This window comes from Streptococcus suis, assembly GCF_024509555.1.
GTDB lineage: Bacteria > Bacillota > Bacilli > Lactobacillales > Streptococcaceae > Streptococcus > Streptococcus suis_AD.
This window is the reverse complement of sequence record NZ_JAMWEL010000008.1, coordinates 1-57671: the sequence shown is the minus strand read 5'-3', so window position 1 is coordinate 57671 and position 57671 is coordinate 1. Positions and strand designations below refer to the sequence as shown.

Here is a 57671-nt window from a genome sequence, read left to right as displayed (position 1 = left end):
TTCTGTAGCAGCTTGTTGAGTTTGATCCGTTGGTACTTCTTGGCTAGTAGACGTTGGACTGATGACTTCTGTAGGTAATACCCCAGCATCTACTGTTGTTGATGAAGAACTTACTGGACCTTGGGCGCCGGTTGCTCCGGTCTCACCTTTTGGTCCAACTGGGCCTTGGGCACCGGTTGCGCCGGTCTCACCTTTTGGTCCAACTGGGCCTTGGGCGCCGGTTGCTCCGGTGTCGCCTTTTGGTCCGACTGGACCTTGGGCGCCAGTTGCGCCGGTCTCACCTTTTGGTCCAACTGGACCTTGGGCGCCGGTTGCTCCGGTCTCACCTTTTGGTCCAACTGGACCTTGAGCACCAGTTGCACCAGTGTCGCCTTTTGGTCCGGCTGGGCCTTGGGCGCCAGTTACTCCGGTCTCACCTTTAGCTCCGGCTGGGCCTTGGGCGCCAGTGGCACCTGTTTCACCTTTTGGTCCGGCTGGGCCTTGGGCGCCAGTTGCTCCGGTCTCACCTTTAGCTCCGGCTGGGCCTTGGGCGCCAGTTGCTCCGGTTTCACCTTTTGGTCCGACTGGACCTTGAGCTCCGGTTGCTCCAGTATCGCCTTTTGGTCCGACTGGACCTTGTGCACCTGTTTCACCGGTTTCACCTTTGGCTCCAGTTTCACCAGTGTCGCCTTTTTCACCGCGATCACCTTTAGTCCAAATTTGAACATCCGTTAAATCAATGTCTCCGTCCTTGTCAACATCGCCTACTTCTTGCGTAAACCACTCAAAGAATGGGGAATTGGTGCTGATAGGATCTCGATAGATAATGGCGTAATTACTGAACGTCCGTGCCTTGAAACTTACAGACTTATTAGAATTTTCATCTACCTGTTCTGTAAATGCAAGATGTTCAACAGTACCTGTTTCAGGAAGATAAACCACTTGGGCTACGCCCTTATTGCTTGCGACTGGAACTGTTACCTGTACTTGCATATTATTAGCAACTTTTCTACCTTGATCATCAACCAATTCAATGTCATAAACTTGGCTATCTTTACCTTTCAAGGCTTTAAATTCTTGTGTAACAGGCACAACTCGAAGGGCCACTATTGCAGGATTTTCACCTGTTTCTAAAACTGCCTTGACACCTGTTTCTGCATGAACAAGTTCACGTGTTGTTGGAGTAGTTGGTTTTGGTGTTTCTGGAACAGTAATAGGAGTTTCCGGAGTTGGACTAACTGGTTTTGGTGTATCCGGCTTAGCTTGGAAGGTCAACTCTGCAGGAATTTCTTCTGCCATGCTAGCTTCTGCCATTTCTGGCTTAAGGATGACAAATTTATCCAAAGAAATCTTGTTTTGAGCACCAATTTGCTCTGGTGCAATGGTCAACTTCAACTTGTGAGGACCATTGGTCAAGCCTTTAAACTCACCAATTAAGGCATTCTTCACAGTATCGCCAGTCTTATGGAAGATGATGTCGTCTTTGGCAACACCGTCAATCCAGACTTTTGCCTTACTCAATTGAGGGGATTTGATACCGTAAATCTGAATACCAGTTCCTTCAAAATCAAGAGTCACACTAACGTCATCATCCGAGTGGTTGGTGTTTCTCACCCCGTACTTCTCAGTACCCGCATACATAGCTGTATCTGCCCAATTACCAAATACACTACCGTATTTCACGCGTGGATCACGGTCATCCAGCGTTTCTTGCTCTTGACTTCTATCTCTGATAACCTTGAAGTAGTCAAGGGAGATTTTTTGCTTCTCGTTTTCCCGAGTCGTCGCATCTGGTTTGACACGGATGGTCATGACATGTGATCCTTCAGCCAGATTGTCATAGCGACCAATGAGAACACCTTTTTCTACATTGCCTGTCTTGTAAAAATCAAGTTCAGAGACTTCTTGACCGTCAATTGTTACAATAGCCTTACCTAAACCAGAGTGCTTGAGACCGTAAACTTCAATACCAGTACCGATAAATGGAATGGTCGCTGTTGCATCTTCAGGTCTTGCATTCAGATTTCTAAATAATTCAGCAAACTTCTCTGTGCCGCTATACAAAGCATTGTCAGACCAGTCGCCAAAAATAGAACCGTAGGTTATGCTTGGATCTCTGTCATCCAGTATATCTTTTACTCGACCAACTGTCTTAACATCTGAGTAAGCCTTGGCATCGTATTCAAAAATCGGGCGAACACGATAATTGTATTCGTAGTTTGGTAGAAGGGTCAAATCTGTAAAAGTGGTCTCTGTTGTGCGGAAGTACTTGGTAGCTCCTTCCTCTTCTGAACCAACTTTCACACGTTCAATTTGATAACCTATCGCATCTTTAACTGCTGAGAAGGATACTTCGGCAGTTCTGATACCTGTACGTCTCACAGCCAAGTCATTGATACGCGCCATGATATTCTCAAGAGTTACAACATCACCAGCCTTGGTATCTAGGGAAATACGACCATTTTGAACAGTAGTAAAGGTTTGCTCCACACCGTTTACAAGTAAACGAGCAGTTTCTACATTTGGATAATCGATAATGAGTTGGCCACCTTTATTGGACACCAGACGAACCTTATCCAAATTCTTATTGGCCCAACTCATATCCACTTGGACATTGCCACGAGCCATCAAACCGGTTACTTGACCACTTGCCCAAGCATCTGGAAGGGCTGGAAGGAGGGCAATGTAGCCAGAATGAGATTGCAAGAGCATCTCTGTCATACCACTGGTTGCACCGAAGTTGCCATCGATTTGGAATGGTGGATGGGTATCCCAGAGGTTTGTCAGAGTCGATGATTTGAGCTGTTCTGACAAGAGTCGGTGTGCACGGTTACCGTCTAAAAGACGAGCCCAGAGGTTAATTTTATTAGCCTTAGACCAACCAGTACCGCCATCACCACGATGGTTGAGGGTTGCCTTGGCTGCATCTAAATACTGTTGATTATCTTTATTAAAGAGAGTACCTGGGAAAAGACCTACCAACTCTGACACGTGACGGTGACCTGGTTGCCCATGGTGAGCCGCTGTAAATTTACTGGTATCTTCCTCGTACCATTCTTTAATACGTCCTTCACTATTAATGTGAAGAGGTTTTAGTTTTTCAAATTTTACCTTAATTTGATCAACCAGTTCTTGGTCCGTATTCAAAATCTTGGCTGCTTCCATAAAGTCATGGAAGAGTTGCCATACCAAGGACTGGTCATAGGTATTACCGATGGTAATAGTACCGTGTTCTGGAGAGTAAGATGGTGATGAAACCCAACGGTCACTTTCTTGATCATAATGTAAGAAAGAATTCCAGAACTTAGCTGTTTCCTTAAGCATCGGGTAAATGGTGGATCTCAGATACTCTTCATCTTTAGTAAACTTGTAGTAGTCATAGACGTTCTGCATGATCCAAGCATTGGATGCTGGAGACCAACCCCAATAGTAAGACCAACCTGGAGTTGTCCAACCAAATGGAGTGGCTTGTGTATGAGCCAACCAACCATTTTCTTCACCTTCTTGAGATACAACATTGGCATATTCCTTGGCAGCAATACGACCGTAGTAACGCATATCATTGATGTATTTGATCAATGGAATTGCTGTTTCAGCCATATTGGTAGAATAAACAGGCCAATAGTTCATCTGCAAGTTAACGTTGAGATGGTAGTCTGAGTTCCAAGGTGGATTATCCACAGCATTCCAGACTCCTTGCAAATTGGCAGGTAGGGCATTTTTACCGTCACGGGAAGAGGTAATCATGAGATAGCGACCAAATTGGAAGAAGAGCTCCTCTAGTTCCTGACCTGTTGATGGTGAATAATTTGACAAGAGCTGATTGGTTGGACCATTGCTATCAGTCGTATTCAAGTTGAGCTTAACTCGGTTAAAGATAGACTGGTAATCAGCGATATGATCACGTTTAACTGCCTCAAAGCCCTTGCTGGCTGCTTTTGTAGCAGTTTCTTTTACAAAGTTCTCAACATTAATGGTTCGATCACGATAGTTGGTCTTCGGATCTTGGGCAAAATCTGTTTCAGCACTGAGGTAAAGTGTCGCATAGCTTGCACCTGTCAACTTGAGTTTGTCATTTTCAACTGTCCACTGACCATCTGTGTCAACCTTAACAAAGGCTGCAAACTTCAAGTCATTGTTTTTAACTTTACCAGACAGCAAGATACCGTCTTGACTATAGGTTACTCGCCCTTCTTTAAATGTAGATTTATCATTTGAATAAGTCGTGAAATTATTGCTAACCAAGGCATCGGCCAAGGCCATCTTGATGTCTAAATCTAGGGTTTGACTACCTGTATTTTTGAAGTGAGTGACAGCAACATTATCTGGATAGCTGACAAAGGATTCACGGTGATATTGGGTACCATTATGGGTGTAGTCTGTTGCACTAATAGCTGTCTTAATATCCAAACTACGGTTGTAATCCGTTACTTCGTCAATGTTCTTGGTGCCATTTGTAATGTCAACATTAATATCACCAAAGGCTAGATAACGACCGTATTCTTGGCTATTTGGACCGACTAAGTGGGTCTCCGCTAGTCTTTTTGCTGTCGCTAGATCTCCACGTTCTAAGGCCTGACGGATGTCATCTAGATATTCGTGCTTACCAATTTGGTTACCACCATTGTAGGTCGTTGAATCTGGTCTTGGTCCCCCTGACCACAGGGTTTTCTCATTGAATTGGATGCGTTCTGCACCTACAAGACCAAATAATTTATTACCGATTTCACCATTACCGACTGGCAAGGCTTCTTTTTCCCAGCCAGCATAGGTAGTCGCTGCTGGTCTACGATAATTCAACACATAGTTATTGGTGTCAACAACCGGGATTTCAAAACTTGTCTTGTCTTCTACACGGTTGCCATTTTTTAGAGCTAGGAGACGGCGTAAATCTGCATAGGCTTCAGCAATTGCTGCCTGATTATTAGAAGCCACTGCTTCTTCAGCAAAGGTCACCAGTTCTTCAAACAAAGCCTGGTCTTCCTCAGAGGCATTTGTGAAATCTAAAGAATCAATCGCTGCACGAAGTTCCTCTACAGAAACAATGTTTGATTCTTCTGTGGCAGGAGCAGCTTGTTCAGTGGTTGTCGCGCCTGGTTGAGCAGTCACTGGTGCAGGTGGAGTTTGCGGAGCAGGGGTTGTTGGAGTAACTGGGGCTTCTGTTGTTACAGCTGGCTGCTCACTTGGTTTCTCCTCCGTTTCACCAACATTAGAGCTAGCTGGCTGCTCTGCCGGTGCTTCTACTGGCTGAGCAGTTTTTTCAGCTTCAAGAGTCGTTCTTGCAAGAGAAATTACTCCTGGTAACCCCTGTTTTGCTTGATTGATTAGGGTTTGATTATTGTTCTCAATAGCTTCATAGATAGTTGTCACAAGATTAGTAGCCGTAGTGACAAATTCCTCATTCTTAATTTGCTCAACCAAGCCCTCTAAGGTGTTCAGCTCCTGCAAGAGGGCTTGAACTTCTGGACTGAGCTCGCTACTACTATCTCCCGCTGCCACTGCATTGGAATCTCCTTCCGGCAGGGTATTGGCATGAACAGTTGCTAAATCTGTTCCAAACAACAAACAGCCGATTGCGACAGAGGCCGCCCCAACCGAGAACCGTCTGATGGAGAAGCGATAGCGTTTATCGAATAATTCTTTCGAATGTTTTCTCATAAATCTATCCTTTCTTTCTGTTTAATGATAATATTTTTTGATGCTTAAATTTTGTTAGAAATCCCATTCCTACGCAAATGTAAGCGTTTCAAAAGTATTATACACTAAAAAGAAAAAAACTTCAAGATTCTATATATCAATTTGTTGTATTGTTAATCTATTTTTTGGGAACAAAATAGTGGCATTTCTGCGAGCCCACTGAAAAAGTCATCAACTAGATGGCTTTTTTGGCTATACTAGAGTCGATGATTCCTATGCTTGATAATCAAATTCAGTTAGATCTTAGCCCTTATTCCTCCCTGTATGATATTGTTGTCCCAAAAAATCATTTTTTACGGCAGCTAACGGAACTCTGTGATTTTAGTTTTATCTATGATGAGTTAGTGAAACATTATTGTATCGATTTTGGCCGAAAGGCTTACTCACCCTTCATGATGTTTAAATACCTTTTATTGAAAGATATTTATCATTTATCGGATGTCGATGTTGTCGAGCGTTCGTTATCGGACATGGCCTTTAAGTATTTCCTTGGTCTAGCTCCAGAGGATTCTGTTATTGACGCGTCTTCTCTTACCAAGTTCAGAAAGTTACGTATCAAATTTGAAAGACCTTTATGAGAAGACTCTGCAGAATGACGTTCCTGTTGAAATAATAATCGGTGATGCGGCTTATTCGGGCAAAGAGAATATAAAACTGGTACGTAAAGAAAACGTTCATTTTGTTTCAAAACTAAATCCTTCTGTTTCCAAGGGATATCGTAAGGAAGGCGATTGCTTTGAACACAACAAGGATGCTGGGCTTTTTGTCTGCCCTCAAAGACATATGGCTGTTCGAAAAGCTCGGACGGGTAAGAAACATCAAAATAGTAATCAGGTCATTACCCAATACTTTGTTGTGAAAAATGTAAGCTTTGCCCTAGTAAAGAAGGCTGTTATAAAGAAGGTGCATAGACTAAGACCTATTCCATTGCGATTAAGAGTGATGAGTATCTATTTCAAAAACGATTTCAGGAAACACCTTACTTCAAAGAAATGGCAAGACACCGTTACAAGATTGAAGTCAAAAATGCGGAATTGAAACAAAGACACGGTCTTGATGTTGCCAGAGCATCAGGTCTTTTCAGCATAGAATTACAAGCAGCCACAACCATATTTGTGGTCAATATGAAGCGAATTATGACCTTAATAGACCAAAAGGAAGAGTAGAAAAATAGGAATTCTCCCAAAAATTCAGGAGAATTCCTATTTTTTTGTAATGGTCGGAGTAATTTGATTGAGTGTATGTTTCCTTATAAATCGTATTCTGACAAAACAATCCGCCTACCTGCCATTTCTTTTATCTCTCCAGTGGGACAAAATCCAACTTTGGACCAAAAATAACTGGACTGGGGATTGCTTTCTACATAGCCTAGACGCACCTTTTTGAAGTAAGTTGCTAACTGAGACAGGAGCTCTGCCATTATTCTTGAACCAAGATCTTGACCAGAGAGATTGGCATCTACCATAAACAGTCCAATGTAGGCAATCTCCGCAGTTGGATAACCGTCAATCAAGTCAAGTATGGCCACCAAGCGATTATGCTCCCAGAAACCCAGAAAATACTTGTCCGACAAGGACTTCCCAGGTGGACAATCGACCAGGTCATTGGCCAGGCTTTCCAGACTTGGTAAAGGTGGAAAATGCTCAAAATAAAGAGGATTGGTCTGGTAGAGAGCTAAAACCTGCTCTAAGTCAGCTTCAGTTAGCTTTCGGACTTGAAATCTGGTGGAAAAATTGGAAATAGTCATAAAGCATCCTTCATTATCAACATTCATCTTGGAATAGGTGAGCCCATCATAGATTGCTACCTTTCCTTTACCAAATAACCACTCTCTCCTCGGGTGCCCTATACATTGGGTCACCTTCTTGAATATGGTAGACTTTATAAAAATCATCCATTTGCTGTAATTGGAGATTGACCCGAAATTCCTCAGGAGAATGCGTGTCTACCTGAAGTTGATAACGGCCATAATCAACCGCAACCATTTCTCGACGGCTACGGGCATAGTGCTCAAAAAATTCTTTTAGATTAGCTGACGGTTCTTCTTTTTTAAGCGTAGCCAAGGCAATCTGTATTCCTCCCAAATCCGCAAGATTTTCAGACAAGGTTAAGTGACCATCTACTCTACCACCATAAACTTCCAGACCATCAAACAAGTCTACTAGGGCTTGATTTTTTTCTTCAAACGCTAGTCTATCTCGCTCTGTCCACCAGTCTTTTAGACTACCAGTCTCATCAAAATTTGCTCCTGTGGTATCAAAGGCATGAACAAACTCATGAGCGATAATTTTGCCAATCCCGCCATAATTCTCGGCTACAGATTGATTTTTGTCATAATAGGGAGCTTGTAAAATAGCCGCCGGAATATAAATAGCATTCTGACTAGGAGCATAGGCGGCTGTTACTTCACTTGCCGATACATTGCTAGCCCAAGTTTGTCTATCTATTGGCTGACTATAACGCTCGAAAACTCCTGTTCTAGCTTGAATCGTAATAGCCAAAACATTTTCAATGTAAGACAAGTCTTCACGCACCTTTAATGACTTGGTCCAGTCGTTCAACTCCCTTGGATAGCCGATATGATAAGTGATATTTTCTAATTTTTTAATTGCAGCTTGCTTGGTGGTTTGACTGAGCCAATCATTGGCTAGAATCCTTTCCTGATAGGTCCTAGAGATTGCCTCAGCCATTTCCTGAATGGCAAGTAAGTCCGTTTCATCGGCATAGTTATGACCATAATAAACACCCAAGCTTTCCTTGAACATTCCAGTCACATCCAGATAAGTCATGTAATCATTTGGATAGGAGGCTGAAACTCCTTGGACTTCTGCATGAAATCTCCCAGCTGTCTGCATGATTTCCCCAGTCAAATAGGGAGCTAACTTCATTGCTTGGCTAACCAAGGCCCATGATCGATATTCTGAGAAATTTTCTTCCTTGATAAATTGGGATAATTGTTCAAAATAGCTTGGATTAGAAACATAAACTTCCTCCGGTTCCAATCCTACCAGTCCTACTAATTGTTCTTCAATCGATAAAGCCGGAGAGTAGTTTTTGACCTGTGAGAATGTTCTAAGTTCTTCTGCGTTCACCGGACCCCAATCACTATGCACATTCTCACTAGCTGGTAGAGTGCCAACGAGTCGATTGTCAAAAGCAATGGCACCTTCAACCAAAGCAGTGGCCTCCTCGGCTGGGTAGCCACATTTTTCCAAAATATGTCTCGCAGATATACGATAAGAATCCATGAGTTTCTCATGAACAGTCCTGTCTTCATAGTAGGACTTATCAGGTAGAATCGTCTGAGGTGGTAGCAAAATTAGCATTCTTTCAGATGTGTTTCGTGGATTGGCAATCACATCAAGACCATAGGGCAATGGATAGTCCTTACGAATCCAATCTTGGCTAAGCGATTTCAGATCGGAAAACGAAGCAATTCCCATCATTTCATCCAGTATCATTCTAGCTACTTTGACACCATCTTCTTCCCTTTTGGTAAAATCAAGACCTTGCTGATACAACTTGATAAATTCTACTAAATCCTCAGACTGAGGCTCTAGCTGACCAGCTACCATTTTGTCAAAATCCAATTTTAATTGCTCATCTACTTCCATTTGCAATCTTGTAAACTCATTGTAGAATGGTGTACCACTTGATAACCAACCACCATTTAACCAGTCCCTATTTATAGCTTGATAAAAATTAGTTTGGATAGTCGGTTCTGCTTTTTCAACTTGTGCTTGGTCATCTCCTATTTTCTGACCACAGCAGGCAGCTAAGAGACAGACAAAACCAAGTAAAACCAATCTCAGTAGACCTTGTTTTATCACGCGTCACCCCCTCACTTGTTTTCCACAAACTATTTCGACAGGCAAAGATGCAGAAAATAATTACTCCTCCGCATCTTGCTCTTTCTTCAGCTCCCCAATCGTCTCAAAACTTGCTCGCCCATCTGCAGCCAGTGCCTCCTGCTCATAGGCATTGATAATCTGGGCAACGACTGGATGGCGAACCACATCCTTGGCTGAAAAATGCACGAAATCAATCTGCGGTATTTTGCTCAACTTCTCCGTCGCATCAATCAAACCTGATTTAACCTTGCGCGGCAGGTCAATCTGACTAATATCCCCATTGACAATCATCTTGGAGTTAAAGCCCAGACGGGTCAGGAACATCTTCATCTGCATAATGGTGGTGTTTTGCGCCTCATCCAAGATGACAAAGGCATCTTCCAAGGTCCGCCCCCGCATATAGGCCAGCGGTGCAATCTCGATAATCTCCCGCTCCATTAGGCGCGTGGTCTGCTCCTTGCCCAAAATCTGATAAAGGGCATCATAAACCGGACGTAGATATGGATCTACTTTTTCTTTTAAGTCCCCTGGCAAAAAGCCTAAACTTTCGCCTGCTTCTACCGCAGGACGTGTCAGGACAATCCTCTTGACCTGGCCCCGCTTGAGGGCGGTTACAGCGAGAGTAACTGCCAAGAAGGTCTTACCTGTACCAGCAGGACCAATCCCAAACACGATATCATGACGCTTAACGCTATCCACGTAGAGTTTTTGTCCAAGGGTCTTTACGCGAATGGGTTTGCCATAGTTGTCCTTGATAATCTCTTCTTCATAGAGGGCAACGAATTTCTCAATCTCATCATTTTTGACCATGGAAATAGCCGTGACCACATCAGGCGTATTGATGACCAGGCCTCGATTAACCAAGACTAAGAGGGACTGAATAACCAGGCGAGCTTGCTCCACCTGAGTTTCCTGACCGATGACTTGCACAACTTCTGTCCGTGCATGGATAACAACCCCCAATTCCTGCTCCATCAATCGCAGGTGACGCTCATTGGACCCAAAAAGGCTAAATAAATCATCTGGGTGTTTTAAATGAATATCAATCGAATGTTCTTGCAAGAAACTTCTCCTTTGGTAGCTTTTCTATTATTATACCAAAATTTTCCACCAACTGAATTTTCGAGGTAAAAAGAAAACAGTGAATATGGCGATATTCACTGTTTTAGAAAGACCAAACTTGAATTTTCTATGCGGGGTGTAGAATAATTAAGAAAGGAAGGAAAGTTTGGTTTCCTGTTGTATCACCGTTTTCTCAGATACTGTACTGAAATCATCAAGTTATTCCAGTAGCTAGTATCCAAACGGCTTATCAGGACAAATCCTATCCTGAATATATATTATACCCCCCCCCGAAAAAATGCAAGTATTTCGGATAGTGTAAAGCGAATATCGTTCGTTTATCAATATAGAATAACAAAATGAAAACAGTGAACAAACCTGCCCACTGTTTTCCTGAACAGAGGCTGGACAAAAAGCCCAACACCACTTCTCAAAGTTAGTGTCAACATCTCAGCGCAGTGGTTGATTGGCAGATTTGTTCGTGTTTTATACTCCAAATCTGACCATTACGACTGATGCGAACAGAGTTCGCTTCATTTCCAACCTCCAACAGTCACTACTCTGACTGTTGGAGCTATGCGGGGGTGGGAGTGAAACAGTCTGGGGATAGACTGTTTCAGCTCAACAACTTAAAACGAAAAATTGTTGACGAACTCTTCTATGAATGACAGAGTTCTTTCCCACTCCCATTTCTTAATGACTAAACTATATAGCAATTATGGATTTGTCACATAGATAGACTCCCTAAAGTCCTTGGTTTCGCGCAGATAGCCATTCAAAATTGCTGCTTTTAAGCTATAGACGTGGGATTGTCTATGTGAATATCCACTGGTCTGAGAAGAGTATAGTGAACGATAAGCATCGTACTCAACTGCTGCACGCATTAATTCTCTCATTTCAGAAATGTTCTGAATTTGTTTCGTACTTCCGTAGAAATAGCCATCTCCATTCTGAATGCCTTGACCAATCACAGTCACAGGTTTCAGTTGTTCTAACATGTCTCTCCTACGTTTAAACATTTCTTTTCGGAACTGGGCAGCATTTGAATATGCACCTCCGGTAATCTTAGCTATCAACTGATCATCTCGGATACGACCAGCTGAGTCTGCTTGTCCTAACTCTGACTGATATTGATTAGACAGATAAGGAACAAATCCATTTTCATACCCTTTTTCCGCTAATAACTCGAAAGCAATCTTACGGAATTCAAATTCATTTCGGCTTTCCCCATTGTTATTTAGAGAACCATACAGTGGGTTTAGAGCGTTTATCGTATGGTAAGAATTTCGTTCAAAATACGAATTATATCCGTGACCTTCAGGATCATAAGATCGACGAGAAACCATTCCTTGATCAATTAAATCGTCTATAGAGTTATACTGATTAGCCCGTCCAAATTGCTCAATCCAAGTAGCATTTTCATCTCGAGTACCCATCTTATTGAACCATTTTCTCCTAGCAGTGTCCAAGGAACGATCCCCACCTAAGTTCAAAACTGCCTCTGCTTCAAGATAGTCTAGGGTATACAGAACATCCATGTAACCTTTCATGTAGGTCTCTAGATCCTTAGTAGATTGGAAACGTTCAGGATTTAAGTTGGTCAAACGACGGCCATAGGAACTCTTCTCATATTCAGAGAAATCAAAAATGTTATTTACCCCTAAAATGTCTTGATCAAACCAATTGATTGTTTCAAAGAGTCCTCTAGCGTATGCTTCTAAATCCATACTGCTTCGGCGACCATGACCTAATAAAAACGTGTCATCCTCAGCGACATGCGTCAATTCATGTGTATAGACACGACTACCTTCTCGACTGGTTACATCTGCATTGAAATAGAAAATATTTCTTAAATCTGACTGAGCGTTGGCTCCGTAACCAATTGGATAAGTATAACCCAGTGGCATGTAGAAATACTTAAATGAACGTTTACTTCTACTGCTTAGAGATTCAATATCATACCAGCTACCATTAACCCTTTTCGTATCCCAAGTAATAATCTGCCGAATCATCTTTTCCTTATGACCTTCTGGTAAGATTCGGTAGAGATAGTCAGCATGGCTAGCCCAATCCTTAGCCGTCTTTTCAATCCTTGCTTCAATCTCTTCCTTGGTTCCAGATTGATTATCATAAGAACCGATGACTGTATTGGCCATATCGGTTAAGATAAAGATATCCCTACTTGGCATGGTTAAGAGAATGAGCGCCATTTCCTTAAAGGACCAGGTAGAACTCTTCAGCTTATCATAGAACCGATTCGAATATTGCTTATTATTGACATCCTCTTGTTTCGCCCGTACCTCAGCAACCGTCGAGTTGGTTTCTATGATATTTGCTTTTGTTGCTGATTTAAACCAGTCGCTATCTGTTGAATTTGGCAAGAAGCGTTTACGATAAGCCTCTAAATAGTCAAATAGGTTTCCACCTACAGCCGGTTTTGCAATAAATTGACTGCCAATAGCAAAGTTGTTATTTGGCTTCAAACCTCCTGCACCAAGACTACCCAAATTAATGAGCTGTTCCAAGGAATTCACTTGATTCCCAAAGAAATCTGGTTTCTTCACCATCCATTCTTGAGCATTTATGTCTCCATAGCGAATAGAATACCAACGATCCATATAAGCTAAGCCAAGCAGTAATTGAGCTTTATGTTTGGAAATATAATCAAACATATAATCCTCAATCGTCTGACTGGTTAAGCTAATTGCACGATTTGAGACCAGTAAATCTTTTAGCTGTTGTCGAATAGTTGATTTCACTTTTGCAAATGATTCATTCAAGAAGAGAAGTTCTTTGATCGCATAATCTGATTCCGATCCTGTCAAACCTAAAGCATCTAATACTTCTTTCGAACGGTAATCTACTCCTGAAAACTCTGGAACTAAGCGTTCTACCAAACTATCAAGTCTAGACTTCTGTACCAAATTCTCTGGTGTATAGGTAATATCTCTATCGACTACATAATACTCTGTAAGGTCACCATTATTCAACTCTTGTTTTTTAACAAGCCAATCGTAAGTAATCGTACCATCTTCAAAATGTAGCATCAGTTTATTAATAAAGGCCTTAGACCCATACACATCAAAAACTGGTCGATTTTGTTGCGCATCAAACGGTACTGCATCGAGGAGTTTTTTAGTTACAAGGGAATCCGTCATACTTAAACGGTTAGCTTGTTGAATAATGACATCCTTGGTAAAGAATGGTAAGAGTTTCTCCATGTTTTCGTATGCTAATTTCCGACTTTCTTGATAATGCGGATGCAGACTATAATCTATATCAAACTTAGCAGAACTCTCCTGTTCGTTCGGTAGTTGAACTGATACCTTTTGAATTCCGAATTCCCTCAATAGATTTTCAACTTGACTTACTTGCAAGCGAACTTGTCCCTCATTGTCCTGACCTGTCGCTTCTTCCTCAACTGTATAGATTTTACCTACTTGACTAGATGTATCCGTAACCGAATGATAGACTTTTCTACCATTTGGGACACTAACTGCAGAAACAACATCATCGATTATGGAATTACTTACCCCTGCAATAATACCTACAATGCCACCAATCTCACTATTCAAATTTTTAGGAGCAGAAATACTACCTTTAGCATAGGCTTTCTTAACAAAGGAATTTGCATACTCCATTTGTCCAACAATACCACCTACTCTAGCACGGCTAGAATTCGTAGAAAGCTGTACATCTGTAGAAACTTTTTGTACTTGTCCTCCTGTTCCAATCCAACCTGCCAAACCTCCCAAATAATTATCAGATAAATCAGTGGATTGACTTGAAACTCTTCCTTTTACAGTGATATTCGATACCTGCGTATTTATAACACTTCCTAAGAGACCTCCAACTTGGTTCCCACCAATCACGGTTCCTTCTACACTTATCTGCTCAATACGACCTCCACCGGCTTCTTTGGCAAGTGCTCCGATTTCTCTCTTGTCCTTTTGATTGATAGCTACATCTTTCAGATTCAAATTTTCAATTTGACCAGTTGTCTTTTTAAAGAGCGGCGCTTCCAAATCATAAATTGTATAGCCAGCTCCATTTAATCGACCAGAGAACGGATTGGTAATGTAGCTTTCCCTATCTGCTATATTGACAGAATATGCTGTCAAATCTGCACCAAGAGTAAAGGTATCCCATGGTCTTTCTTGAATAGCTTGAATCAAACTTGCAAAGTCTGTATAGGTCCCTATACTAGTAGAAGTTTTTTGTTTAGCAACACGGAAAGTCAAGCCTGGACGATAGGAATGAGAAGTTGATTGTTCTTCAACTAGATTGTCTAAACTTGCTGTAACAGAATAGAACTGCTCTCCATTTTCAGTCACAAGCTCTACTTGACTAATCGGTAATAAAATCTCTTTTTGCTGATTAGAAATAACCTTGGCAAAATAAGTAGTTAGATTAGTAGGCTTAGTAGCCAACTCTCTTTGAATACTTGCCTTTCCATTTTCAAACTTCCAGAGCTCCACTCGGTCAATATTTTTAATCTGTAGTTGTCTTTCTTCAATTTCAATAGAAGCCTCATCTGCTAGGCTATCTACCAAACTTTCTGAAGTACCACTATAGGTCAAATCTGTCCGAACAAGATAATCGACATTAGGTTTTAAATCTGTAAATTCAGCCTGAACTCTGCCATTTTGACGACGCAGAGTAGCTGTTGATACGATTTCATCGTTTACAAATAAGTAAGCTTGTCCCCCTTCAAATCGATCTGCAGGATCCTCTAAGATGTAGTGAATGATTGCTTTATGAGCATCCTTTTGGATATCTACTTTTCGTATAAACATTGTTGGTTTTGGCAAACTATCAATATCTACATCAATAGGTGTTTCCGTTTCTGTTGTATCTGGAGTGTCTGGAATACCTGGTCTTGGCTGCTCCGGTTCTGGTATTGGTGTTACTGGTGGATTGTCTGGGGAGCTTGGTTCTGTCGTTTCTCCAGAGTTTGTTGGGTCTGGACTAGTCGTCTCCTCATTTCTACGGCTTGGGCTACTATTAGCATCGGTTGGAATATTGACAGGTTTCGCCATAACTTCAAACTTAAGACTCGGTCCACTATTGGCATCTGTCTCTATAAGAACATCTGGATTTCCTAATTCTGTTAAAAGATCCACAATGAAATCAATATCATCTTGAATCACTTCAAGCTGAGTACGAATATTAGCCGGGTCTCCTGATGCAATCATGTCCTCTGAATGCTTGTAAACTGTATCAATATAGGTCTGCCATTCGTAACCTTCAACTCGAGTCTTATAGCTACGAAGCTCGTTCATTTTCGCCCGGAGTTGAGCAACTGTCTCTTGATTAACTTCTTCCGTTTCCTCTGGCCAGCATTGATCAGTTGGATTTAGAATACATTCAAGGTCAGATGAACTTGGTTTTTCAATCGCCTCAGTAGGTGCATCACAGGTACCTCCATCTGTATTATCAGGAATAATCGGACAAGATTCTTCATTTTCTGTTGGGGGAGTAACTGGTTGCTCTAGCTCCTTGGTGCCAATTTCAACTTCTCTTGCCCGTCCCACTGTTTCAGAAACAAGAACTTCTGAATGAGTAGTAATTTGACCCGTTGTAGGATCTACAGAATAATTTGTCCGGTAGACTCTTATCGTTGGACTACCTTCATGAATAACATTTTCTGTTCCTTTTGCCAATTCGGCATTTTGTCTAGTAATCGGTGAAAGTTCCACTCTTTCCGTCCGTTCTACAGGACGAGTCCCTACCTGAACAATTTGCTCCTGACCACGATCCGTCACTCGACCAGTATCACGGACACCTTGGGTTGCTCCCGTTCTTGGATCAACACTATAAGTTGTTGTATAAGTTGTGATTTCTGGACGACCTTGCTGGCGAGTATGCTGCTGACCATGCACACGGCTGTTGTCGGCTTCATAACGTGTTGGCAAGACTCGAGAAGTGGTTTCTGTCGTTGGACGTGTTCCAACCTGAACGATTTCCTGTCTAGCAAAGCGAGTAACTTGGCGGGTCTCTGCTTGTTCCCTTACTTCTCCTGTCTCAGTATTAAGAACATAGTTTTTAGTATAGGTTGTTTCCTGCTTGATGCCGGATTGTTTGGTATACTGCTCATTCAGACTTCTGTTTGGATCCGCTTCGTAAACACGAGTGAAATCTGTCTCTACACTGCGGACAACTGGTTTTGTTCCAACTTTAATAATGCGATTTTGAACTACTTTTACAACCTCATTGACCCTAGTCGGTTCTCCAACCTCTTGATCACGGACATAGCGACGAGTGGTGGTTATGCGTTCCACACCATTGTTGCCGGCTTGTAACTCTTCTCGTTGAGGATAGGATAAGGTTGGGTCTGCTAGGTATTCTGTCTTAAACGCAATATCTCGATTGTCAACTGTCTCCATAGTCCGATCCACAGCCTTGGTACCAACCTGCACGACCTGGGCAACTGGTAGAATCTCTTGAATCTGAGGTAGACCTGCACTAGTCTCGCCAGTCCTTGGGTTCAAGGTGTAATGAATTGTGGTAATTTCTTCCCCAGCCCTTCCTGGTCGGACAATCACACGCTCACCAACGTAGAGGGTTGAATTAGGAACTACCTCTTCTGAAAATGGCAATGTTTTTTTCGTAACAGTTGGTTTAGTACCAACACTGATCCTTCGAACTTGACCTGGATGAGTAACCTTTCCTGGCAAGTGAATCGGAGTTACCCGACCACTTGCGGCGTCCAAATTATAGATAGTTCGGTAGGTTGTTTCCTTGGCATGACCTTCTTGGAGAACCGTTTGAACATCCCGTTCCTTGTCTGGTGCTGGTACATACTCCGTCACAGGCTCTTCTTGTTCAATCCGAACCTGTGGTTTCGTACCGACTTCAATAATCTCATCTTGAACTTGTTTAATCAATTCAGTCCTACTAGAAAGGAACTTCCCTTCTACACCTTTGATGGTCTGGTAGGTCGAAATGACCTTTTCTTGACCACTTTGACCAGTCTGCCTAGTTCTCGTCTGGCCATATTCTAGTTGGTCATTACTCTCATATCGTCTTGTAAAGTCAATGGTGCGAAGGCTTTCTTTTTCTACCTGCCCTTCAATCGGCTTAGTACCGACACGAACCACTTGTTCCTTAGCAGGTTTGACAATTTCTTCATTGACAAGCTGACCATTTTCCTTGTGGATACGTTTTAGCCCCTGTTCACCAGTAACTTCAATCCGTCTGTAGTCTGTGTATTGTTCTGGGTCTGAAATCACACGCTCGGTAAAGGCAATGACAACCTCTTCAGTAGTCATTTCTGGACGCTTGATACCCTTATAGGTTACCTCAGCCTCTGCTTGCTCAAGTACTTCCGTCTTCAGTAAGGTTTCTACTCCCTCAATGACCGCATAGGTATGTAGACGCTTCCCATTTTTACCAGCTACTACCTCAACCTTGCCAAGAGGCCAATCATCACGAGAAACTTCTTTTCTTTCGAATGCAATTTCCTCTTCTTGAGTCCGAATAATCGCCCTTGGAAGTTCTAACTTCTCCGGTGCCACATATTTCTCATCTCGTCTGGTGCCAATGTAGGTTCGTTTTGGTGTTGAAGGAACTTCCTCGCGACTAATCTCCTTACGGGCTACAATTTGACCGTCAACTAGGACTTCCTGATAGGAAATACGCAGGCTACCTGCTTGACCCTCTTCTACTCGATTTTGACCAACTGCCAGTTCATCTGTTTCTATCCGTTCTTCTGGTATCCCTAAAGTAGTCTCTTCTAACCTATCTTGAACTTGAAAATCAATGGTCGGCAAGAGGTGGCTTGGGGCTTGAGCTGGGATAGTCGTGATCAGCTTTTCTTCAACGGCTGCCCCTGTTGGCTGGACAGTTTCTTCAACCGAAGTGGTCTCTGTGACTTCTGCTTCAACAACCTGACCTGTACCGATATAGACTTTTCTGGGTATCGAAGGAATTTCCTCACGACCAATTTCATTACGGGCAACAACTTGACCATCAACCATGACTTCCTGATAGGAAATGCGTAGACTTCCTGCTTGACCCTCCTCTACTCGACTCTGACCAAGCGGTAATTGATTTGTCTCTATCTGCTCTTCAGGAATTTCTAAAGCAGTCTCTTCCACCTTATTCTGAACTTGAAAATCAATGGTCGGCAAGAGGTGGCTTGGGGCTTGAGCTGGAATACTGGTGACAAGCTTTTCTTCGACTGCTACCACTGGTGGTGGGATGGTTTCTTCAGATGGTTTGGTTTCCTCTACTACTGGCCTAAGCTTGTCTTCATCGACTGGACTTTCCGTTGGCAGGTCTACTAGTTTTTGACTTTCTACAGTTTCACTAATTTGCTCAACTGCCGGTTGGCTGGCTTGATCCTGACCTGTTTGAATAAGTTCTGGTTGGACAAGCTCATCTGTTTTTTCACCTATTTGCCCAGTGGAGACTTGCTGGTCTGCTTCTGCAGTTTCTTGGTCTGTCTTTGGCTCCTCTATCTGACTAGAATTGGACAGGCTTGTTTTCTCATCCCTAGCCTGACTCTGCACCTCTGGTTTTTCTTCAACCAAATAACCCACAAACTCGTAACCATCCAAACGCAACTTACCGTCTGGCAAGGAATCACCTGGACGAATGGTGATAGTCTGGTTATAGGATGCCAGAGCTTGGCTTTCAACTGCAGAGACTTCCAACAAGGGGAGGGCAAGACCAGTAGCTGTGATATAGAGCATACTTAAAATACGTGCCTTCTTGTTTTTGGTCGCAAGAACAGCCAAGACTATGAAGCCACCAGCCGCAACCAAAAGCCCACTTGCCAACCCGTCTCCAGTCTTTGGTAAAGCGGTTTTTGCAGGGCGATAGACCACAAAATAAGTCGCAGTCTCTGTCAGTTCAGCTGGTAAACTAGACTGAATCAACTGCCGTTCTTCCTTTGTCAACTCCGTTTCAAGAACGTATTCAAAATGAATATCCTTAGTTGAAGATGTAACAAGTGTTTCCGCAGCAAGAGCCTTCTGACCTACTAGCAGACTACTACCGATACACAAGGAAACAACACCGACAGTTAGTTTTCTTATAGAAAACGCTTTCTTTCTGTCGTAAAAAAATTTAGACATTGTGTCCCCTTTCCTAAACAAGAAGATCTTGTTTATTTTTTACAGATTTATAGCTATTCTAAGTGTAACATACTTAAAATGAAATATCCACATATTGTATGTGAAATCAAAACAAATTCTAATCAAGATTTCCTGTTAGTATTTACATGATAGTGGACAAAAAAAGAAGCTGACTTAGTCAGCCTCTTCAATCTAATGAGCCAAATAATCTTCCCAAATTGCATCAAAGTCACTCATAGAAAAAGCAAAGCTAGCTGATTCTTCTAAGAAACAACTTACCTCGTCAAAGTCGTCTGATTGCTTGGGAAAATCATACTCTTCAAATACGTGATCAGCTAGAATAGCTACTGGCTGATTCGATTTTGCGTTGCGTTGGGTCATCAACCAACTATAAAACGACCTTCTCATAGCACCTCGCTTACTATCATTCCGTCTTTATATCTAAATCTTTAAATTTCTTTTATTTGAAACGACGACGGCGTCTCCTAGCTTCTTGTCGCTCCTTACGCCTTCTTCGATTACCTGCTAGAGTAATAAATAATAAATATGAAACCAATGACAGTGGAAGTAAAATGACAATTGGATAGATTAGATTTGTCTTACTCATCCACTCAACACTAGTGCTAGCGGAACTAACTTCCAAAGTTTCCCTTGTCTCGACTTCTGAAGAAGAAGGGAGGGAAATAGGAGTCACTTCTTTCACTGGGACTACACTTTTTATAGATGAACTAATTGATTCCAAGCCGTTTTCAACGGTTAATTCCGTGCCATTTATTACAAAGACCGGCTCTGTTCCTCTTGGAATGGTAGCATAAAGATCTTCCAAAACCTCAATTTGCTGACCATTAATAGTATGCTCCCCCTTGTCTAATACTTTTCGATATTCATAAAGAGCGTAAAAATGCTCTATTAAGGCATTGGCAATCAGATTTCGATTGAAGTCTGAAGCATCATCACCCCATTTGCCTACCCCCATAACAATGGCAATCATTTCCTGTTCACCACGTTGGATCGTCATAGAAATATTATAATCAGCTCGGGGACTAGAACCTGTTTTCAACCCCGTAACTCCTTCTATACCATAAATTCCACCTGGCAAAGAGTAGTTATAAGATGTGAAATACTCCTCGTAGGGAGTTCCTTGCATGACAACAACCAATCTGTGACGAGTATGCTCCAAAATGGCAGAATAGTTTTTCATAAAATGATAAACCAAAATAGCCATATCCTTAGCTGTTGTTTGGTTAGAGGCCGAATTGTCATACCGTTTTGGACTATAATATCCATAGAAACTCGAAGCCCCTGCACCACTGGCATTATTCCAGATCGAATTGGTCATGCCAAGTTCTTTAGACTTCGCATTCATCATATCTATGAACAGATCCGGATCATTATTTGATAAACGATTGGCCAACATAACTGTAGCGACGTTAGACGACTTCACCAAGGCCATCGTAATTAAATCTGCTACAGAGTAATCTACACCTGCGTAAATCTTATTATTAGAAATTTCATGGATTGTTGAAATTGCCTGATCTGTTTCAGTTGCTCGGATATAGGTCGCTTCTGACAGCTTACCTTGACCAATAGCTTCGTAGACTAAATAGAGAGTCATTAATTTGCTCATGCTAGCAGGATCTCTCAAACTATCACTATTATCCTGCCACATAACCTCCCCTGTCTTTCCATCAACAATAATCGATGATTGCGGACGGTAGACATCACTTATCTCATACCCAGCAGCCCAAGTGATGTCCATCAATTCATCAGCACTTGCAGTAACTGTAAAGAATGACAGATAAACCACTAGGAGTGTAAGAAGTAGTTTTTTCACTGTTATCCTATCTCCCTATTTTCATTTTTATTAACAGTTCTATGAGGCTAGGCTCAAGTCCAAAGCCACTTCTCAGAGTTCGTGTCAACATCTCAGCGCAGTGGTTGATTGGCATATTTGTTCGTGTTTCACACTCCAAATCTGACCTAATCAACTGTGCGGGGGTGGGAATACGAACTCTTTTTTGACTAGTTGAGTTCTTTCCCACTCCCGAATAACCAGTATACTACTTTTTCTTGGCTTTTACAAACAAGATTACTTCTTGTAGTTTCTTCTAGACTGATTCCGTCGTACCGATTGTTCTTTTCTATATCTATTTCTGCGAATTTCTCTACGAATAAAGAGTAGAATGAACAATATGAATGGCAGCAGTAATATCCAATACCAATTTGATAATAGCTTTTGAACCAAAGTTTGCTGCTTTGCTTCATAGCTATTACCAGTAATGGCATTAGTTACTGTTGTTACTAAGCCAGACTCCGTAACTGGAATAGTAGCGGCAATTTTATCGCTCACAGTTGTTAAACCAGTATCAACATGCAATAGACCATTTTCAACTGTCAAGCTAGGTTGTGTTCCTTTAGCAACAGTCGCATAAACATCTGACGAAATGTCATAGCCAGTTCCATTGATATTCTGTGTGCCTGCTGTTAGAATTTTTTTATACTCATAATCCTTATAGGATTTTTCAATTAAGGCATTTCCAAAGGGATGACGGTAATATTCCCCATCTTGGTCTGCCCAGTCGCCCACTCCCATAATAACAGCAATATGGCGTTGCTCACCGCGTTTAATGGTAGCGATATAGTTAAAACCTGCACTTGGACTTGAGCCTGTCTTCAGACCATCTACACCTTCAATTCCATATTTTTCCCCTGGCAAGGAATAGTTATAGGTTTTAAATGTTTCTTCATAAGGAGTACCTTGCTTAACTGTTACCTCAATATCATTAGTATGCTCCAAAAATTCAGGATAGTTTTTCACAAAATTGTAAGTCAAAATGGCTAAATCACGCGCAGTTGTTTGGTTTGTTTGCTGAATGTTGTAACGTGTTGGAGCATAATATCCTTCAAAAGCTACCGCAACCGCACCACTTGCATTGTGCCACACTGTATTGGTCATACCTAGTTCTTGTGCCTTGGCATTCATCATATCTAAGAACAAATCAGGATCATTATTCGATAGATAGTTAGCCAGCATAATGGTAGTCGCATTAGATGAAGGAACAGCTGTCATGGTAATGAGTTCACCAACTGTATAGTCAACTCCTGCAACAATTTTGTTATTTGATAGTGCATAAATCTTAGCAATAGCCTCATCAGTAGGCGTTGCTCTGATAATTGTATCTTCTGATAATTTTCCAGCAGCTATAGCCTCATAGGTCATATACAAGGTCATGACCTTACTCATACTAGCAGGATCGCGAACTTCATCAATATTGTCCGCCCAAAGAACAGCACCTGTATTCCCATCAATCACGATACTGGACTTAGGACGATTGATTTCCAGAACATCATAGCCAGCAGCACGAGTAATATCCATCAATTCATCTGCATGAATCCCCACAGGAGTTACCAGCATTAAAACAAGCAGAAAAGAAACAACAAATCTTTTAATCACAACACTAAAATCTCACTTTCTAATATGATTTTCTTCATAAATCTCAATATATCTCTCCATAGACATCTTACTCACCAATTGGCCAATCAATTCATAAGGAATATTCTTGGGATTTTTCATGCGAACGCAGGATTTACCCATATCCAATTTAGTCGGAACCTGTTCCTGATACTTTTCTACAAACCAGTCATTCAATTCCTTATCCATATAAATTCCCATATGATAGAGGGCAATATGAGTCTTTTGTGAAGCTAAAGCCAAGAAGGGTAAGGGTTCCCCAGGTGTACAATGATAGCCATTTGGATAGGCTGACAGGGGGACGTAATAATTAATCATCCCACCCAGCACACCGACCTCAAAACCAGCAGGCAAATGCTTAACAATCACCTGATGAAGCCTTTCAACTGCCTCTCTGCGATTGTCTGGCAAGGCGGCCATGTAGTCTTCTATCGTATCTACTTCAATCAGCATAGCACTCTCCTATCTCAACCCAAGCATGGCCTCTTTTGCATGAATCATCTCTGTAATCATTTGGCAATAAGGAGTTGGAATACCTGCTCGCTTGCCTTTAAAAACGACAGCTCCATTCAAGTAATCAATTTCTGTCTTGCGACCATTTTGTACCAAATCCTGATGCATGGATGGGTAATGATTGGAAGCCTTTTTCGATGTGTCCATGATGTATTTCCAAATTGCTGCCTCATCAATTCCATCTGTCTCTGACTTGGCTACGGCGATAAATTCCTTGAAAATACCTTGTACCAGATTGAGTCCGCCCTCGGTCCCGAAGAGTTCTCCAATGGTACAATTCAAAACTGTACAAGTCGGATTCATAGTTCCATTGACACAAGCTTTTTGCCAAATGGCATTGATGACGTGGTCGTCATAAGTAGCATTGAGTCCAGCTTCATTAAACATGTCAACGATGCCTTCTACTGACTGACTATCGCCAACCATATTCTGTACGGCGATAGAACCCGGCCCCTCCAAATGAACATGACCTGGTCCCCTAAGTCCAGCCAACCAAATCGTTACACCAACCATAATACTCTCATCAGGTACATATCGGCGCATGGTGGTGGCATGCCCCAGCCCATTCAAGAGACTGAGAACCTTGGTCTTTTTACCAATGATCCCCTTAATATCCCGCAACATCTTGGGCAACTGATCCGCCTTGGTTAAGAGAATGATCAGGTCAGCTACTTCCGTCGCCTCTGTCGGCTTCATAATTGGTAATTGAACAGTCTCATCAAAATCTCCCGTCACCTTCAGACCATTTTCACGAATTGCCTCGATATGAGCGTCCCAATTATCCAACAAAATCACTTCATGGTTTGTCTTTGATAACTGATAGCCAAAACGGCAACCCATGGCACCACTTCCAGCAATATAGACTCTCATCAGCTAGATCAACTCCGTTCCAAATTCATCTTGCTTGACCTTACCAGCCTTCATCAAACCACCCAGGGCTTTTTTAAATTGTCCCTTGGAAATACCAAAGGTAGCCTTGATGTCTTCCGGAGTAGACTTGTCGTTCAAGGTCATAAAGCCCCCACTGCTCTCCAGGTAGGTCAAAATCATCTGGGCATCATTTTCCAACATCTCAAATGAACGTGGTTTAAGAGACAGGTTCAAGGTCCGGTCAACTGCCCGATAACCAATCACTCGTGCCTCCAAGACTTGACCTAAACGTGGCTCAGTAAAACGTTCGCTGGGATGGATGAAACCAAGCATATTATTATCAGGTAAATAGACAAAGGTCCCTGTCATCTTCAAACGGTAAACGATGGCACGTAAGGTTTGGTTCTGCATATTATCATAGGCAGGACCTGCCATCTTTTGAAAATCTTCTTGAAAGGCTGGCAGAGCCCAGATACGATCTTTCTTATCCACATCCAATTTCACATAGAGTTGGTCTCCTTTTTTAGGCCACAATTCCTTGATTTCAGGTAAAATATCCAAGGAAACAACCACCTGCTTATCAGGTAAACCAGTATCGACAAAGACACCCAAGTCTTTACGAACGTCAGTCACTGTTCCCCAACCAAAGCTAGTCCGGCTTGCTCCCACTTCTTTAGTGGTCAAACGCAGTTTCTGCTTCATATCTGTATAGGCGAAACCCTTGACAGACTGCCCTAGTTGGAACTCTCCCTCTTCTTTTGAAAGAGCAAAGGTCAGTCCCTCTTTTTGAACAAAGTAAAACTGGTCATTTTGGTCGGTCACTAGGCCAACCACATAGTGTGCTAATAAATCATTCATGATTTTTCTTCTTTCTGACTAAAAGAGGGGAGTCCTGTCTAACTCCCCTCCATTAGATTTCTTATTTGTTTCACCACCTCAGTTAGACAGGTCGGTGATGAATTGCATTGAATCCTGTATAATCGAGCGATTAGACTTCCAACAATTCTTTTTCTTTGTCGGCAGTCATCTTGTCAATTGTCTTGATGGCTTCATCGGTGACTTTTTGAATATCTTTTTCAAGGGTTTTCAAGTCATCTTCCGTGATTTCTTTAGCTTTTTCAGCTTTTTTAGCCTCGTCCATAGCATCACGACGGATGTTTCGGATAGCCACTTTAGAGTTTTCACCCACTTTTTTCACTTCTTTAGCCAAGTTTTTACGCGTTTCCTCTGTCAATGCAGGAATAACCAAGCGAATAACAGTACCATCAGACTGTGGTGTTAAACCAAGGTCAGATGCGTTCAGGGCACGCTCAATATCCTTCAAGATTGACTTGTCAAATGGTGTAATCAAGAGAACACGCGCTTCTGGAACGGTAATACCAGCCAACTGGTTCAAGGGAGTTGGCGCACCGTAGTATTCTACTGAGATACGGTCCAACAAGCTAGCATTGGCACGACCAGCACGGATATGGCTAAATTCACGAGCCAAACTCTGATGCGATTGGTTCATGCGTTCTTGGGCTTTTGCAATAATTTCTTTAGACATAAGACTTCCTTCTTTATTTTTTATCTTTTATTTTTCTTCTGTAGAGTTAGAAACCGTAGTACCGATTTGTTCACCAAATACAACACGCTTAATATTGCCTGGCTCGTTCATGTTAAAGACTACCAAGTCAATATCGTTGTCCATTGAAAGTGTTGAAGCTGTTGCATCCATGATTTTCAAGCCACGACTGATAACTTCACGGTGGGTTAATTCATTAAATTTAACCGCATTGGCGTCTTTTTTCGGATCGGCATTATAGACACCATCCACTCCGTTTTTAGCCATCAAGATTGCATCTGCTTCAATTTCTGCAGCACGAAGAGCCGCTGTTGTATCTGTTGAGAAGTATGGTGAACCAATTCCAGCACCGAAGATGACAATCCGACCTTTTTCAAGGTGACGTAGGGCACGCCCACGGATGTAAGGCTCAGCCACAGACTGCATGGCAATCGCTGTCTGCACACGGGTATCCACACCAAGTTGTTTAAGGGAATCAGCCATTACAAGAGCATTCATCACCGTACCAAGCATACCCGTATAATCTGCCTGCACACGATCCATACCCGCTTCAGCAGCAGGTTCTCCACGCCAAAGGTTACCACCACCAATAACAAGAGCAATTTGAATACCTGATTCTGCTACTTCCTGAATTTCTTTCGCCATTTCTTGAACTGTTTTTAGGTCAATTCCGACACCACGTTCGCCAGCCAAAGCCTCTCCAGATAGTTTGATTAGAATACGTTCGTATTTAGGTTTCATCATCATTCTCCTCTATTTTATCCCTACTATTCTACCATAAAATCACAATTTTTTATAGAAAAATCTCCAAGAAAAAAGGAAATTTCTACTAAATTTCCTTTCATTTCAAAACAACTTATTCCACCATCATAAAATAGCTTTGTACTTAGCTGCTAGCCCTCTTACAACCGCAGGTCTAATCGCTATTTTATCAACCCATGATTTTAAATTACTATAGGATTCAACATCTAAAAATTCTGCTGAACCTGGATATAATTCTCCTTGCATCAAACGGCCATACCAAGACCAAATTGCAATATCTGCGATGGTATAGTTATTTCCAGCAATGTATTCTCTAGTCGCCAACAACTGATCCAACAAATCTAATTGGCGCTTGGTTTCCATAGCGTATCGGTTAATAGGATATTCCTGTGCTGTCGGAGCGTAATGGAAAAAATGTCCAAACCCACCACCAACAAATGGAGCGGCGCCAGTTTGCCAGAAAAGCCAATTAAGAACCTCTGTCCGCTCCGCCCAAGCTTTTGGCAGGAAGGCGTCAAACTTTTCTGCCAAGTAGAGGAGAATATTGGCTGATTCAAAGACACGAACGGGTTCTTCTTCAGAATAATCTACAAGAGCTGGAATTTTTGAATTTGGATTGATGTCTACAAAATCTGATCCAAACTGATCTCCCTGCCCGATATTGATGAGATAAAGGTCATAATCAGCTTCTGAAATACCTAACTCTTTCAACTCCTCCAACATAATGGCAACCTTAATACCATTCGGCGTTCCCAGAGAATAAACTTGTAAGGGCTTGTCTCCTTTTGGTAAAGCTTGCTCAAAACGGCTACCTGCTGTTGGACGATTGCCTGAACGATTGTCATTTTCATCTTCCCACTTCCAAACCAGTGGTTTTGTGTATTCTGTCATCTGTTATTATTCTACCTTTCCTGGGATAAAACTTGCCATTCGATAATGATTTTGAAGTTTTTGAATGTAAAGAGAGAGTTGAACCAATTCTTTAGGAGCATGACAGGTCAAGGCTGTCAGCTCTGCATTAACATAGCGTCCCAATCGATCAGCAAGCAAGTAGAGATTGTCAACTTGATCAAGCTCTTTTGCAGTTTCAAAAACCTTTTCACGCAAAACAGGTGTGATAGCATCCTCTGGTAGCTGATAAACCGCCGAAAGATGACTATAAAATTCTTCACGGGTCACCTTCATAGTTGCCTCCTCAATCACTTTTTACATATATTATAGAGTTTGTTTTATTGAATGTCAACTAAAAAAGATTGCCCATAGACAATCTTTCTATTGATTAAAGTGAGTTAGGATCAACTTTGATACCAACACCTTGTGTTGTTGTGATAGATACTGAAGTCATGTAAGTACCTTTAGCTGTAGCTGGTTTAGCTTTAGCCATTACATCGTGGAAAGCTTTGAAGTTTTCAACGAGTTTGTCAGCGTCAAATGATACTTTACCGATAAGAGCTTGTACGATACCTGCTTTGTCAGCACGGTAAGTGATTTTACCACCTTTAGACTCTTCAACTGCTTTAGCAACATCCATTGTTACTGTACCAGTTTTAGGGTTTGGCATCAAGTTACGTGGACCAAGTACGCGACCAAGACGTCCAACAACAGCCATCATATCTGGAGTTGCGATAACAACGTCGAAGTCCAACCAACCACCGTTGATTTTAGCAACGAGGTCATCTTCACCAACAAAGTCTGCACCAGCAGCTTTTGCTTCTTCTGCTTTAGCACCGCGTGCGAAAACAAGAACGCGAGCAGTTTTACCAGTACCGTTTGGCAATACCATTGCACCACGGATTTGTTGGTCTGCTTTACGAACGTCGATATTCAAGTTGTAAGCAACTTCAACTGATGCGTCAAATTTAGCGAAGTTAGTTTCTTTTGCAAGAGCAACAGCTTCTTCTACGCTGTACAATTTTGTGCTGTCGATTTTCTCAAGAGCAGCACGCAAGTTTTTGCTTTTTTTAGCCATTTTATATGTCTCCTTGTAATCAGATAATCTTGGGTGCTACTTATTAGTCAGCAACAGTGAATCCCATAGAACGAGCGGTACCTTCGATCATACGAATCGCAGCTTCAAGAGATGCAGCGTTCAAGTCAGGCATTTTAGTTTCAGCAATTTCTTGTACTTGTGCACGAGTAACTGTTGCAACTTTAGTTTTGTTTGGAGTACCTGAACCTTTTTCAACACCTGCAGCTTTTTTCAAAAGAACAGCAGCCGGTGGTGTTTTAGTCACGAAAGTGAATGATTTATCTTCATACACAGAGATAACGACTGGGATGATCAAACCAGCTTGGTCAGCTGTACGAGCGTTAAACTCTTTAGTGAATCCCATGATGTTGATACCTGCTTGACCAAGTGCTGGTCCGACTGGTGGAGCTGGAGTAGCTTTACCTGCAGGAATTTGAAGTTTTACGAGTTTTTCGACTTTTTTAGCCATGATATAAAATCCTCCTATTGTGGTTTTGGCGGTAATTACAGATTTTTACCTCCCACAAATATGTGTTATACACATACCTTTTCATTATACACGATTTTTAAAGAAATGCAAGCTTTATGTTTACTTTTCCAAGCATTTTTTATAAAATTAGAGTATGTTTGAATCAATTCTATTTCTAAAAATTGCCGCGGTGTCATTTGTAGTTCTCACATTGACCATTTCAATTATCTTTGTCAAAATATTTGGCTTGCAAAAACGTGGTGGAAATTTCGCAGATATTGCTTTCCCCATGTTTGCTTTTGAATTTTATCTCATTTCAGATAAAATGTATTACAACAGCCTACTTCCTTACCTTATCTTAGCCCTATCAATCCTAGCCCTCTCTATCAGCCTTTTTTTCCTTCTCATCAGAAAAAGTTTTTCATACAAAAGATTTTTTAAAATTTTTTGGCGTTCCGGTTTCATTTTGACATTTTTCATGTATCTGGCTCTAGTCATTGCTGTATTGACACTCAAATCCTAGAACAAAGCCCCCTGTAACTCACTGTTACAAGGGGCTCTTTTTATTCATGAATTTCTAATGGCAAACCATCTGGATCAAAGAAGAAGGCCATCTTCTTCCCGTCAAAATCATCTGTCCGAATAGATTCATGTCGAATAGCTAAACGGTCAAATTCTTTCAAACAAGCCTCCACATCAGCCACTTTAAATGCTAGATGGCGAAGCCCAGTGTGTTCTGGATTGGGCATGGCTGGACGAAGAGGCGCATCCGGCTTGATAAAAATTTCCAAGACCATATTTCCTTTTTTGACATTGAAGAGAATGTCATTTTTTTCTGGTCGGATATGTTCATCTAACTGCTCAAAGCCTAATTTTTCTACATAGAACTCTCGTGTTCGTTCATAATTGCTGCCGATGATGGCAATATGGTGGACTGCTTCAAATTTCATTACTTTGTTTCCAATACCTTTCTGGGTTTGGTGCCTTCTGCGGGACCAATAACCCCTGCTGCTTCCAACTCTTCCATTAGTCTGGTTGCTCGGTTAAAGCCGACAGACAAGCGTCGTTGGATCATAGAAGCACTGGCTTTCTGAGTTTCCACTACCAAAGCACGCGCTTCATTGAAGAGTGGATCTCCACCCTCATCTCCAAAACCAGATTCTCCGTCACCGTCTGCAACTTCTCCAGGGTCGAAGGTTTCATCATAATCAGCGTCTGCTTGTTCCTTGACAAAGTTGACAATGCGTTCAACATCATCATCGGAAATAAAGGAACCTTGTAATCGAACGGGTGCAGACTCTCCAATAGGATGGAAGAGCATATCTCCACGACCCAAGAGTTTCTCCGCTCCATTTTCTCCCAAGATGGTTCGCGAATCTGTTCCAGAAGCGACCGCAAAGGCAACACGAGATGGCACATTGGCCTTTATTAGACCAGAGATAACATCTACAGATGGTCGTTGGGTCGCAAGAATCATGTGAATCCCAGCTGCACGAGCTTTTTGTCCCAATCGAATAATGGCATCCTCCACTTCCTTGCTGGCCACCATCATGAGGTCTGCCAACTCATCGACAATGACGACAATCAGAGGCAATGGAATTTGTTTCTCTTCTGAACGACTGTTAAACTCTTCTACCTTGGCATTGTAGCCTTCCAAATTGCGCACACCGATATGACTAAAGAGCTCATAGCGATTTTCCATTTCGTCCACGACTTTTTGCAAGGCCCGAGCTGCCTTGCGCGGATTGGTCACTACTGGAATAAGCAAATGGGGAATATCGTTATAGACGGACAATTCAACCATTTTAGGATCAATCATCATAAATTTGACCTGGTCAGGTCCTGCCTTCATCAAAATAGAAGAGATAATACCATTAACTGCAACGGATTTCCCTGAACCAGTTGAACCAGCGACCAAAAGATGGGGCATTTTAGTCAAATCAAAGGAACGAACTGAACCATTGACTGCCTTACCAAGTGGAATTTCTAATAGCTTGCTAGCATCTGTCTTGGATTGTTCCCAAAGTTCGCGGAAAGGAACCATGGCCACTTCTGAGTTTGGCACTTCGATACCAACCAAAGATTTACCAGGAATCGGTGCCTCAATCCGGACATCCTTAGCAGCCAGTGCCAAAGCCAAATCATCAGCCAGATTGGAAATCCGATTGACCCGCACACCGACAGCCGGCTTTAATTCATAACGGGTTACGGATGGACCGATTTCTGCTCGTTCCACCACAACTTTTATGCCAAAGCTGGCAAAGGTATCTTCCAAAACCTTGATATTTTGTCGGACTATTTTCTTCTCGTTTCCTTGTCCTTTTGATTTGACCGGTGCAAAGAGGTCAATGGACGGTAGTTTGTAAACCAAATTCTTCTTGGGTTTGAAATCAATCTGAAAATCTTGGCCATCATCTTCAGCAATAGACTGACTCTGGGTGGAAATTTCTTCCTCATCCTCCACCAGCATAACTGGGAATTCATCTTCCACGTGACTATCATAGCCTGAAATAATTGGAACTTGAGAAACTTCTTCCTCTAGAATTTCCCCAGTTTCAAGATCAATCCTCCGATCATCAATCTCAATCGTCTGGTTTTCTCTTTTTTCCTCAAGACGAGCCAATTCTAGCTGACGTTTTTCTTCTCGTTCAGCCCGCTTAATCTCACGAAGCTCTGCCCTTTTTGCCTGCCCCTCAGCCAACTTATCCTTAGCCAGTGACAAGCCATCCGCCACATCATAGACAGACCATGGACCTAACTTAAAAATCCCAAAGGCCAGGATCAAGAATCCGATGAAGAAGGCACCAGCATTGGCAAAGAGAACGGACACCGGCCAATAAAAGATACTGCCCAGCAAGCCACCACCAGCAAAGTTGGTCACCTGAAACTTTGATAAATCGCTCAAGATAAATTTGAAGGTCTGGTTGAATAAGTCACTTCCTTTATAACCTAAATCCAAATAAGCCTGAAATTCGATTAGAAGACCGATAAGAAGAAAACAAAATCCCGAAATGGTCCCCTTGCGGCTTCGAATCCGAGTCGGTGCAAAGAGGAGGATAAACGCACCCACCAAAACTAGGTAGGTGACACTACCGAACATCAAACGTAGTAAATTATAGCTCGTTACCCCAAACGCTCCCAAACGAATAGCAGCAAAGAGGACAACAAGTATACCAGCCACCCTTAGGGTGATGTTTTTTACCTTTTCCTGCTGGGCTTGTTCTGCCTTGGTTGGCCTGCGGGTCGCCTTTCCTTTTTTACTTGTTTTTGCCATAACATCCTCAACTTTCTCAATCTCTTTATTCTATCATAATTGAGAATATTTTTCATATCAGAAAAAGCCCTGCGTTCACAGGACTTCTCTTGGAGTGAAAGAATATTATAGGGGGGGACAATGTTATTTAATTGCTCGCTCACCTTCTACATAGAAGGTTGATGTCAAGCTTTCTTGACCGTCGTTGACAAGGATTTCCACACAGTTGGTGTCAACCAAGACTAGTAGGTCTGTCGCTTGCACAGTAACTGCTCGGCGAACCGTTGGCCATTCCTCCTCACCAGCTTGCTGAATCTTGAGGTGGCTACGGTCAATATAGACTTCTTGGCTTTCCTTATCGTATCCAAATTGCAGGTAATCTTGGTCAGTTCCAAGTTTCAACTCCAAACTGTCTTCCAGTTTAAGAGAGAGCTTGCTTGGACCTTGGATGCTTTGTCCAATTTCAATATCCTTGAAGGCTTCCAAGACACTTGTTGGCAGAACTTGGTGCAATCCGTTTTCAGTCTTCTTGAGAATGCATGGAAGGGTCATCTGACCGTACCACTTATGACCTAGGTCATTGGTCACCACCTTGCGACCCCAGGTGTGCATCCAGGCTACCATGACACGTTCGCCTTCTGGACCTTCGGTAGTCTGAGCTGCGTAGAAGTCATGTCCGTGGTCAATTTCCTTAAAGGAATCTGCCACAAAGACCTTTTTCTCCCAGTCCACATGACCTGTCACAAAGATGTTGGAATTGATATTGATAAAGTCATTCCCATCTTTTTGGTAACGCATGGGAGAGATAATCAGGTACTCTTGACCGTCCACTTCAAAGTAGTCAGGACATTCCCAGACAAAGCCCTGGTTGGCCTCACCTTTCAAGAAGATGGACTCAAATTTCCAATCCGTCAGGTTTGGAGAGCTGAGTAAGACGATACAGCCGACATTGTCCTTGTGCTTGGTTGCGACAACAGAGTAGTAGTGACCATCTTTCTCAAAAATCTTCGGATCGCGGAAGTCATTAGCAATCACCTCTTCTGGCAGTCCTTCTGCTGTTGCGACTGGATTCTGCTCGATTTTTTCAAAGTGAATACCGTCAGTCGAGAAAGCCATGTTCTGAACTTGACTAACCGTCCCGTCTTCATTGACGATGTGACCTGTGTACATGAGCCAGAGGACATCATCTTTGACAATGGCAGAGCCCGAAAAACAGCCGTCTTTATCGTAAGCTTTATCAGGAGCTAGGGCAACTGGAAGCTGTTCCCAGTTGACCAAGTCCTTACTTTTTGCGTGGCCCCAGTGCATCGGTCCCCAAACACTTTCGTAAGGGTTGAATTGGTAGAAGAGATGGTACTCTCCACGGAAGTAGATAAATCCATTGGGGTCGTTTATCCAGCCTGTTTCTGGTATTAAATGGGCTTGCGGTTTGAAAAGCGGATTGACCTTTCCTTTTTCTGTCTGAATAAATTGATTGGCTTTATCAACTGTTTTCACAGGCAGCCTCCTTTTGATTACTGATTTTCTTTATACTGATCGTAGTATTTTTGCTTGATAGCTAACCAGTCAGAAAGACCATAGCTTTCCAATTCTTTCAAGTAGCTATCCCACTCTTCTTCGATACCACCGTTTACAATCCATTCTGCACGTTTACGGTAGATGAAGTCGTTCATATCTGCTTCAACTTGGGCAATCTTGTCCAAATCTTCTTGTTCCATGAAGACACGAGGGTAGATATCATCATTGGTCACATAGTCAAGATAGGTTTCGTGCATCAAGTCCAAACGCCATTTCGCATCGTCTGGCATAGTTGTCACAGTTCCGTAGTATTCATCAAGAATAGCAAGCGGTCCACCAACTTCTGTCTTCTGACGCAATTCACCTGGAGCTGTGCCGTTCAATGGTAGGTGCTTAAGGCTATTGGTTGCTGAGTCAAATTCAAAAATATTTTGTTGGGTTTCATCGCCATATGTACCCCAGTTGTTTTGAACAGATTGGAGCGGAGCATATTGGGCATCGATCCACTTGGCTGTCAACTCCAAGTTTTTATTGGCTGATGTAATGACCATGCGATCGCGTTGGAAGCCCATACCGTTGGTACGAGTGATGTGCTTGGTTCCGTCAGGACCTGCCAAGACTGGCAAGATGTCATAGGTCTCATTCATACCAGTGATGTTGGCCTTGTCCCATGTGAAGTACACACCATAGAGGTTTTCACTTCCTTTTGCCAAGTAGGTATTCCAGTCTTGCTCAAAAGCTTCTGGGTCAATGAGACCTTTTTCTTGAAGGGTGCGCATGAACTCAACACCTTCTTTGTAGTCTTCGTTGTCCGCTGTAAAGTCAACGGTACCGTCATTATTTACGACGATATGGTCATCGTTATCTCCGACGCCAAAGGCACCAAAGAGAATCTTGAAGTCTTCGCCGCCGTTACCGTTGACAAAGGACATTGGAATTTCATCCGCCTTGCCGTTGCCGTTTGGATCCTGTGTCTTAAAGGCTTCAAGAACCTTGATCAATTCATCAGTTGTCTGTGGCATTTCAAGACCAAGTTTGTCCAACCATTCCTTGTTAATCCAAGCAATATCGCTGACAGTATGGATAGACTCCTTGCCTTCACCTAGCTCTTCAATCCATGGGAATGAGTAGATATGACCGTCTGGTGCTGTAATCATGGAACGGTACTCTGGATTTTCATCCAAAATTTTCTTGAGATTTGGCATATGCTCATCAATCAAGTCTTCAACTGGTACGATAACCCCTTGTTTTGCCCAGTTCATCAATTCCACATCAGAAGCCCCGTCATTATGGATAGCGTCTGGCAAATCACCTGAAGCAATGTCCAAGTTCCGCTTTTCACCAAAGTCAGACTGGTAGTTGGTCCATTCGATATGAACGCCAGTTTCTTCCTCTAAACGTTGGAAAATCAACTTGTCATTTGGATCAGCTGGAGCTAGGGGGGAGCTAGCTGTCATAAACTTAAGCGTAACGGATTTTTCAAGCGGGAATTGAACATCTTTCAATTCATAGTCAGGGCTTGATGCAGTATTTTTTGAGCCACAAGCAGCCAACAAGACGGTACTTGCAAGAAGTGTAACAACTGTTTTTCCAAATGTGTGTTTCATCAGAAACAACCTCCTATATTTGTAAATTGATTTTTTAGAATATCTTTCAGTTTCCTTTTATTACTAGCTCTGAAGGTTTTGTGAACCTTTAGAGGTGGGGAATAGAGGGAACTACGTTCCTATCAAAAAGCTGAATTCTGTACTGAAGTACGGCATAGCGAGTTCAAATAATACATGATTATTTGAAGCTGGAGATAAGGAAACGAAGTTTCCTCTTTCGTCGACGTAAGAAAAGAGAAAATGAAAGATATTTATTAACCTTTTAATGAACCAGCCATAATACCCTTATCAAAATATTTCTGGAAGAATGGATACATGACAATGAGTGGCAAGCTAGAGATGACAATGGTCGCATACTTAATCATTTCTGCGATGCGTTTCATTTCATTCATGGCAGCCTGGGCACCAATCATGTCCTTAGCAGGCTCGCTTTGAATGAGGATTTTACGTAGTACTAGTTGGAGCGGCTCCAAGTCTGGATCCTTGATGTAAATCATGGCATCAAAGTAAGAATTCCATTGACCGACAAAGGCATAGAGGAAAAGTACAAACATAATCGGTTTTGCCAGCGGAATCATGATCTTCCAGAAAATCTGAAATTCATTGGCACCGTCCATTACGGCCGCTTCTACCAACTCATCTGGTAAGCCTTGGAAATAGGTCCTTGCCAAGATGATATTCCAAACATTGACTGCACCAGGAATAATAATGGCCCAGACAGTGTTCAGCATTCCCAAATCTTTGACCAAGAGGTAGGTTGGAACAAGTCCGCCACCGAAGAACATGGTGAATACTAAGAAGGCATTAATCCATTTTTTCCCAACCAAATCTTTTTTAGAGAGCGGGTAGGCAGTCATGACTGAGATAGCCACGGTCACGAAGGCAAAGGAGAAGGAATAAAAGAGGGAGTTGAAAAATCCGCGTAGGATAGACTTGTCTGAAAATACCCGTTGGTAGCCTTCCACTGTCCAGTCCTTTGGATCAAAGCTAATGCCCTTGCTGACCAAAGCCTGCGGATCCATGAAGGAAGCGACTAGGATATATACCATAGGCACAACTGTTATGAGAACAAGAAATGCCAGCAAGATTTTATTGACAACCAGCATTCGCTTGTCAAATTTTGTGTACATTTGTGTATTCATATGAACCTCCTATAAGCCTTGTCCGTCGTTGATGCGTTGAACAATCTTATTAACTGCAATCAGCAGGATAATATTGATAAAGGCATTGAACAAACCAACCGCTGTTGAGTAAGAGTAGTCCCCTGACACCAAACCGATTTTATAGACATAGGTTGAGATAATTTCAGAACTGGTTAGGTTGAGGGAAGTCTGCATCAGAAAGGCTTTTTCGTAACCAACGTTCATGATGCCCCCAGCTGCTAAGATAAACTGAATGACCATAACTGGCTTTAGTGCTGGTAAGTCAATATGCCAGATACGTTGGAAGATATTGGCACCGTCCAATTTCGCTGCTTCAATAAGTGCAGGATCGACATTGACCAAGGTCGCTGTGTAAAGCGTTGATGCCCAGCCCATTCCCTGCCAGATACCACTGAGAATATAGAGCGGTCTGAAGAAGTCTGGGTCTGTCAGGAAGTTGGCTTCAATACCAAATAGACCGAGGAATGAGTTGACCGGTCCTCCTACTGAGAAGAAGAGGAAAATCATACCAACGATGACCACGACTGAGATAAAGTTTGGAGCGTAGAGCACCAACTGAATCCGCTTCTTAGCCTTATCGCTCAATAGTTGATTGAGCATGATGGCTAAAATTATCGGAGGAAGAAATCCTAGTAGCAGGCCGTAGACACTCAATTTCAAAGTGTTGGCAAGCAAATTACCAAAGTTTGGAGATGAGAGAAACTTGGTAAATTCTGAAAATCCAATCCACTCACTTCCTAGTACACCTTTTAAAGGGTTGTAGTCTTTGAAGGCAATCAGCACCCCGTACATAGGAATGTAACGGAAGATGAAGGTCAGGGCCAAACCTGGCAACAACATCAACAATAAAAGTTTTTGTTGCTTGATTCTATCGAATAGACTAGCTTGTTGCAGTTTTGATGTTTTCATAAGAACTCCTTTTTGAAACGTTTCAAATTTATTGATTTTAGAAAGAGGATGCGAACCTCTTTTTGAAACGTTTCATTTTTCTTGTAAAAATAAAACCAACTGTTTATTGATGATTTTATTTTATCATTGTAACCGCTTTCTGTCAACTGCTTTTTTTAAAATTTTTTGTCGTTTTTCCTTCAAGATAGGAAATCGGTAGAGTGACTTGTAGGGGGCGCTCCCTTTTCTCAATAATGTCGACTAAACAGGCAACTGCTTCTTGGGCCATAGCCTCCAATGGCTGACGAATGGTGGAAAGTTCTAGAGAGCGTTCACTTGCTAACTGAATACCGTCATAGCCGATTACCTGCACATCTTCTGGAACCCGTCGTCCCAGTTTTTCCAAAATAGAAAGGGTGTCTAAAGCTACGAAATCATTGATGGTGAAAATAGCGTCAACCTGTGGATTGTTAATCAGAAACTCTTCGACTTGACCAACAAAGTCATCATATGGCTCTTCCAAGTCCAAAACATGACAAGGAAAACCTGCCTCTAAAATCCGCTTTTCAAAATAGATTCTGCGCTTCTTGGTTTCATTGATTGTTTTATTGTGCCCACCGATAAAGGCAAAATGACGACCTCCTTTTGCTATCAAGGTATCCGCTGCCAGCTCCGCACCAGCTTGGTTGTCCGAGCTGACACAGGGAATAGCCTTGTTTTCATAGGTGCGATCGATACTGACAAAGGGGATATTGGACGATAGGTAATCGTCAATCGGGCTATATGTGATAGCAATAATTCCGTCCACCTTATTTTGTTGTAGCATAGTCAGATAATCCAGTTCCCTTTTTGGACCAGAAATATTGCAAAGGAGCAACTTGTAATTTTTCTTACTCAGTTCCACTTCAACATGATAAGCAAATTCTCCAAAAAAAGGATGCCAAACTGTCGGAATAATCAAGGCGATGGTTTCGGTTTTGTTCTTCTTCATGCCACGAGCATAAACATCTGGAATGTAATTCAATTCCTTAATAGCAGCATTGACTTTTTCAAGCGTACTTTCCTTAATACCTGGCTCATTGTTGATAACTCTTGATACAGTCCCAACGCTTACACCAGCAACCCGCGCTACATCTTTCATGGTAATTGATTTTTGCTCTGCCATCGTTTGCTCCTTTCTATTTTTTGAAACGTTTCAATAATTTATACTAGAATATCATTGATAGCGTTTTCTGTCAAGAAAAATTGACTTGTTCGCAAATAAAAACACCCAAAAAGCTTGAATGATTCCAACTTTTGGGTGCTGTTCGAAAATCTATTCTTTTTTTATTTGTACATCTTCTTCATTGGGTGTTTGGCAAGCACTTCTGGGTGATTTTCGAGTGCAGCTCTGCCTTTTTCCGTGAGGGCATAACCTCGGACGGTAAAGTAGGGAGCCAATTTTTCTTCTGTCAAATTGTCCTTGAGGGCAGTGTCAAGGTCTGCCGCCTTCATCTTGGACAGGCCTGTCACACCCTCTACTTTGAGGATATTCTTCTTGGCAGTCGAGGTGATATGATCCAGCGAATCAAAGGCGGTTTCAACATAGGCATAGCCGTCCGCAATCAACTGCTCCATGTGAGCAGGACCGTTGATGCCATACATGTACTCAAAGTACTTGGAGTAGGGCGTGGTTGTTTCAAAAGAACCCAGGCTAATCCGCCACAATAAAATAATATCTCCAGGTAAGATTCCTTCTTGCAGACGAACCATATTGCGTTTTGGCACTGGCTTGGCTTCTAAGAGCCAAGTTGCCAGGTCGCGTTCTGGGGAGATATAGGGCTTGACCTCGTGGTCCTTATACATTTCTTCAATACGTTTTTCTACTGACATGTTCAACTTTCTCCAAGGGTATTTCTATCAGCCTGATTGGTTTGATTGACCAAGACAGTTGACTGATAAACTCTTGCTATTATACACTATTTTGTAGATTTCAAACAGAAAAGAAACCCTAGCTCCGATTAAAACCTAGGAATCGGGTCCCCTGAAAGTGTAGGGTTCCCCTGTCGCCCTCAGCCAAGAGGGCATATTCATCCGAGCGAACTCGAAACTCTTGCCGTTTGCCTTCCCATTCAAAGGTCACATAATAATTGGTCCGTGCCATTTCATTGCCAAAGACATGGGTCCGTTTGGCAACCAGCTTGGCTGTACACGTTTCTCTTGGTGACTGATTATTACGAAGCCACTCCGTCGTATTTTTGAATATCTGAAAACAAACGGTTCCTAGTATGAGTGTCGCAAGAGCGTAGAAAAACAACATAAACAAACCTGAACTATTGACTAAATCTTCCATACTTAACTGCTCCTTTTTTACTAATAGTATATCAAATTATCCACAAAAATCTATAGAAATTTTGTCACTTCGGCAGAAAATTGAAAATTGTATGAAATCATGGTAAAATGAGCATAATTTTACGTTTCCCAGAAAGGATTATTCATGAAAAAACGACTATTTTTTGCTCTTGCATCCACAATTTTATTAACAGCCTGTGCAAGCAATTCCACTACCAGCACTGAGCAATCAAGCTCATCTAGCTCCAGTTCGACTCTGGCAACCACCACAGACACAACTGCGTCTAGTAAGTATGCAAAAGACCTAGCCTACGCCATCAACAATCCCGATGCTAGCTTTCCACAGCTATCTAGCGAAGTTGCTGACAACGAGGCAGCTGTAAAAATCAAAACGACCGAGGGGGACATCACTATCAAACTCTTCCCAGAGCAAGCACCATTGACTGTGGAAAACTTCCTGACCCATGCCAAAAATGGCTACTACAATGGCACTATTTTCCACAGGGTTATCAAGGATTTCATGATTCAAGGAGGAGACCCTCTAGGAAATGGTACAGGTGGTGAATCTATCTGGGCTGGAAAGGGAACCACTATCGACGCCGGCTATGGTTTCAAAGATGAGATTTCTGCCTTCCTCTACAATATACGCGGTTCATTGTCTATGGCTAATGCTGGCGCAGGAACCAACGGCAGTCAGTTCTTCATCAACCAGAATACAACTGATATGTCAAGCCAACTATCATCTTCAAAGTATCCAACAAAAATCGTTGAAGCCTATAAAAACGGTGGAAATCCAAACCTAGACGGCAAGCATACCGTCTTTGGACAAGTTATCGAGGGAATGGATATTGTGGATAAGATCGCTGCTGTCGAAACAGATAGCAGTGACAAGCCTAAAACAGATGTCAAAATTGAATCGATTGAAATTGTTAAAGATTACACCTTTGAATAAAGAAAACCCAGCCGCCTGGCTGGGTTTTAAACTTGTTCTAAGAAGGCAATCAGGGTCTGGGCAGAACGCTCTCCTGCTTGAATGATAAATTCATCAAAGGTAATATTGGCATCCCCTTGTGCTGTATCGCTCATGGCACGGATGACTAAGAAGGGCTTGCCTGTATTGACAGCCGCTTGGGCGATGGCCGCTCCCTCCATCTCCACAGCCAGAACTTCTGGAAAATGTTCCTTTATGCTGGCGATCTTATCTTGACCGGCAATAAAACTGTCACCGGTCACAATCAGACCCTGATGACTGGTTATTTCCTGCTCTGCCAAAACGCCTGTTAACTGTTCTAACAGAACTTGGTCAGCTGGATAATACAATTCCTGCCCTGCCATTTGCCCATAAGCGTAGCCAAAAGCCGTCACATCAACATCGTGGTAGGCCAAGTGAGTGGCTACAACTACGTCTCCGATGGCGATTCCGTCAGCCACTGCTCCTGCTGAGCCCGTGTTGACAATGGCATCCACTGCAAAGCGGTCCGCCAAGATGGCCACCGACATAGCTGACATGACCTTGCCAATGCCCGACTGGACAAGCACTACTTCATGCTGACCAATTCGTCCTTGGTAATAGGTCCGACCCAAGACAGCTACTTCTACTTTGTCTTGGAGATGCTCGACCAAAATCTTCAGCTCCTGTGGCATGGCTGCGATAATTCCAAATTTCATGATTTCTCCTTAAATAAACAAGACAGCAATGATAAATACAATCAGTAAAAGAATAACCCAAAAGAGAATTTTGTTGACTTTTCCCCGAAATTCTTCCCGTTTGATGGTTTCAATTCTACGACTTTTGACTACCGAGGGTTTGACAGGAATGCGGATGGTCTGCCCTTCCTCATAGCCTTGGTAGTCTTCATCTAAAATAGGGTCAAAAATCTTTTCATCCATGGATACCGTTTGCTTGGGACTAAAATGTCCAAAACGTTCATCAGTATCCGCCTCCTGCATTTTTTTCACTCGTTTTAGTATTTCATCCGTTAACAAGGGCTTGCCCACTGTTATCTCCTACTTTCTCATGAGTTGTAAATATTGAACCGCCATAATAGTCTTGGCATCACAAATATCTCCACTTGCGACCAAGTCCAAGGCTTCTTCTAGGGTCACATAAGACAGTTCGATAACCTCATCCTCATCCATGGGACGAGGGTTTTCCACTTTAACCAAGTTATCAGCTAAATAGAGGCGAATACGCTCATTGCAAAAACCGATAGCAGAGTAAAAATCTGATAACAAGGTCAGCTTGTCACTGGTATAGCCTGTCTCCTCTTCCAATTCACGCAAGGCAGCATCTTCCAGCGTATCTTCTTCGCCTAGTTCCAACTTGCCTGCTGGAATTTCATAGATAGCGCGCTCGATAGCCTTTCGATATTGTTTGACCAAAATCATCTTATCTTCTGGAGTAACTGCTAAGACGCAAACCGCTCCCTTGTGAAAAATCAGTTCACGCTTACCAGTCCCACCATTTGGCAAAGTCACATCATCGACGACGACATCAAAGATATGACCCTTGAAAATCTCAGTACGGTTGATGGTTTTTTCTTCAAAATTCATAGTGTCACCTATTTTTGGCTTGGGTGGAATGGGAAGCGGGTCGCATAGCCTTCCTTGTTTTCCTGACGACCACGACCAATCCCGATAGCATCTTTTGGAATGTCTTTGGTAATGGCAGAGCCAGCAGCAAGCAGGGCATTGTCACCGATAGTTACCGGGGCGATGATGGTTGAGTTTGAACCGATAAAGGCATTGTCGCCAATGGTAGTCTTGAATTTGTTTTTACCATCGTAGTTGACAGTAATAGTTCCTGCACCGACATTGACATTGCTGCCGATAGTTGCGTTACCCAAATAAGTCAAGTGACCTGATTTGGTTCCCTCACCCAGTGTCGAGGCCTTGACTTCCACAAAGTTTCCAACATGGACATCTTTTTTCAGATGGCTGTCTGGACGGATATGAGCATAAGGGCCTACTGTCACACCCTCTTCGATAACCGATTCTTCAATATCTGAGTTACTAATGACTACATCTGCAGCGATTTTAGAATCACGTACACGGGTGCCATTTGTCAAGACAGTTCGCTCACCGATAATTGTTTGACCTTTCAAGACAACGTTGGCTTCGATAACTGCTTCTGCTCCGATTTCCACATCGATGTCAATATAAGTCGCTTCTGGATTAACAAAAGTTACTCCGTTAATCATGTGTTTCTCATTAATCCGCTTGCGCATAACCGCCTCTGCAGTCGCAAGTGCAATGCGGTCATTAACTCCCAAGCTTTCATCAAAGTCTTTGAGGACATAGGCCCCAACTTTTTCGCCAGCCTGACGGAAAATCGAAATAACATCTGTCAAATAGTACTCACCTTGGGCGTTGTCCGTATTGATATCCTTAAGAGCTTCAAACAAACGCTTGTTGTCAAAGAGATAGGTTCCAGTGTTGATTTCCTTGACCTGTTTTTCGAAATCGTTGGCATCTTTCTGTTCCACAATCTTCAAGACTTCGCCGTCTGCGTTGCGGATAATACGACCATAGCCGAAGGGATTGTCAGCTTGTGCAGTCAAAATTGTCGCAACATTTTTATGGCTGATATGGAAGTTAATCAAGTTTTTCAAGCTCTCACCTGTAATCAGCGGTGTGTCACCTGCAATGACCAGTGTTTGTCCTTCCAAACCTGCCAAAGCTGGCTCAGCCATCATGACCGCATGACCTGTTCCCAACTGTTCAGATTGGAGGGCAAATTCTGACTGACCTTCTAAAACAGTCTGTACCAATTCAGCCTTGTGACCGACAATGGTTACAGTCTTGGCAGGCTCCATGGCATCCACAGCCCGCTTGACATGCTCCAACATGGTAATTCCGGCTACCTTATGTAAGACCTTTGGTAAGTCAGACTTCATGCGAGTTCCCTTACCCGCTGCTAGAATAATTGCATAGTTATTGCTCATAAATATCTCTCTTTTCATTTGTATATGACCCTATTATAGCAAATTTTGTGTTTTTTGGAAAATGGCAGAAGTGTGCCAAGTTTTATGTCAAGCAAAAAGGAGCCTAAGCTCCTTATAATCTTAATGAAATAGCTGAAACCCTCTTTGGTCATCTGCTCTTGCTTGCTCCGTCAGGACTTTAAACTCCTCCCAGACAGGGCGTTCTTGGTCTGTAAAACGCAGATTGGCGCCAGGCAAGCTAGCATTGGAAATGGCCTGAACAAAGCCTGACAAACTGGTTGCCAAAGCCACACCGTCCTTACTGGCCACATCTTCCTTGGTCACAAGCAAGGCTGACTGCAATTTCTCCGTCAGTTCTTTGCCGATTGTTTCCTCTTTTCCAGACAGAATGGGAGAAAGCTGATCTAATAACTCAATGACACGTTTTTTATCCATTGCAAACTCCTTGGTTTTGTTTTTATATTATTATACTATAAATCAAAAGTGCTAACAAGGAAAAACTTACATTTTAGGGTAAACTAATTCAAATTCTTCACAGACAACCAGCATGTCTTCTGAGAAGGTCAGACCTGCTTCGGCCAGCCAGATAGTGAAGAGTTCCTCATGGACCTGTCGCCAGTGGATTAGACTTTTCGCTCTTATGTCAGACAAGTTACCTCCCTGACGGAACTCGCCCTCCTTATAGGCATGTTCTTCCGTCACTTGGGAAAAGGGCGTCACATAGACCTTGGTAGTCTGGATAATGCACACAGCCTGACCTTGTCCGTCCAGAATGATGTCATAGCCACCAGCTGTTGGGATTTCTTCTCCCTCTACTGCGTAGAGGGCATGAGCAGAGCTGGTTGAGGTTTTGATGCCTCTAGCCACCAAATCAGCCAGTCGATCCGCTTCCGCCCCAAAGACCCAGGCCTCTGGTTCAGGACCTGCTTGGGGATTGATAGCAAGAAATTCTTGCCAGAGTTGTGTTGGTGTCATAGTTTTTCCTTCCTAGACTGCCATTCCTCCTTAGTCAGTAAGCTCACGCGTTCGGTACGGATCTCATCAATGAGCGAGAAATAGACATCTTCCAAGACATATTGGTAAACAAAGCCCAGTTTTTCTTGGACACGAAGAGACTTGGTATTGCCTACAAAAGCACGACACCAGATTTTCTCTAAATTCAATTTGGAAAAGCCGTAATCCAGCAAAACTTGACTAGCCTCTGGCACCAATCCCTGTCCCCAAAATCCCTGCCCAAGCCAGTAGCCTAGCTCAGCTTCTGAGTCAGGCAAATCAAGACCACCTTGTTTACCAAGCATGAGCCCGATACTGCCAATCACCTGTCCTGTTTCTTTGAGAACAAGGGCGTAGGTTTCGGGTTGGCTAAGGACTGTCTTGATAATTTCTCGACTTTCTTCCACACTCTGATGAACAGGCCAACCCGCTGCAGGACCAACTTCATGATGACTGGCCTGAGAAAATAAGTCAGCTGCGTCTGTTTCACTCCAAGGGCGGAGCAAGAGACGATTGGTTTCTAACATCATAACATTTCCTCCCTACTTCAAACTCCAGCCACCATCGATGGTGATGATCTGGCCTTGCATAGAGGCGAGTTTACCAGAAGCCAGCATGAAGGTCAGCTCTGCTATTTCGCTGGGCTGACTCCAGCGTCCGATAGGGGTCTGGTCTGCCACCCAGTCCGCTAGACCACCAGGCTCAAAGTCCTTCTGGGTCATGCCTGTCTGAACGGCACCTGGGGCGATGCCGAAGACCTGGACCTTGTCCTTGGCATAGTCCAGAGCCAGCTGCTTGGTAAACCCTGCCAAAGCATGCTTGGAGGCGGTGTAGGCTGAGCCTCCTCCACCTGCTAGGCTGGAGGCAATGGAGCACATATTGATAATGATGCCGGACTGTCTGTCCACCATTTGCTGCAGATAGGGACGAGTTAGTCTAGTCACCGCAAAAAAATTGACCGCGAAGATGCGAGCCAATTCATCCTCCTCGATATTCAGGTGGGGACGATAATCGTCTAGAATGCCTGCGGTGTTACAGAGGACATCGACTGACTGGCACCAGGAAAAGACGGGCGATAAATCGCCTGTCAGGTCCAGCTGTAGAAAGTGGAAATCGCCTGCCAAATCAGGCTTGCTAGCCTGATCAATCCCGAAGACACGCCAGCCATTTTCCAAAAAAATCTCCGCCTGCGCTAGTCCAATGCCGCTGGAAACGCCGGTGATGAGGGCTGTCTTAGTCATGGACTTCTACCCAGTCGGTCGCAAGGACATCGCAAGGGGTCGGGCTCCACATGGAGAAGCCTTCGCCCTCGCCTGTCACGTTGATGAGGAAATAGGGCGTCGCCTCCAGCTTTTGCCCGTGTACCTCAATGGTGTCAAAGAGCTGGACGTAGTTCTCCGCGCCACCCCAACCTGTGCGAACGTACTTTTTCTTGGCCTTCAAGCCTGGTAAAATCTCTTCAAATGTCATTTTAAACTCCTTTATTCTTCTATTTTTCAATCATTATACCAAAAAATCGCTTCTATTTCGGTTTCCTCACCAACAAAACCGCACTTCCAATCCAAAAGGCCATAGCTGGCAGAATGAGCAAAACCAGATTGAGCCAAACTGGAACGGTCATGACCATATTCACCACACCGCCAGCAATCATGAACAGATAACTAGGCATAAAGACATAGCGGACCAACTTTTCCTTTTGGAAAAATAGCAGAGCTAAACCGAGAATGGTAAGTGGTACTGCAAGCCCCCAGCCAGTCAGAACCAGGTCAGGTTCCTTGGGGATTGCCCAAAGACGAAGGCCACAAATCAGGAGGAAAAGAAAGGGAATGCAGAGAAAACTTGCCCAAACCTTGATTTTGCTGGTCTGGTAAATCAAACCGCGAATAATGAGGAAAATCCCTGCTGGTAGGAGGAAACTGAGAGCCGTGTCACACACCAAGCCCAGCCAGTTGAGCGAAATGGTGCCTGTCCCTGCAAAATCCATCAGCCATTGGCTGCCGAGGTAGATGATCAGCATGAGGCCGCTTAGGTTTGCGACTTCCATGAAACCAATCGGAGGGAGGTAGCTGAGTAGGTCGTCTGCCATTTGCTTGCTGTCTTTGCCCAGAAAATCCTCCGCCGAAAGCCCGTCTTTTTGGGCTTCCAGAACATCTTGGTAAATGGATAAAAGCTGGGCAGTCACTGCTTCTTCCTGCCTGTGAAAAACAGAGGCAATCATCATATAACCATTGATACGGCCCATGTACTCCTTGTTTTCCTTGGTCAGCTGGCTTTCAATCACTTCAATTTGCTTGCGGTATTCCATTTGTTTGCTCATCTTATTCTCCTTTCACTTTCTCCACTTTTTCGACGAGTTCTCCCCACTGGATCCAAAAATCGTTTAAGTAGATCTGCCCTTGGTCCGTCAAATAAAAATACTTCCTGTCTGGTCCGTCTGGTGAAGACTTGTTTTGGCTGAAAATTAAGCCATTTTTTTCTAACTTCTGAAGGAGGGGATAGACTGTTCCCCCGACCATGTTTTCAAAGCCCTGCTTTCTCAACTCCTGGACCAACTCATAGCCATAAATTTCCTGTCGGGCAATGACCTGCAAGACACAGCCGTCTAGGACACCTTTGAGCATTTGGGTTTCTTTCATAAGCCCTCCTCATCATCTGTAAAAAATCCAAACAGTAAGCCTGACACTAACATGATACCTAAGATCAAAATAGAATCCAAGGTCCAGCCAGTTATAATGGCCGTCACAAGCGTGATGCCTGCCACTTCCCAATCTTCTCGTCTCATCTTGTCTAATTTCATCTTTAATTTCCTGTCTAATTTGTAATACATACTAGTCTTATAAAAATAAAAGCGATTTTCTTTATCTTCTATCACTAGTTTGTTTTACCTATTAGTTTGGTATCTATAGTCTAACACAAGGTAGCTAGTATGTAAAGCAAAATAGTGGAAAATGAGTAAAAAAATCAACACTACTACTCAAAGTTTGTGTCAACATCTCAGCGCAGTAGTTGATAACTCCAACAATCTGGGAATTTGTTGGAAGTTGGAAATAAAAATTACGGTAGCAACATATCTAAAAACATATAAAAAACTTGGGTTGCCCCAAGTTTAGGAAATAATTTGTTTGTAAGACCGTGTTGTGATAGCATATACCACTAGGTAAAGGAGGAGATAGCCACCACAGATGCCTGCTGTCACCTGCAGCATAAGCCCTGCATTAACCACACCGATAGACAAAAGTATGGATGATAGCATCTTGTAGGCAAAGGCTAGGTGGACAAAGGCAAGTAGGATAGGCAGGAAAAAGACGGTCAGCAACTGCTTGCGAATGGACTGTCTCGTCTGATCCTCATCCAGACCAACCTTGATCATAATGACGAAGCGGTCTCTGTCTTCATAGCCTTCTGAAATCTGTTTGAAGTAAATCACCAGCACTACCGCCATCAAAAAGATAAGTGAAAGCAAGAGGCCGATGAAGAAAAGTGAACCAGCAAAACTAAAGAAGTTACGTGTTGCGTAGGCACGATAGGCGAGACTAATGGCGTTGGTTCCATCAGGCAAAATATTGGAAGACCACAATTCGCTTTCAAAAGTACCAGATAAGAAAGTCTCTTGGCTACTTACTTGTTCTTCTTCTGATAGACTGCTTTCAAAGCCCATATAATAGCGATTCTCAGCTTGATTTTCAAAAACAGCCAAGTCTTGAACAACAATGACCAGATACTGGCTGAAAAGGAAGGAACTATGGTCTGGTAGATGTCCTAAAGTCACATTCTTGGGCAAGACTTGGACAACTTCCATTTCCTTTTCATCAAAGGTGAGGGTTTGACCAGCTTGATACTGGACTCCCTTACTAAAAATTACCACTTGGTCAGATGCCAACTGGAGTTTTTCTCCCGTCATCTTTTCATAGCTGGCTTGATTAAGGACAAAACCGATCCCCAATCGGTCAGAGAAATTCATACCAGCGGCTTCTTCATCCGTCAAAAATCTTACTTGCTGGTTTGTTACCTCAGAAAAATAGGCTTGCTGGTAAGGATAGCTCACCCTACTTTCAACAGGAATATCCTTCTCTTCTAAGATAGCATCCGTCCACTTCTCCCACTTCTCCGTTTGATCTTTTGAAGTGGTTGGTTGCATACCAACATCAATCGAATAGTCATTTGGATTTTGATTGGCAATATAATCCTTGCCACCGATGTAAATATTGAGTCCTCCAACCATGGTCACCAAAAACATGCTAGAGAGGATAGTAATGGTCGCAAGGCCCAGAGCATTTTTCCGCATACGGAAAATCAAGTTGGATACAGAAATAAAATTCTCAGGCTTGTAGTAATAGGTCTGACGGTTCTTTAGCCAGTTTAATAGACTGATAACACCTGCGTGGAAGAGCAAGTAGGTCCCAAAGATAACCAGAAGAGTCGCTCCAAAGAAACTTGGAATAGCTGTCAGCGGACTGGTCACCAGCTGGGCAATGGCGTAGCCTGCCCCCAATAGGATAAGGGCTAAGAGGGTTTGTAGCCAGAGGAAGCCCGTTTTCTTGTCCCCTCGCTTTTTACCCTGAACCAGTTTGAGAGAGTCGGTTAATCCCAATTTTCCAATATTAAATAGGCTGACCAAGGCAAAAATCCCAAAGAGATAAATAAGTACAGTAACCAGACTTTTCAACTGGAAGGTTGAAGCCAGGACCACAGGCATCTGCATGACCTTGAGCAAAAGGGCGTAGAAGAGTTTATCTAGAGCCAAGCCCAGCAACAAGCCTGTCAAAATACTACTGGCTGCAAAAACTAGATTTTCTAGAAAAGTCATCAGGAGGTGGTGTTTTTTCTCCAAGCCTAGAATACTATAAACACCGAACTCTTTTGACCGCTGCTTCATGACAAAACTATTGGCATAGAAGACCATGATGGCAACCGCCAACATGACCACAATCATACCGAAGCCCAATACCATGGTTACCCCATCGGCTCCCTTGACCTGACCTAAATCAGGATGAAAGGCAAGCGATGCAAAAATATAGGCAATGGCTGTTGAAACTATAGTCATTAGGGCATAGGGAAAATAGAGCCTGCGGTTCTTTTTGAGATTGGTCAGAGCCAATCGAACAGTTAGTCCAAACATACTACTCACCTCGATTCGCCATCAGTGTCAAGGTATCTGAAATCAGCTGATACATCTCCTGACTAGTCCGCTCGCCACGGTAGATTTGATTGTATAGAATACCGTCTTTGATGAAGAGTACTCGTTTGGCACGACTGGCCGCTGCAGTTGAGTGGGTCACCATCAGAATGGTCTGCCCCTGCTGGTTTATCTGCTCAAAGATATCCAGCAAGGTTGCAGAGGACTTGGAATCTAGAGCCCCTGTCGGCTCATCCGCTAAGAGGATTTCTGGCTGGGTGATGATGGCACGCGCCACCGCAACCCGCTGCTGCTGACCACCCGAAATCTCGTAGGGCATCTTGTCTTGCAAGGTCGCAATTCCCAGACTATTAAGCGTATGAATGAGTCGCTTGTTCATCTCATCAATCGGAAAACGGGATAAAACCAGAGGCAAGAGCACATTATCCTTGACAGAGAGGGTGTCCAAGAGATTGAAATCTTGGAAGACAAAGCCCAATTTCTCCCGACGAAAAGCAGCGGCTTCCTTGCTCTTGATAGACTGGGTATCCAATCCGTTAAGCAAGACCTTGCCCTGCGTTGGCTTATCAAGGGTCCCCAAAATATTGAGCAGGGTGGACTTACCAGAGCCAGACTCACCCATAATAGCGACATATTCACCCTTTTCCACTGTAAAATGAATATCCTTCAAGGCCTCAACCTGACCCGCCTTAAAGCGAGAACTATATATCTTTTGAACGTGTTGTACATCTAAGAGTGTCATTACTACAACCTCCTTTTCTTTTTCTACCCCCATTCTAGCTCATCCTCCGACAGTCTGCCATAGCCCTAGCTTTCATTTGCGTGACAGTTTTGTAAGATTAATCAAAAATCAACTCCGCCTCTTTGATACCGATTCGTACCTCTGTTCCCCGACCCACTTTTGATTTTAGCTTTAGGGAATAGCCCAGCTCCGCTGCAATTTTCCGTGAGAGATAAAGCCCCAGACCCGAAGATTGCTGGGTTCTGCGACCATTGAAACCTGAGAAACCACGCTCAAAGACTCGTTCCAAGTCACTCTCAGCAATCCCAATTCCCGTATCGCGAATGACCAAATCATCCCCGTCTAGAAAAATCGAGATGCTTCCCCCCTGACAATACTTGAGGGCATTGGATAAAATTTGCTCAATCAAGAGGCCCAGCCAGCGTTTGTCTGTCTTTACGCTCCTATCCAGCTGCCCCAAGTCCAAGCTGGTATTGGCCTGAATGAAAAATAGGGAATATTTCTTGACCAGACTTCTGACCAGCTCTTCCAAATTAACAGATTCGATAACCAAATCATCATGAAAGGACTGTAAACGCAGATAGTTCAAGACCAGACCTGTGTATTGTTCTATCTTAAACAATTCCGATTCTAATTGATGACGAACTGGACTACTATCTACTTCCTTGACCAAAAGTTGACTGGCTGCAATCGGCGTTTTCATCTGGTGGGCCCAAAGGGTGTAGTAGTCATCTAATTCTGTCTGTTCCTGACGCTGTTTTTCTAAGATTTGCTTGTTCTGGACTTCTAGTCGCTCCACTTTTTCCTGCAAACAACGTTCACTGGCTGTCCCAGTGGCTACTTTCTGACCACGCCAGATTTTTCCAAAGCGGGAAAATTCCCTGACAAAATCCCAGAGGAGGGCGAGGAGCCAACAAATACTCAGGAGGATGAGAGCATAGCGAGCCAGGTCCCTCTCAATGTCAAAGACGCTACTGATAGCCAAAATGGTCGCAGCAAAAAGGCAGTAGCTGGCCAGAAAGATCCAACGATGACGGAGCCAAGTGGGTAAAAATTCTGATACTAGTGAGCCAAATTCATCCTTATTCATGTGTCCACACCAGGCCGTAGCCCACTCCTTTCTTGGTGGCAATCAAATCTGGCAAACCCAGTTCTGCCAACTTTTTACGCAGGCGAGCGATGTTAACCGACAGGGTATTGTCATCCACAAAAATATCGCTGTTCCAGAGTTCTCGCATCAGCTCCTCACGACTGACCACTTCCTTACCATGCTCAAAAAGCACCCGTAAAATCTGAAATTCATTTCGTGTCAACTCCTCTACAGCCTGTCCATAAGACACCTGCATCGTTTTCAAATCCAAGGATACCTCTTCAAACCAGAGTAAACTTTGTTCACCCACGAAATCGTAAGTTCTCCGCAAAAGCCCCTGTATTTTGGCTAGGAGAACCGTCATTTCAAAAGGCTTGGTCACATAGTCATCCGCCCCCATATTGATCGCCATAACTATATCCATTGGCTGGTCATGGGAAGACAGAAACATAATGGGCACACGGGATGTCTTGCGAATTTCCTGACACCAGTAATAGCCATTGAAAAAAGGCAGGCCAATATCTAGTAAAATCAAATGGGGCTGGAAATCGCTTATTTGGTACAACACCGTCTGAAAATCTTGGACCTCTTGAACCTGATAACCCCAGTTTGTAAGGTTCTTGGCAACTAATTGACTGATAATTCGGTCATCCTCAACCAGAAGAATTCTCTGCATAACAATTTCCCTCTCTTACTATATACTATTTATTATAGCCTAAATTTCAGTAAAAAAGGGGGATTTTCTACATTGCCAACCCAGATTTGTCATTCCACACATATTTCGTTATACTAGAAGAAAAAGGAAAGGATTACCATGCCAAATTTATTAAATTACATAGAAGAAAGTCAATACGACAGTTTTTACGACCAGCCCCTGAACAAACTGGACATTTTGGCCCTGACTGAGCTTTCCTACCTGCCTTTTGACAAGCTTGTCCCCGCTTCTTTTACTGAAAATGGTATCCGACTGGATCATCTGGCTGAGCATTTTGAAGCAACTTATCAGAATGACTTCCCTCCCTTTTCTATGGTGACCAAAAATCGCCTAGCCTTATTTGCCCTTCTTGCCAAATCCATACGCTTCAAGTCTATCAAGGCATTTGGCTTCGTTGACGATTATCAGTTGGACCAAGAGCAACAATTCGCCGCCATTAGCTACCGCTTGGACAGACAGACTGTCCTGACTTGTTTTAGGGGAACAGATGACACTATCATCGGTTGGAAGGAAGACTTCCAAATGACCTATATGGATGAAATTCCTGCCCAACGTTCTGCAAGTGATTATTTGGAGAAAATAATGTCCAGTCAAATGGAGAATTTCTATATCGCAGGGCATTCCAAAGGTGGCAATTTAGCCCTTTATTCCGCAAGTAAGCAGTCCTCAGATTTACACGAGCGAATTGTGGCTATCTATCCCTTTGACGCACCGGGACTCCATAAAAAGCATTTGGAAGCTCCTGGCTACCAAGCCATTCAAAATCGGATTTACCCCCTCATTCCACAAAATTCCATCGTGGGAATGATGTTGGAAACACCTGAAAATGCCCAAATTGTTCAGAGCAACACCATCGGGCTTCTCCAACACATCACATTTTCTTGGGAAATTGAAGGAACTGATTTCAAGTCAGCCCCTGCCCTAACCAGCGACAGCCTTCAAACCGACCAGACTTTAAAAACCTGGACTGCTAGCCTAACGGATGAAGAATTGAAAGATTTCTTTGACCTCTTTTTCGGGATTTTCATCCAAGCAGGGATTGAACGGTTCAGTGACATCACGGTAAATCCCCTACAGAAATTACAGGAAATGGACCGATTGAGAAAAGAATTATCTCCTCAAGAGGCGGACATGATGGACAAACTCATTCGGCTACTCTTTGACACCCGCTACCAAATTTGGAGGGACAATATTAGCACTTCCATTCCAAGCCCTGAAATCTCTCTGCCAGATTGGCGGAAATTGTTCCAAAGACTTACACCTGAAAACAAGGAAAACTAGCTCAACCACCTGAGCTAGTTTTCTGTATCGAATCTTCTTAAAAACTGGGATAGTTTTTCTAATCCTTTGATTAGAGTTTCTTGTTCACAGGCAAAACCTAGACGGACATAGCCGTCACGTTCAAACCGATTACCAGGAACTAGAAGAATACCGTATTCCTGCAGAAGTTGCAAGCAAAAATCTTCCATAGGCATATCCACAGCAATCTTGACAAAGCTTGTAGATACGACAGCTGGTCGAATATAGGAAACGAGGGGTTCCTTCTCAATCCATTGGTCCAAAATTGCTAGATTTTCTTCTAAAATGCGCCGATTTCTTTTCAAAATCTCTTTACGAGATGCCAGAGCGAGTTGGGCCACCATGTCATCAAAGACACCTGCACAAATCATGGTATAGTCCCGGTAATCTCTCAGAATATCGGTTACTTGATGATTGGCAGCCACCCAGCCGACACGAATACCTGGCAGAGAATAGGTCTTAGACAGACTATTAACCGCAATCCCCTTGTCATAGACATCAATGATAGACGGCACATCCAGCTCAGAAAAGGAACGATAGACTTCATCTGATAGGATGTAGGCTCCTACCTCATCAGCAATGATCGCCAATTCTTCCAAATAAGCCCTATCCATGACAGCACCTGTTGGATTATTGGCATTGTTGATACAAATCATCTTGGTATTGGGACGAATGAGCTGACGAAGTTTTTCCAAGTCTGGCAACCAGCCCTTCTCTTCCTCAATCTGCCACAAATTCACTTCTGCTCCTAAGGACTTTGGAATATCATAGAGTTGTTGGTAGGTTGGGTAAAGGGAAATGACATGATCACCTGGCTCAATCAAACTGTAAAGAACTAGCAAGTTGGCCCCTGTTGCCCCATTGGTTTGAAGAATTTGTTCAGGAGCTACATGTTCATAGAGCTGGCTGACAGCCTCTTTAAACTCTGGCGAGCCTTCTATCCAGCCATAATTGAGCTTGGTGCCCTGCAATTTCTTATAAAAATCCTCAGGATTGGTGTCCGACAAGGCAAACAACTCTTCCAAAGTCAGGGCAGAAATGGATACTCCTGCAATGTCATAGGTAGCGCTGGTTTCGTGGACATTCAGCCATTCCTCAACGCCGAAACGTGGTAGCTTCATAAAGTTTCCTACTTCAATTTATTCTGTCACTATTGTACCATATTCTCAGAAAATCCTATAAATATTCAAATTAACAGCTGCCTATTTTCTATTTCTAGATTTTTGGCATGACATCTAAAATTCTCCAATCAACTGGAGTGTATAAAATTAACTTGCCTGATTCTAGCCTATTAGACCATAAATTGTCAAATGTATTTGATTGCCGGAATTATCAATTGTGAATTAGGATTTTAGTTTTGCAGGAAGTCTAGTGTAAAACAAGAATTCTGAGAAATGGCGGTGGACTTGAGCCCAGCCTCTGAAAATAAGACATGCAAAATAAGTCACTTCTCTAGAATAGAGGAAGGCGAATGAGGCCACGTATCAAACCTCAATCAATTGACTATAAAAGGTTGGGACAATCAATCCCAACCCTTTACTCTCTTTTAAAAATGAAATGGGAGTGGGAAAGACATCCATGATGGCTCCGCCCTCACCCACAGAATAATGAAAACGAACACAAAGCCCTCACTAGGTGTATAATCTTAGTGAGGGCTTTGTGGTTGACGAGTTAATGATGTTAGTCATCGCGGGAAAAACTAACCCACTCTACTGACGAGCACCCCAAAATATGCGATAGGCATGAGTATAAAAATACGACTAAAATTCGGTAGATAAGCTCTCTAATTTTTAGAAGGAGGGAATTGTCATGGATGTTCTCTATCAATCTTGTGCAGGTATTGATGTCCATCAAGCCAATATCGTTGTCTGTATCCTACATGGACCACTCACCTCAACTCGTCCAAAGCGTGAGACGGCTACGTTTGATACAACGACTAAAGGCCTACGTGCTTGCCACGATTTTCTCAGTCAATTTCATGTGGAAGCTGTTGGTATGGAAAGTACAGGTGTTTATTGGCGACCTGTCTGGCATGCTCTATGTGATGACTTCAAGTTGATACTCGCTCAACCAGCTCATATGAAGGCTATTCCAGGTCAGAAAACCGACAAGAAGGATGCTCACTGGATAGCCAAATTAACACGGATTGGTCTGCTTCCTCGGAGTTTCGTTCCCGATGAAACCATTCAAGAATTGAGGGAGTTGACCAGACAACGAAAACATTATGTGGAGAGTCGCAATAGAGAAACCAACCGTATCCATAAAATTCTTCAGTCAGGTGGTATCAAGCTAACAACCTATATCGAAGATATTATGGGGCTATCTGGTCGCAATCTCCTTCAGCTACTGGTTGATGGGACGCCTATTACACCTCGCATTGTCCATCAATCCGTTTACACCAGCTTGAAGAAGAAAGTGCCCCAGCTTCTGGAAGCATTGGATGGCTATTTTTCTGACCATCACCGCTTCATGTTAAAGCAGTCCTTAGAGATTTATGATTTTTATCAGAAGCAGATTGAGTTGTTGGAAGAGCGAATGAATGTCTATCTATCACAATATGAAAACCATGTAGAAATATTGGACTCCATCCCAGGCATTGATGTCATTACAGCTTCTGTTATCATTTCTGAGGTTGGAGTTGATATGAGTCAGTTTCCAACTGCTGGGCATTTAGCCTCTTGGGCAGGACTATGTCCAGGTAACAATGAGAGTGCTGGTAAGAAGCGAAGTACCAAGATTCGACACGGGAATTCCTATTTGAAGAAATGCTTGTGTCAAGCGGCCTTCGCTGTCAAAAGACAAAAAGGCAGCCCATTAGCAGAACGATATTATCAGATTCAAAGTCGGCGTGGTTCACAAAAAGCAACAATTGCACTCGCACATCAATTATTAAAAATAGCTTATATCCTTTTAAAAGAGCAGATAACGTATCCTGAATTTTTAGCACAGAAAAAGACTACTAGGGACGAGCTAGTAGCCTAACATAAAAATTTTTGGCTCTTTGTCAACTGTAGTGGGTAGATGAAAAGCTAACACCTAGAGAGGACGAACTTCGTTCTCTCTTTCTTTATGTTCAAGGCAATCAAAATCCGTTTTTTAAAGTTTTCAAAGTTCCTGAAACCAAAGGCATTTCTTTTAATGACTTTGATGAGATTATTGGTAGCTTCCAGTTTGGCGTTGGAATAAGGCAATTCCATGGCGTTTAAAACCTTGTCTTTATCCTTTAGAAATGTCTTAAATACTGTCTGGAAAATAGGATTAACAGCGGTTATTTCCTGTTCGATAAGTTCGAAGAAATGATCTGAATTTTTCTCTTGGAAATGGAATAAGAGAAGTTGATAGAGTTCATAGTGCTGTCGTAGTTCCTCGGAGAAAGACAGGAGTTTTTCCAGTATTTCCTTGTTAGTCAAGTGCATTCGGAACATAGGGCGATAAAATCGTTTATCGCTGATTTTACGGCTATCTTGTTGTATCAATTTCCAGTAGCGTTTCAAGGCTCGGTATTCCTGCGATGTTCTGTCGAATTGATTCATAATTTGAATACGGATACGGTTCATAGCACGACTAAGGTGTTGAACAATATGAAAGCGGTCGAGTACGATTTTTACATTCGGAAAAAGCTGTTTAGCAAGTTGATAATAGGGACTAAACATATCCATGGTAATCACTTTGACCTGATTTCTAACCTTTCTAGGATATCGTA

General features: G+C 42.8%; 50 protein-coding genes and 1 pseudogene (1 of these 51 running past the window's edge). 7 read left to right on the top strand and 44 right to left on the bottom strand.

The genetic code is table 11. The annotated features are described in order from the left end of the window. Positions 1 to 5637: the 5' portion of a glycosyl hydrolase family 95 catalytic domain-containing protein gene (locus NF418_RS05015; protein ID WP_256778681.1), read on the bottom strand. Its footprint begins 240 nt before the window's first position; 5637 of the gene's 5877 nt are visible here — the first part of the coding sequence; its start codon is at positions 5635 to 5637; its stop codon lies beyond the left edge, outside the window. Positions 5638 to 5891: 254 nt separating this feature from the next. On the opposite strand from NF418_RS05015, the pseudogene NF418_RS10765 reads away from it, so the two are divergent. The 3 genes and pseudogenes from NF418_RS10765 to NF418_RS10755 form a co-directional block, all read left to right on the top strand. Further along, positions 5892 to 6236, top strand: a pseudogene (locus tag NF418_RS10765) (transposase); the annotation flags it as partial. Continuing rightward, on the top strand, positions 6193 to 6714 hold the full coding sequence (locus NF418_RS10760; protein WP_444861123.1) for a hypothetical protein: 522 nt from the start codon (positions 6193 to 6195) through the stop codon (positions 6712 to 6714). The pseudogene NF418_RS10765 and the gene NF418_RS10760, both read left to right, overlap by 44 nt. Continuing rightward, a complete protein-coding gene (locus NF418_RS10755) occupies positions 6669 to 6842 on the top strand; it encodes a hypothetical protein (protein WP_444861122.1) in 174 nt (57 codons plus the stop codon). Before NF418_RS10760 ends, NF418_RS10755 begins: the two co-directional genes overlap by 46 nt. 83 nt (positions 6843 to 6925) lie before the next feature. Here NF418_RS10755 and NF418_RS05005 read toward each other — a convergent pair whose 3' ends face one another. The 16 genes from NF418_RS05005 to rplK all read right to left on the bottom strand — a co-directional run bounded on the left by NF418_RS05005 (position 6926) and on the right by rplK (position 29288). After that, the gene (locus tag NF418_RS05005) at positions 6926 to 7423 is read right to left on the bottom strand and encodes a GNAT family N-acetyltransferase (RefSeq protein ID WP_256778680.1); all 498 of its coding nucleotides are present in this window, start codon (positions 7421 to 7423) and stop codon (positions 6926 to 6928) included. A 67-nt stretch (positions 7424 to 7490) separates the two neighbouring features. After that, positions 7491 to 9506, bottom strand: coding sequence for a M13 family metallopeptidase (locus NF418_RS05000; protein ID WP_256778679.1), 2016 nt, complete (start codon positions 9504 to 9506; stop codon positions 7491 to 7493). Positions 9507 to 9566: 60 nt separating this feature from the next. Continuing rightward, complete coding sequence (locus tag NF418_RS04995) at positions 9567 to 10589, bottom strand: PhoH family protein (protein WP_172064244.1); 1023 nt, start codon at positions 10587 to 10589, stop codon at positions 9567 to 9569. A gap of 716 nt (positions 10590 to 11305) precedes the next feature. Continuing rightward, on the bottom strand, positions 11306 to 19669 hold the full coding sequence (locus tag NF418_RS04990; RefSeq protein WP_256778678.1) for a ZmpA/ZmpB/ZmpC family metallo-endopeptidase: 8364 nt from the start codon (positions 19667 to 19669) through the stop codon (positions 11306 to 11308). Positions 19670 to 19861: 192 nt separating this feature from the next. After that, complete coding sequence (locus NF418_RS04985) at positions 19862 to 20077, bottom strand: YozE family protein (protein ID WP_256778677.1); 216 nt, start codon at positions 20075 to 20077, stop codon at positions 19862 to 19864. 52 nt (positions 20078 to 20129) lie between these two features. Next, positions 20130 to 21503 carry a DUF1958 domain-containing protein gene (locus tag NF418_RS04980; RefSeq protein ID WP_256778676.1) on the bottom strand — a complete coding sequence of 458 codons (1374 nt, stop codon included), beginning with the start codon at positions 21501 to 21503 and terminating at the stop codon, positions 20130 to 20132. Positions 21504 to 21758: 255 nt separating this feature from the next. Then, on the bottom strand, positions 21759 to 23084 hold the full coding sequence (locus NF418_RS04975; protein WP_256778702.1) for a D-alanyl-D-alanine carboxypeptidase: 1326 nt from the start codon (positions 23082 to 23084) through the stop codon (positions 21759 to 21761). A gap of 51 nt (positions 23085 to 23135) precedes the next feature. Beyond that, on the bottom strand, positions 23136 to 23594 hold the full coding sequence (locus NF418_RS04970; protein WP_256778675.1) for a DUF1801 domain-containing protein: 459 nt from the start codon (positions 23592 to 23594) through the stop codon (positions 23136 to 23138). 9 nt (positions 23595 to 23603) lie between these two features. Continuing rightward, positions 23604 to 24524 (bottom strand): 2-dehydropantoate 2-reductase, encoded by a 921-nt coding sequence (locus NF418_RS04965; RefSeq protein ID WP_256778674.1) that lies wholly within the window; start codon positions 24522 to 24524, stop codon positions 23604 to 23606. A gap of 3 nt (positions 24525 to 24527) precedes the next feature. Beyond that, positions 24528 to 25382 carry an RNA-binding virulence regulatory protein CvfB gene (cvfB, locus tag NF418_RS04960; protein ID WP_256778673.1) on the bottom strand — a complete coding sequence of 285 codons (855 nt, stop codon included), beginning with the start codon at positions 25380 to 25382 and terminating at the stop codon, positions 24528 to 24530. Between the two features lie 130 nt (positions 25383 to 25512). Further along, a complete protein-coding gene (gene frr, locus NF418_RS04955) occupies positions 25513 to 26070 on the bottom strand; it encodes a ribosome recycling factor (RefSeq protein ID WP_256778672.1) in 558 nt (185 codons plus the stop codon). A 27-nt stretch (positions 26071 to 26097) separates the two neighbouring features. Continuing rightward, positions 26098 to 26832 (bottom strand): UMP kinase, encoded by a 735-nt coding sequence (gene pyrH, locus NF418_RS04950; RefSeq protein ID WP_171999346.1) that lies wholly within the window; start codon positions 26830 to 26832, stop codon positions 26098 to 26100. A gap of 123 nt (positions 26833 to 26955) precedes the next feature. Continuing rightward, a complete protein-coding gene (yghU, locus tag NF418_RS04945) occupies positions 26956 to 27741 on the bottom strand; it encodes a glutathione-dependent disulfide-bond oxidoreductase (RefSeq protein WP_256778671.1) in 786 nt (261 codons plus the stop codon). A 6-nt stretch (positions 27742 to 27747) separates the two neighbouring features. Beyond that, positions 27748 to 28035, bottom strand: coding sequence for a hypothetical protein (locus tag NF418_RS04940; RefSeq protein ID WP_256778670.1), 288 nt, complete (start codon positions 28033 to 28035; stop codon positions 27748 to 27750). A 94-nt stretch (positions 28036 to 28129) separates the two neighbouring features. Then, on the bottom strand, positions 28130 to 28819 hold the full coding sequence (rplA, locus tag NF418_RS04935; protein WP_024379858.1) for a 50S ribosomal protein L1: 690 nt from the start codon (positions 28817 to 28819) through the stop codon (positions 28130 to 28132). A 43-nt stretch (positions 28820 to 28862) separates the two neighbouring features. Beyond that, positions 28863 to 29288: a 50S ribosomal protein L11 gene (gene rplK, locus NF418_RS04930; protein WP_105109941.1), complete on the bottom strand. Its 426-nt coding sequence runs from the start codon at positions 29286 to 29288 to the stop codon at positions 28863 to 28865. Positions 29289 to 29442: 154 nt separating this feature from the next. On the opposite strand from rplK, the gene NF418_RS04925 reads away from it, so the two are divergent. Further along, a complete protein-coding gene (locus NF418_RS04925) occupies positions 29443 to 29811 on the top strand; it encodes a DUF3397 domain-containing protein (RefSeq protein ID WP_256778669.1) in 369 nt (122 codons plus the stop codon). A gap of 40 nt (positions 29812 to 29851) precedes the next feature. On the opposite strand, the gene gloA2 is transcribed toward NF418_RS04925, so the two are convergent. The 9 genes from gloA2 to NF418_RS04880 all read right to left on the bottom strand — a co-directional run bounded on the left by gloA2 (position 29852) and on the right by NF418_RS04880 (position 40049). Next, complete coding sequence (gene gloA2, locus NF418_RS04920; protein WP_256778668.1) at positions 29852 to 30238, bottom strand: SMU1112c/YaeR family gloxylase I-like metalloprotein; 387 nt, start codon at positions 30236 to 30238, stop codon at positions 29852 to 29854. Next, positions 30238 to 32562, bottom strand: a complete 2325-nt coding sequence (locus tag NF418_RS04915; RefSeq protein WP_256778667.1) for a DNA translocase FtsK — start codon at positions 32560 to 32562, stop codon at positions 30238 to 30240. The genes gloA2 and NF418_RS04915 overlap by 1 nt, the downstream gene beginning before the upstream one ends. Positions 32563 to 32685: 123 nt before the next feature. Further along, the gene (locus NF418_RS04910; protein ID WP_256778666.1) at positions 32686 to 34038 is read right to left on the bottom strand and encodes a glycoside hydrolase family 32 protein; all 1353 of its coding nucleotides are present in this window, start codon (positions 34036 to 34038) and stop codon (positions 32686 to 32688) included. 17 nt (positions 34039 to 34055) lie between these two features. Next, a complete protein-coding gene (locus tag NF418_RS04905; protein ID WP_256778665.1) occupies positions 34056 to 35666 on the bottom strand; it encodes an ABC transporter substrate-binding protein in 1611 nt (536 codons plus the stop codon). Between the two features lie 254 nt (positions 35667 to 35920). Beyond that, complete coding sequence (locus NF418_RS04900) at positions 35921 to 36808, bottom strand: carbohydrate ABC transporter permease (RefSeq protein WP_029179549.1); 888 nt, start codon at positions 36806 to 36808, stop codon at positions 35921 to 35923. Between the two features lie 9 nt (positions 36809 to 36817). After that, positions 36818 to 37738, bottom strand: coding sequence for an ABC transporter permease (locus NF418_RS04895; RefSeq protein WP_105144481.1), 921 nt, complete (start codon positions 37736 to 37738; stop codon positions 36818 to 36820). A 142-nt stretch (positions 37739 to 37880) separates the two neighbouring features. Beyond that, positions 37881 to 38882: a LacI family DNA-binding transcriptional regulator gene (locus NF418_RS04890; protein WP_256778664.1), complete on the bottom strand. Its 1002-nt coding sequence runs from the start codon at positions 38880 to 38882 to the stop codon at positions 37881 to 37883. Between the two features lie 161 nt (positions 38883 to 39043). After that, entirely contained in the window at positions 39044 to 39589 is a 546-nt protein-coding gene (locus tag NF418_RS04885) for a hypothetical protein (protein ID WP_256778663.1), read from the bottom strand. A 118-nt stretch (positions 39590 to 39707) separates the two neighbouring features. Next, positions 39708 to 40049 (bottom strand): DUF2500 domain-containing protein, encoded by a 342-nt coding sequence (locus NF418_RS04880; protein WP_172000274.1) that lies wholly within the window; start codon positions 40047 to 40049, stop codon positions 39708 to 39710. A 144-nt stretch (positions 40050 to 40193) separates the two neighbouring features. Between NF418_RS04880 and NF418_RS04875 the strand changes: the two genes are divergently transcribed. Then, positions 40194 to 41000: a peptidylprolyl isomerase gene (locus NF418_RS04875; RefSeq protein ID WP_256778662.1), complete on the top strand. Its 807-nt coding sequence runs from the start codon at positions 40194 to 40196 to the stop codon at positions 40998 to 41000. A gap of 26 nt (positions 41001 to 41026) precedes the next feature. On the opposite strand, the gene NF418_RS04870 is transcribed toward NF418_RS04875, so the two are convergent. The 16 genes from NF418_RS04870 to NF418_RS04795 form a co-directional block, all read right to left on the bottom strand. Next, a complete protein-coding gene (locus tag NF418_RS04870; protein ID WP_256778661.1) occupies positions 41027 to 41716 on the bottom strand; it encodes a 5'-methylthioadenosine/adenosylhomocysteine nucleosidase in 690 nt (229 codons plus the stop codon). A 9-nt stretch (positions 41717 to 41725) separates the two neighbouring features. Further along, positions 41726 to 42046, bottom strand: a complete 321-nt coding sequence (macP, locus tag NF418_RS04865) for a cell wall synthase accessory phosphoprotein MacP (protein ID WP_105127835.1) — start codon at positions 42044 to 42046, stop codon at positions 41726 to 41728. A 9-nt stretch (positions 42047 to 42055) separates the two neighbouring features. Beyond that, positions 42056 to 42601, bottom strand: coding sequence for an NUDIX hydrolase (locus NF418_RS04860; RefSeq protein ID WP_256778660.1), 546 nt, complete (start codon positions 42599 to 42601; stop codon positions 42056 to 42058). Between the two features lie 8 nt (positions 42602 to 42609). Then, positions 42610 to 43992, bottom strand: coding sequence for a bifunctional UDP-N-acetylglucosamine diphosphorylase/glucosamine-1-phosphate N-acetyltransferase GlmU (glmU, locus tag NF418_RS04855; protein ID WP_256778659.1), 1383 nt, complete (start codon positions 43990 to 43992; stop codon positions 42610 to 42612). 120 nt (positions 43993 to 44112) lie between these two features. After that, positions 44113 to 44427, bottom strand: coding sequence for a hypothetical protein (locus NF418_RS04850; protein ID WP_024403666.1), 315 nt, complete (start codon positions 44425 to 44427; stop codon positions 44113 to 44115). Positions 44428 to 44493: 66 nt separating this feature from the next. Continuing rightward, complete coding sequence (locus tag NF418_RS04845; protein ID WP_256778658.1) at positions 44494 to 44967, bottom strand: ASCH domain-containing protein; 474 nt, start codon at positions 44965 to 44967, stop codon at positions 44494 to 44496. Beyond that, on the bottom strand, positions 44964 to 45515 hold the full coding sequence (locus tag NF418_RS04840; protein WP_256778657.1) for a GNAT family N-acetyltransferase: 552 nt from the start codon (positions 45513 to 45515) through the stop codon (positions 44964 to 44966). The genes NF418_RS04845 and NF418_RS04840 overlap by 4 nt, the downstream gene beginning before the upstream one ends. Positions 45516 to 45527: 12 nt before the next feature. Further along, positions 45528 to 46226 carry a 3-oxoacyl-ACP reductase gene (locus NF418_RS04835; RefSeq protein WP_256778656.1) on the bottom strand — a complete coding sequence of 233 codons (699 nt, stop codon included), beginning with the start codon at positions 46224 to 46226 and terminating at the stop codon, positions 45528 to 45530. Then, complete coding sequence (locus tag NF418_RS04830; RefSeq protein WP_004194840.1) at positions 46219 to 46455, bottom strand: DUF2829 domain-containing protein; 237 nt, start codon at positions 46453 to 46455, stop codon at positions 46219 to 46221. Before NF418_RS04830 ends, NF418_RS04835 begins: the two co-directional genes overlap by 8 nt. Positions 46456 to 46507: 52 nt before the next feature. Next, positions 46508 to 47302 carry a hypothetical protein gene (locus tag NF418_RS04825; protein WP_256778655.1) on the bottom strand — a complete coding sequence of 265 codons (795 nt, stop codon included), beginning with the start codon at positions 47300 to 47302 and terminating at the stop codon, positions 46508 to 46510. 1 nt (position 47303) lies between these two features. Beyond that, on the bottom strand, positions 47304 to 47621 hold the full coding sequence (locus NF418_RS04820) for a PadR family transcriptional regulator (protein WP_256778654.1): 318 nt from the start codon (positions 47619 to 47621) through the stop codon (positions 47304 to 47306). After that, complete coding sequence (locus NF418_RS04815; RefSeq protein WP_256778653.1) at positions 47618 to 47782, bottom strand: hypothetical protein; 165 nt, start codon at positions 47780 to 47782, stop codon at positions 47618 to 47620. The genes NF418_RS04820 and NF418_RS04815 overlap by 4 nt, the downstream gene beginning before the upstream one ends. A 309-nt stretch (positions 47783 to 48091) precedes the next feature. After that, positions 48092 to 50104, bottom strand: a complete 2013-nt coding sequence (locus tag NF418_RS04810) for an FtsX-like permease family protein (RefSeq protein WP_256778652.1) — start codon at positions 50102 to 50104, stop codon at positions 48092 to 48094. A gap of 1 nt (position 50105) precedes the next feature. Further along, positions 50106 to 50864 carry an ABC transporter ATP-binding protein gene (locus tag NF418_RS04805; RefSeq protein ID WP_256778651.1) on the bottom strand — a complete coding sequence of 253 codons (759 nt, stop codon included), beginning with the start codon at positions 50862 to 50864 and terminating at the stop codon, positions 50106 to 50108. Between the two features lie 97 nt (positions 50865 to 50961). Continuing rightward, on the bottom strand, positions 50962 to 51954 hold the full coding sequence (locus tag NF418_RS04800) for a sensor histidine kinase (protein ID WP_256778650.1): 993 nt from the start codon (positions 51952 to 51954) through the stop codon (positions 50962 to 50964). Continuing rightward, entirely contained in the window at positions 51947 to 52630 is a 684-nt protein-coding gene (locus tag NF418_RS04795) for a response regulator transcription factor (RefSeq protein WP_256778649.1), read from the bottom strand. The genes NF418_RS04800 and NF418_RS04795 overlap by 8 nt, the downstream gene beginning before the upstream one ends. A 138-nt stretch (positions 52631 to 52768) precedes the next feature. Here NF418_RS04795 and NF418_RS04790 point away from each other — a divergent pair, with 138 nt between their 5' ends. Next, positions 52769 to 53950, top strand: a complete 1182-nt coding sequence (locus NF418_RS04790) for a DUF2974 domain-containing protein (RefSeq protein ID WP_256778648.1) — start codon at positions 52769 to 52771, stop codon at positions 53948 to 53950. A 14-nt stretch (positions 53951 to 53964) separates the two neighbouring features. On the opposite strand, the gene NF418_RS04785 is transcribed toward NF418_RS04790, so the two are convergent. Beyond that, the gene (locus NF418_RS04785) at positions 53965 to 55089 is read right to left on the bottom strand and encodes an aminotransferase (protein WP_256778647.1); all 1125 of its coding nucleotides are present in this window, start codon (positions 55087 to 55089) and stop codon (positions 53965 to 53967) included. Positions 55090 to 55777: 688 nt separating this feature from the next. On the opposite strand from NF418_RS04785, the gene NF418_RS04780 reads away from it, so the two are divergent. After that, positions 55778 to 56950 carry an IS110 family transposase gene (locus NF418_RS04780; RefSeq protein ID WP_256778646.1) on the top strand — a complete coding sequence of 391 codons (1173 nt, stop codon included), beginning with the start codon at positions 55778 to 55780 and terminating at the stop codon, positions 56948 to 56950. Between the two features lie 47 nt (positions 56951 to 56997). On the opposite strand, the gene NF418_RS04775 is transcribed toward NF418_RS04780, so the two are convergent. After that, positions 56998 to 57671 (bottom strand): ISL3 family transposase (locus tag NF418_RS04775; RefSeq protein WP_256778645.1); only part of this gene is annotated, 674 nt, incomplete at its 5' end.

Bases quoted from the DNA above. Each gene is read 5' to 3' on its own strand.
- NF418_RS04900 (WP_029179549.1), bottom strand. From the start codon at position 36,808: ATGAATACACAAATGTACACAAAATTTGACAAGCGAATGCTGGTTGTC.
- NF418_RS04925 (WP_256778669.1), top strand. From the start codon at position 29,443: ATGTTTGAATCAATTCTATTTCTAAAAATTGCCGCGGTGTCATTTGTA.
- NF418_RS04840 (WP_256778657.1), bottom strand. From the start codon at position 45,515: ATGATGTTAGAAACCAATCGTCTCTTGCTCCGCCCTTGGAGTGAAACA.
- NF418_RS04790 (WP_256778648.1), top strand. From the start codon at position 52,769: ATGCCAAATTTATTAAATTACATAGAAGAAAGTCAATACGACAGTTTT.
- NF418_RS04845 (WP_256778658.1), bottom strand. From the start codon at position 44,967: ATGACACCAACACAACTCTGGCAAGAATTTCTTGCTATCAATCCCCAA.
- NF418_RS05005 (WP_256778680.1), bottom strand. From the start codon at position 7,423: ATGACTATTTCCAATTTTTCCACCAGATTTCAAGTCCGAAAGCTAACT.
- pyrH (WP_171999346.1), bottom strand. From the start codon at position 26,832: ATGATGAAACCTAAATACGAACGTATTCTAATCAAACTATCTGGAGAG.
- NF418_RS04940 (WP_256778670.1), bottom strand. From the start codon at position 28,035: ATGAAGGTGACCCGTGAAGAATTTTATAGTCATCTTTCGGCGGTTTAT.
- NF418_RS04805 (WP_256778651.1), bottom strand. From the start codon at position 50,864: ATGACACTCTTAGATGTACAACACGTTCAAAAGATATATAGTTCTCGC.
- NF418_RS04875 (WP_256778662.1), top strand. From the start codon at position 40,194: ATGAAAAAACGACTATTTTTTGCTCTTGCATCCACAATTTTATTAACA.
- NF418_RS04970 (WP_256778675.1), bottom strand. From the start codon at position 23,594: ATGCTGATTGAAGTAGATACGATAGAAGACTACATGGCCGCCTTGCCA.
- NF418_RS04965 (WP_256778674.1), bottom strand. From the start codon at position 24,524: ATGAGAGTCTATATTGCTGGAAGTGGTGCCATGGGTTGCCGTTTTGGC.
- rplK (WP_105109941.1), bottom strand. From the start codon at position 29,288: ATGGCTAAAAAAGTCGAAAAACTCGTAAAACTTCAAATTCCTGCAGGT.
- NF418_RS04780 (WP_256778646.1), top strand. From the start codon at position 55,778: ATGGATGTTCTCTATCAATCTTGTGCAGGTATTGATGTCCATCAAGCC.
- NF418_RS04905 (WP_256778665.1), bottom strand. From the start codon at position 35,666: ATGAAACACACATTTGGAAAAACAGTTGTTACACTTCTTGCAAGTACC.
- rplA (WP_024379858.1), bottom strand. From the start codon at position 28,819: ATGGCTAAAAAAAGCAAAAACTTGCGTGCTGCTCTTGAGAAAATCGAC.
- cvfB (WP_256778673.1), bottom strand. From the start codon at position 25,382: ATGAATGATTTATTAGCACACTATGTGGTTGGCCTAGTGACCGACCAA.
- NF418_RS04810 (WP_256778652.1), bottom strand. From the start codon at position 50,104: ATGTTTGGACTAACTGTTCGATTGGCTCTGACCAATCTCAAAAAGAAC.
- NF418_RS04795 (WP_256778649.1), bottom strand. From the start codon at position 52,630: ATGCAGAGAATTCTTCTGGTTGAGGATGACCGAATTATCAGTCAATTA.
- NF418_RS04975 (WP_256778702.1), bottom strand. From the start codon at position 23,084: ATGCTGGTAACTCCTGTGGGGATTCATGCAGATGAATTGATGGATATT.
- NF418_RS04895 (WP_105144481.1), bottom strand. From the start codon at position 37,738: ATGAAAACATCAAAACTGCAACAAGCTAGTCTATTCGATAGAATCAAG.
- NF418_RS04870 (WP_256778661.1), bottom strand. From the start codon at position 41,716: ATGAAATTTGGAATTATCGCAGCCATGCCACAGGAGCTGAAGATTTTG.
- gloA2 (WP_256778668.1), bottom strand. From the start codon at position 30,238: ATGAAATTTGAAGCAGTCCACCATATTGCCATCATCGGCAGCAATTAT.
- NF418_RS04835 (WP_256778656.1), bottom strand. From the start codon at position 46,226: ATGACTAAGACAGCCCTCATCACCGGCGTTTCCAGCGGCATTGGACTA.
- NF418_RS04915 (WP_256778667.1), bottom strand. From the start codon at position 32,562: ATGGCAAAAACAAGTAAAAAAGGAAAGGCGACCCGCAGGCCAACCAAG.
- NF418_RS10755 (WP_444861122.1), top strand. From the start codon at position 6,669: ATGGCAAGACACCGTTACAAGATTGAAGTCAAAAATGCGGAATTGAAA.
- NF418_RS04815 (WP_256778653.1), bottom strand. From the start codon at position 47,782: ATGAAATTAGACAAGATGAGACGAGAAGATTGGGAAGTGGCAGGCATC.
- NF418_RS04885 (WP_256778663.1), bottom strand. From the start codon at position 39,589: ATGTCAGTAGAAAAACGTATTGAAGAAATGTATAAGGACCACGAGGTC.
- glmU (WP_256778659.1), bottom strand. From the start codon at position 43,992: ATGAGCAATAACTATGCAATTATTCTAGCAGCGGGTAAGGGAACTCGC.
- frr (WP_256778672.1), bottom strand. From the start codon at position 26,070: ATGTCTAAAGAAATTATTGCAAAAGCCCAAGAACGCATGAACCAATCG.
- NF418_RS04890 (WP_256778664.1), bottom strand. From the start codon at position 38,882: ATGGCAGAGCAAAAATCAATTACCATGAAAGATGTAGCGCGGGTTGCT.
- yghU (WP_256778671.1), bottom strand. From the start codon at position 27,741: ATGACAGAATACACAAAACCACTGGTTTGGAAGTGGGAAGATGAAAAT.
- NF418_RS04830 (WP_004194840.1), bottom strand. From the start codon at position 46,455: ATGACATTTGAAGAGATTTTACCAGGCTTGAAGGCCAAGAAAAAGTAC.
- NF418_RS04990 (WP_256778678.1), bottom strand. From the start codon at position 19,669: ATGTCTAAATTTTTTTACGACAGAAAGAAAGCGTTTTCTATAAGAAAA.
- NF418_RS04800 (WP_256778650.1), bottom strand. From the start codon at position 51,954: ATGAATAAGGATGAATTTGGCTCACTAGTATCAGAATTTTTACCCACT.
- NF418_RS04860 (WP_256778660.1), bottom strand. From the start codon at position 42,601: ATGAATTTTGAAGAAAAAACCATCAACCGTACTGAGATTTTCAAGGGT.
- NF418_RS04850 (WP_024403666.1), bottom strand. From the start codon at position 44,427: ATGGATAAAAAACGTGTCATTGAGTTATTAGATCAGCTTTCTCCCATT.
- NF418_RS04820 (WP_256778654.1), bottom strand. From the start codon at position 47,621: ATGAAAGAAACCCAAATGCTCAAAGGTGTCCTAGACGGCTGTGTCTTG.
- NF418_RS04825 (WP_256778655.1), bottom strand. From the start codon at position 47,302: ATGAGCAAACAAATGGAATACCGCAAGCAAATTGAAGTGATTGAAAGC.
- NF418_RS04785 (WP_256778647.1), bottom strand. From the start codon at position 55,089: ATGAAGCTACCACGTTTCGGCGTTGAGGAATGGCTGAATGTCCACGAA.
- NF418_RS04985 (WP_256778677.1), bottom strand. From the start codon at position 20,077: ATGAGAAGGTCGTTTTATAGTTGGTTGATGACCCAACGCAACGCAAAA.
- NF418_RS04880 (WP_172000274.1), bottom strand. From the start codon at position 40,049: ATGGAAGATTTAGTCAATAGTTCAGGTTTGTTTATGTTGTTTTTCTAC.